The organism is Domibacillus enclensis (genome assembly GCF_900156125.1).
In the GTDB taxonomy this organism is placed as follows: Bacteria; Bacillota; Bacilli; order Bacillales; family Domibacillaceae; genus Domibacillus; species Domibacillus enclensis.
The window spans coordinates 173,015-230,685 of sequence record NZ_FTLX01000006.1 but is presented as its reverse complement, the minus strand read 5'-3'; the positions used below and the strand labels follow the sequence as shown (position 1 = coordinate 230,685).

The following is a 57,671-nucleotide window of genomic DNA, read 5'->3' as shown; positions in this document are numbered from 1 at the left end:
AGTTTCAATTCGGCATGAACTGGTCGGACTATTCCCGGTTTGTCGGGGATGTATTCGGCGCTCCGCTTGCCATTGAAGCGCTGCTTGCTTTTTTTATGGAATCAACCTTTATCGGACTGTGGATTTTCGGCTGGGATCGGCTGTCGCCGAAAGTGCATCTTGCCTGCATCTGGCTTGTTTCACTCGGCACGATGATGTCCGCTCTTTGGATTTTAGCTGCGAATTCCTTTATGCAGGAGCCGGTCGGGTTTGTCATGAACAACGGCCGTGCGGAAATGAACGACTTCTTCGCCCTGTTGACAAATCCGCAGCTGGCGGTGGAATTTCCACACGTCATCTTCGGTGCACTGGCGACCGGTGCTTTTTTTATCGGCGGTGTCAGTGCATTTAAAATACTGAAAGGCCAGGAAGTTGATTTGTTTAAAAAATCCTTTAATCTGGCGATGACCGTTGCGCTTATCTCGGGTCTGGCAATTGCCTTCAGCGGCCACGCGCAGGCAAAGCATTTAATGGAATCACAGCCGATGAAGATGGCCGCCAGTGAAGCGCTCTGGGAGGACAGCGGCGACCCGGCTGCCTGGACAGCCTTTGCATGGATCGACAGCGAAAATCAGGAAAATTCATTCGAGATCAACATTCCATTTGCGCTCAGCTACCTGGCATATGAAAAGTTCCAGGGGGATGTTCCCGGCATGAAGACACTTCAGGCAGAATACGAAGCAACGTATGGAGAAGGCAACTACATCCCGCCGGTGAAAACAACGTTCTGGAGCTTCCGAATTATGGTCGGCGCCGGCATGGTCATGATTTTCGCTTCCTTGCTAGGTCTTTATTTCAGCTACAGAGAAACATTGGCACAGCAAAAATGGTTTTTGCGGGCGATGGTCGCGCTTATTTCGTTTCCGTTTATCGCCAATTCAGCCGGCTGGATTATGACAGAGGTTGGCCGCCAGCCATGGACGGTCTTCGGCTTGATGACAACCTCTGCCTCCATCTCGCCGAACGTCAGCACAGCGAGCCTGCTGCTGTCACTCATCGCTTTTTCAGGAGCCTATCTTATTTTAGCGATCGTGCTTGTGTATTTATTTATTCGTGAAATTAAAAAAGGCGTCGAGCATCACGAAGCGGCGCCGGACCAAAAAGCTGGCGATCCGTTTGATCAGGAGGTGTATCTGTGATGGGCTTAAATGAATTATGGTTTTTACTGATTGCAGTTCTGTTTGTCGGCTTCTTTTTTTTGGAGGGCTTTGACTTCGGAGTGGGCATTTCGACACGCTTTCTGGCCAAAAACGACCTGGAGCGCCGCATTATGATTAACACGATCGGACCTTTTTGGGATGCCAATGAAGTGTGGCTGCTGACGGGCGGCGGAGCGATCTTTGCCGCGTTTCCTCACTGGTACGCGACGATGTTCAGCGGCTATTATGTACCGTTCGTATTCGTTTTACTGGCACTGATCGGCCGCGGAGTCGCCTTTGAATTCCGGGGCAAGGTGCAAAGCGCGCGCTGGACGAAAACATGGGATTATGTTGTGTTCTTCGGCAGCCTGCTTCCACCGTTTTTATTCGGCGTCCTGTTCACCAGCATTTTGCGCGGAATGCCGATTGATGCGGACATGAATATGTACGCCGGCTTCACAGACTTCGTCAATCTTTATTCGATCACCGGCGGCGTGACTGTCACCATTCTTTGCTTTCTGCACGGGCTGTCCTTTTTAACCTTGCGGACAGTAGGCGACCTTCAAAACCGGTCCCGGGCACTGGCGAAAAAAGTGGTCTGGCTGGCGCTGGCCGCTCTTGTTGCATTTGTCGGTCTATCATATGACCAGACGGACATTTTCACAGCGCGCGCCAGCGTGACCGTGCCGATGATTGGCGCGATCGTCATTGCCTATGTGCTTGCCGCTTTGTTCTTAACGAAAAAACGGGATGGACTTGCTTTTGTTTCGAGCGGTGCCGGCATTATTTTAACCGTCTCGGTCATTTTTGCTTCGCTGTTCCCTCGTGTGATGATCAGCTCGCTTTCAAGCGCGTATGATTTAACCGTTTATAATGCGGCATCGGGCCCGTATTCGCTGAAGGTGATGACCATCGTCGCCGTCACATTGCTGCCGTTTGTGATCGGCTATCAGATCTGGAGCTACTATGTCTTCCGCAAGCGAGTGGACGGCAAGGATTTGACGTACTGATGGGCAAAGATCTGTTTCGTTATGAAGGGGTGGCTCCGGTTCTAGCCGGACTCACCTTTTTCACCATCATTCAAGCGGTGCTCATTATTCTTCAGGCCAAATGGCTGGCGATGGCCATTACCGGGCTGTTTAACGGCGGAGCCGTCGATGCTGCTGCAGCGGATATGGCCTTGTTTTTCGCCGCGCTCACCGGGCGCTATTTCATCCACTTTTTGAAACAAAAAATCGTCGAGCGCTATTCGGAAAAAACGAGCAATGCCCTGCGCCAAAAGGTATTGGCAAAGCTTTTTTCTCTTGGTCCCCGCCTCGCTCAAAAAGAAGGGACCGGCAAGCTCGTAACGCTTATCATTGAAGGCACGGGTCAATTCCGGACCTACCTGGATTTGTTTCTGCCGAAAATGATCAATATGCTGATCATCCCCGTTTCCATCTGGCTATTTATCGTTTGGAGTGACCGGACATCGGGCGTGATCTTGGCTGTTACGCTGCCTGTTTTACTTATTTTCATGGTGCTATTAGGATTTGTCGCCAGAAAAAAAGCGGACAGCCAGTGGGAAGGCTATCAGCGGCTGGCGGGCCATTTCACCGATTCTCTTCGCGGCCTTCAAACACTGACGTATCTTGGACGTGCCCGCTCACACAGCCAGCAAATCGAACGAGTTAGTGAAGATTACCGAAAATCGACCATGAGTACGCTGAAAGTAGCCTTTCTTTCCTCGTTTGCACTCGACTTTTTTACGATGCTGTCTGTTGCGACGGTGGCGGTGTTTCTTGGGCTCGGGCTTATCGATGGAGACATGACCCTCCTGCCGGCCTTGACGATTCTTATTCTCGCGCCGGAATATTTTCTGCCTGTCCGGGAGCTGGGAACAGATTATCATGCCACTTTAAATGGGCAGGAGGCCGGGCGAGCCATGCAAGCGATTTTGGCAATAGAAGAAGCGAAAGCGGAGCAGCCGGTTTTTCTTGAAAGATGGTCGGCTGATGATGAATTGGTTGTTTCCAACGTCCATGCCGCTTCATTAAAAAATATTTCTTTTTCGATTAAAGGACATCAGAAAATTGGCATCATCGGGGCAAGCGGTGCCGGAAAATCAACGCTTATTGACGTGCTTGGCGGCTTTCTAGGGTTGGATGCAGGAACGATTTCCATCAATGGACAAGAGGCAGCTCATTTGCAAAAGGATGCCTGGCAAAACCTGCTGACGTATATTCCCCAGCACCCTTACACCTTCAGCGGTACGCTCGCTGACAACATTCGTTTTTACAAGCCGGATGCGACGGACGAGGACGTACTGAAAGCCGCTGATCAAGCAGGCCTTTCTTCTTTAAAGGCACTCGTCCATGAAACGATTGGAGAAGGCGGACGGCAGCTGAGCGGCGGGCAAATGCAGCGGATCGCTGTGGCTCGTGCGCTTTTGTCCGACCGTCCCATTGTGCTCCTGGATGAACCGACCGCTCATCTGGATCTTGAAACAGAGGCCGCTTTAAAAGAAACGATGCTTCCTTTATTTGAAGACAGGCTCGTTTTTTTCGCAACACACCGTTTGCACTGGATGCAGGAAATGGACGTTGTGATTGTGCTGGAACGGGGCCACATTGCGGAAATGGGCACTCATGAAGAATTATCAAAAAAGGGCGGCATGTACACTGCTTTCGTACAGGCTGCACAGGGGGATGCACATGAACTGGCTTATTCCATACATGAAAGAGCATAAACGCCTGCTGGCTGTTGTGGTGTTTCTCGGCAGCTTAACCATTTTCGCAGCAAGTGCACTGCTGTTTTCGTCCGGCTATTTGATTTCAAAAGCCGCGTCGCGCCCGGAAAACCTACTGATGATTTACGTGCCGATTGTGATGGTGCGGACCTTTGGCATTATGCGCTCGGTGTCGCGCTATTTGGATCGCCTGACAAGCCACAGCCTCATTTTAACCATTGTTTCCCGTATGCGCGTCCGGCTGTACGAAGCGCTTCGTCCGCAAACGGCCCGCTTTAAAACAGGCGATGCCCTCAGCTTATTCGCAGATGATATTGAGCATTTGCAGGACGTGTACATTAAGCTCATTTTCCCATGGCTGAGCGCGCTGCTACTGTATATCGTGTCCATTGCGGCGCTCGGATATTTCTCGGTGCCCTTTGCGCTTGTGATGGGTTTGTACTTTTTTGTCTTCACGGTGCTTGTCCCGCTTGTTTCACTGCTGGTCACGAAAGCAAAGCAGACCAGGCAAAAGGAACAAAGAGCCGCGCAGTACAGCCAGCTGGCAGATGCTGTGATGGGCCTTGGCGACTGGATATTCAGCGGCCGCCAGCGTTCCTTTATCGATTCCTATGAACGGCGTGAAGAGGAATGGACAAAGATCGAAGCATTCAAGCGTTCCTTCACACGCGGCCGTGATTTCGCTTTGCAGCTGCTGATCGGAACCGCTGTGGTCGCCATGATGATTTGGGCGGGCGGACAAAGTACAAGCGGACAGATTGCACCGGTGTTGATCGCCGCGTTTACACTTGTTCTATTCCCCATCACGGAAGCCTTTTTGCCTCTTTCATCTGCGGCTGAGAGCTGGTCTGGCTGGAGCCATTCATTGAATAGGCTGGACGCGGTGGAGCAGGGAAAAAGTCAACAAGCAAAAACAGCTTCTCCTGCTGCTTCAAGCTCTGCAGCCATTGCCTTGCAGGATGTTTCTTTTTCTTATAATGAACAGGCGCCGATTTTTGATCATTTTCATATGGCTATAGAACATGGTGAAAAAGTCGCCATTCTCGGTCCGAGCGGCTCTGGCAAATCAACGCTCATGCAGCTCGCCTTCGGATTAATTGCGCCTCAGAATGGCGTCGTTTTAATCAATGGCTATGAGCCGGACGATGATATTTCCCGGGAAATCGCCGTACTGAACCAGCAGCCTTATTTGTTTAACACAACGGTGATGAATAACGTCCGGCTCGCCAAGCCGAACGCTTCTGACCAAGAGGTGATGGAGGCTGTGAAAAAAGTGCATCTCCATGATTATATTCAAGCCCTGCCGAACGGCTATCATACAATGATGCAGGAAGCCGGCGCTCGTTTCTCCGGCGGTGAACGGCAGCGAATCGCACTCGCCCGTGTGCTGTTGCAGCAAACGCCCATCGTCATTTTGGATGAACCGACCATTGGACTCGACCCGATTACCGAACGCCAGCTGATGGATACCGTATTTGAGGTGCTTCATGGAAATACGATCGTGTGGATCACCCACCATCTGGCGGGCATGGAGAAGATGGACCGGATTGTTTTTTTAGAAGAGGGCAAGATTCAGATGGACGGACCGCCTGCGGAATTGTTTGCGGCAAATACACGTTATAAGCGGCTGTATGAGCTTGACTACGGACTGATGTCATAACCGCTGAATGCGTTCAGGATTTTCCCCCGCTCTTTTGTACGAACAAAAGAATATGGGATAAATCGTTTTTACTACGAGGAAAAGCCGAACGAGGTCATCGTTCGGTTTTCTCTGTTGATGTTCAGCTGTGTACGTTCTCTCAAAGCTACAATAATTTCATCACTTGCTGGACAGAGTTCACTGACTGATCCAGCGCTTCTTTTTCAGCATCAGTCAGTGGCAGCTCGATCACGCTTTCGATTCCGTCGCCGCCTATAACCGTCGGCACGCCGAGATATAAATCCCGGTAGCCGTATTCTCCTTCTAAATACGCAATGGACGGGAGAATCCGTTTTTTATCCCGAATGATGGCTTCTGCCATTTGTACAAGCGCCGCGGCTGGTGCGTAGTATGCACTGCCGTTTCCAAGCAAGGCGACGATTTCGCCGCCGCCTTTGCGTGTGCGCTCTACGATCGCTTCAAGCCGTTTTTTCGGAATGATTTTTTCAAGCGGAATGCCGCCCGCATACGAGTACCGGACGAGCGGCACCATATCGTCTCCGTGCCCGCCCAAAACAAATCCGGAAATGTCTTCAACAGAAATATTCAGTTCTTCTGCCACAAAGGTATTAAACCTTGCAGTATCGAGAATACCTGACTGGCCGATCACCCGGTTTTTCGGAAATCCCGTCGTCTTGAAGCAGACGTATGTCATCGCATCAACAGGGTTGCTCAGCACGAGAATGTAACTGTCCGGCGCGTATTTTTTTACTTGCTCAGAGACGTGGCGCATGACGCTGGCATTGGTCGCAACAAGATCATCGCGGCTCATGCCCGGCTTGCGTGCAATGCCTGCTGTAATCACCACGAGATCGGCTCCTTGAATGTCCTTGTAATCGGCCGTTCCCGTTATTTTTGCATTAAAACGCTGAATGGGACCCGTTTCCAGCATATCGAGCGCTTTTCCTTTCGTCGGGTTTTCTTGCTCCGGAATATCAAGCAGCACAACGTCTCCGAGTTCTTTCTGAGCGGCCATTAAAGCGACAGTTGCTCCTGTGTAGCCAGCCCCAATTACGGCTATTTTCGTTCGTTTAAACGCCAAAAGAATTCCTCCTTTCCACGATTATTGCTGTTCTTCCTGTTTGGCGCCCGCATTTTGTGCACGCGGCGCTTTTGTTTTCGCCGGCAGTACTTTTTGATCGGCTTCCTTCTTCTTTGGTGCCATCATGTCATGCACCGATTGATCCGGCCGTGGAATAACATGTGCTCCAACAAGCTGGCCAACCCGCTCTGCTGCTGCTTTTCCGGCATCTACTGCCGCCTGTACAGCGCCAACATCACCTTCCACCACGACTGTCACAAGCCCGCCGTCGACGTTCTCCTGGCTGACAATCCGGACATTCGCCGCCTTCACCATGGCATCGGCTGCTTCAATCGAGCCGATCAGTCCCATCGTTTCCACCATTCCAACTGCCTGACTCATGTCATTCACCTCTCTGTTTCCATAGAATCAATAATGCCGATGATGACTGCGTCAATCGGAATGGGGTTTTCCCGCATAATAAAGCGGGAAGACCCGCCGCTTGTGACGAGCACTTGATCACCGATGCCTGCGCCAATCCGGTCTGCTGCTACAAAGGGATGCGTTACCGGCTCGCCGTTCGGCTGAATCGGCTGGACAATAAGCAGCTTTAACCCTTGCAGACCTTCTTCTTTCCGCGTTGCCCACACATTTCCGATTACATTTCCTATCCGCATAAGCTCATCACCTGTTCTATTATTTAATGAACGTAATTTCTTTTCCCAGCTCTCTTGCTGTATCTTTTGCAAGAGGCGTCACAATCGTTCCTTTTCGAACGACAATTTCGGTTTCATCAATCGCCTGAATATGCTCGCGCGCTAAAAGCTTTTGCTTGAATTCGTACGGCAGCACCGTTTGCTGAACAACCGGCGCCGCCGATGGAACAGCTGTGTGGTCACTGAGGATCAGCCCGCGGGCTCCTGACCGGATGAATCCGGCATTCGCTTCGTCCGTATCAATGTGCATTTCAAGACGATACCGCTCTGACACACGAATTCGTACATGATCAATCGAAAGCGGCCGTTCACTGCTGATTTTCACCGATACACGCTCACCATCTTTCACGCCGAATTGCCGGGCATCGTGCGGAGCCATATGAATATGTGCCTGCGCGATGATCAACCCTTCCGGCAGCGATACGCTTCCCGACGGGCCAATCATCGTGACCGGCGCTGAATCCTTTACATTTCCGGATTCACGCAGCGGCGGGCGGACACCGATTTTCATCGCATCGGTCCAGCTGATCTCCGCCTGTGTCAGCTGACGGACAGGGCCCAGCACGCGAACCCGTTCCAGGCTGCCTTTTGGTCCGGCAATGACGACCATTTCGTTTGAAGCAAACTGGCCGGGCTGGGATAATTCGCTTCGCTTCGTCAGCTCGTATCCTTTGCCAAACAGCGCTTCAACATGCTCCGGTGACAGATGAACGTGACGGGCGGAAACAGCCACCGGAATTGTGCCGTCCGCAGGCGCAGGAACAGAACCCTGTCCAAGCTGTGCCATCACGTCGGCCACAATGCGTTCAATCGCTTGCCTGTCCATTTCGTTCACGCCTTTCTAGTTAAAAGCTGATTAGTTTTGTTCCTTAGGCAAAATCATTTCCAGCTCATTATGCGGTCTTGGAATTACATGAACAGACAGCAATTCTCCTACGCGCTGGGCCGCTGCTGCGCCTGCGTCTGTCGCGGCTTTTACCGCACCCACATCACCGCGGACAAGAACCGTCACAATCCCGCCTCCAACATGCACTTTGCCAACCAGGTTTACACTTGCGGCTTTCACCATGGCATCTGCTGCTTCAATTGAACCGATTAGCCCTTTTGTTTCGACCATTCCTAAAGCTGTTCCTTCTCTATTCATCGTTGTTTCCTCCTAGTAATTGTTTTTATTTTTGAAGCTGACTCACGATTTGAGTGACAAGCTCGCTGACCATCTTCGGATCGATATTCGCTTTTCCATTCACCGATTTTAATACTTCTTTAACAATTTCATCTGTTTCATCTGCGGGCTTGGACGCGTCAGCGGCCTGCTTCGGCAGATGAACCTCTTTGATGCCGTATGCCATTCGTTTAATGTTCAGCAAATGCTTCGCGGACACGTTGTCCGATGTAATGTTGCCGCCAAACGTTCCGCAGCCGAGTGTCATCGACGGAAGCAAGCCTGTGGTCCCGCCAACCGCTCCAACAGAAGACATCGTGTTCACCAATATACGCGACACCGGCATTTCAATGGCGAATTCCCGCGCCACGTCATCATTTTTCGTGTGAAGCGACAAGCTGTGCCCGCGGCCGCCCAGGTACAGAAGTGACAAGCAAAGCTCCTTGGCATGATTGCTGTCACGGGCTGTATACATCGCAAACACAGGTGACAGCTTTTCCAGAGAAAACGGAATATCCTTGCCGACTTCCGTTTCTTCTCCGATTAAAACACGCGTCCCTTCAGGGATGGAAATGCCGGCAAGTCTGGCGATGGTTTGCGGGCTTTTTCCGACGATTTTCGGATTCACCTTGCCCGGAACAGGGGAAATGGCTTTTTCCATCTTGGCTTTTTCTTCTGCGTTTAAAACGTACGCTCCATGTTTCTTCAACTCCCGCATGACCCGCTCTTTCACATTATGATCGACCACAATCGCCTGCTCTGTCGCACAGATCGTTCCGTAATCGAACGACTTGCTGTTGACAATATTTTCGGCGGCTTTTTCGATCTTCGCTGTACGCTCAATGTAAACGGGCACGTTCCCCGGCCCGACTCCATACGCCGGCTTGCCTGAACTGTATGCTGCACGGACGAGTGCACTGCCGCCTGTTGCTAAAATGACGTTTACATCCGGATGCTTCATCAGCTGCTGGGTGGCGTCCATCGAAGCCATTGTCAGGCATTGCACGAGTCCCGGCGGCGCTCCTGCTTCCACAGCTGCTTCCTCACAAATCTGCAGCGCGGCTTCTGTGCACTTCACCGCGTACGGATGCGGGCTGACGACAATCGCATTTCTCGTTTTCAACGAAATCAGTGTTTTAAAAAAAGCAGTCGATGTCGGGTTGGTTGTCGGGATGACCGCCGCGACCACACCGAATGGCGCCGCGATCTCCACTACTTTGTTTACTTTGTCTTCCCCGACGATGCCGACGGTTTTCAAGTCCTTTATGCTTTCATAGACGGCTTTTGAGCCCACTTCATTTTTAATTTTTTTGTGTTCGGCTACACCCATTCCGGTTTCATCTGCGGCCATCTGTCCAAGTTCAGCTGACCTGGCATACGCAGCGTCTGCGACCGCTTTCACCACCCGGTCCACTTGCTCTTGTGAAAAGGACATATATTTCTGCTGCGCGCTTTTCGCTGTTTTCACAGCGGTCCGCATTTCCTGTATAGCCAGTAAATCCTTGTCCATCGTGGTGTTCACTCCTTCCCGTTAATAGCTTTTCGGCGCCGCCGCCATATTCAGAACAGCCTGGCGGAATGCATCGGCGGCTGCCTGGCAGGCCGACTGGCTGCCTGTCAGCAGCCCGCCGCTGAAGTTTGTTTCAGAAGGCGGTGCGAACCATTCACACAGTTCGACATCAGCTGCTTTTAAAGCGGCATCAAGGCCCATCGTGGCTTCAACCGGCGGTGCGATTAAATAAGCAAGCGCATCGCCTTCTCCGACACCGGCAAGCTTTGATAAAAACGTGCCGCTTCTTGAAATAACATGTGCGTAAAAAGCGTGGCTTTCATCTCCATTGACCGTTTCAAAATACGCATCACTTTCGACTTTTATTTGCACAGCGTCCAAGGCGCTTTTCACTTCCTCGGGTGATGGACCGGCTAAAATAGCCATAAACTCACCGGAAAGCGGACCGGATGCATGAGCAGCTCCGGCATAAAAGCTTTTGGCATACACGACGTCAACCGCTGCCTTTTTCGTTGCTTCGTCTGCAGCTGTGTAGCCAATGTCGTCAATGGTGGACGTAAACAGGGCAATGCTTCGCTGGTGCGGCTTCAGCCCGATTTTTGCCGCAAGAGCGGTATCGACATTCGGGATCACTTGAATAGCCGGCAGTGTCGCATATAATCTTTGTGTCATCACAATCAGCCCTCTCTTTTCACAAGCGAAACGCCACTCGCTTCGTATTTGAGGATTTTTTGGATCAGGGTGCCTAAATAAGCGCCCGCTTCAACTGGCGGAATGCCGCCTTTATGAATATTGGATACAACCATCCGGTCTGCTTCAATCGTCCCGATCCGTGGTTTGTAGCAAAGATACGCGCTCAGGGATTCGGCTGACACCAGTCCCGGGCGCTCGCCAATTAGTAAAATCACCACGTCCGGCTGCAAAATCTCGCCAATCTCATCCATCAGCGCAACGCGGCCTTTGTCAACGTAAAACGAAGTGCCGGTTTCAACCTTTCCGTTGTTAAGCGACTGAACAAGAGACAGGTACACATCTTCTGCGTTTTCCTCGATCGCTTTGGCACTCAGCCCGTTGGAGACGACAATTTGAACGGCCGGTGAAGATTGGCACCTTTTCTTAATCAGCTCTTTGCCTTCATCAGACAGCTTGCGGCCAAGGTCCGGACGGCGAATATACTCTTCTTTGTCTTTCACGCGCGTGCTCACTTGAAAAAGATCCAGCTTGTTCATTAGTTCATCCGGCACTTCGCCGTAAACGGCATCCACAGCCGCTGCATGGTCCAGCCTGAACTGAAGCCATGTATTCGTTTTCGGCCTCGAACCCGCGCGGCCGACTGCGATGCGTGCCGGTGTTTTTGCCTGCAAGTCCGTCACGAGCTCTTCTTCCTGTGTGCGCTCAGGCGACGGTTCAAGCCGCTGCCGCTTTTTTCCGGGCGGCTTTTGGTCAGCTGTTTGATGAAAGGTTACTTCGCCGGCCGCTTTGTGTTCCTCGCTCGTTTCTGTCAGGACTCCTTTTGCTTCACGGCTGTACAGCGTGACCGGAACCTCTTGTTTTGTTTCGTTTTCGCTCGTCTGCAGCTTTTCCACTACAAGCTTTGTGATTGTTTGGATCAGCTGTTCATCCATTCGCGTTCACCTCTTTTTTAAGAAAATAATGAAATGCGGCCGGCATTCGGTCCAAGATGTCCATTTTCATAAACACCCATTTTCTCCAGCCATTTCAGGAAATCAGGTGCCGGTGTTTTTCCAAGTGTTTGATTAAGCGTAGCGACGTCATGATAGCTCATGGACTGGTAATTCAGCATGCAGTCATCCCCCATCGGCGTGGCGATGATGAAATTTACGCCTGCTGCCGTCAGCAGAACACCGAGATCTTCAATATCGTTTTGGTCCGCTTTAATATGGTTCGTGTAGCAAATGTCGACGCCCATCGGAATGCCGTGCATTTTGCCCATAAAGTGGTCTTCAAGACCGGCCCTGATGACTTGCTTGCTGTTGTACAAATATTCAGGCCCGATAAACCCGACAACGGTATTGACGATATATGGATCATAATGCCGGGCAAAGCCGTAGTTGCGCGATTCAAGCGTCAGCTGATCGATGCCGAAATGGGCTTCAGCGGAAAGCTCCGATCCTTGTCCGGTTTCAAAGTACATGCGCTGTGGACCAGTTCCCGTTCCGTGCCGCTTCGCCAGGTCATTGGCTTCTGCGATCAATTCAGCGGAAATGCCGAATGAGCGGTTGGCGGCTTCGGTGCCGGCAATGCTTTGAAAAATCATATCTGCAGGGGCTCCCTGTTGAATCGCTTTCATTTGAGTGGTGACATGAGCCAGCACGCAGTTTTGCGTCGGGATTTGCCAATCGTCAATGAAATCATGCGTTGCGTGAAGCAGCCTTTTCACACTTTCAACCGAATCGTCCACCGGATTGATGCCAATTAACGCATCACCGATTCCGTAGGACAAGCCGTCTTTCAGTGAAGCAATCATGCCGTCTACGTTGTCGGTTGGATGGTTCGGCTGAAGCCGCGAGGACAGTGTGCCTTTGTGGCCAATTGTAATATTGCATGTCGTAAGAATTTCAACTTTGTTTGCTGCATGGACAAGATCCAGGTTGGACATAAGCTTTGTGACTGCTGCGATCATCTCGCTGTTTAAGCCTTTGCTGATTCGCTTCAGTTCTCGATCGCCTGTTTCATTGCTTAAAATGTATTCACGCAGTTCAGCGACACTCCAGTTTTTCATGCTGCTGTAAATCGGCTCGTTAATATCGCCCTCGATAATAGCCGATACTTCATCTTCATCCGCCGGCAGAAACGGATGGCTGCGGATCTCGCCAAGCGTGATGTCGCTCAAAACGGTTTTGGCCGCGATGCGCTCCTGCACGGTTTCCGCTGCCAGCCCTGCCAGCCGGTCTCCGGATTTTTCTTCGTTTGCTTTCGCAAATACTTCTTTTAGGTTATTGAAGTGGTAAACTTCGCCGCCAAGTGTTGTTTTTAAGTTCAAGCCCTCCATGCCTCCTTTAAGACGAATGGAATGTTAATGTTTTTACGACAACCGGAACAACCTCTGATTGAAGCGCGCGTCCGATGTCCATATAGTCGCCGTGGTCGACGTTAATTTGATCGATGCAAATAATGCTTTGCCGGGCAGCCATGGCGTGCAAGGTCTGGCCGAGCACCTTTGCGTGATCGGTTTGCACGACGAGAATCATCGGCTGATCCGGGTCATGGCGAAGTTCCATGACGCTGGTAATTTCCTGCGCCAGCCTTTGAATATCCTTAAAGCCCATATACGGCAAATCCGCTACGTACAGGACAAAATTCTGCCCCTCTTGAAACGAATCGTAGATGTCGATGGCTTCTTTCACGGACTGTTCAAATCGGGAATACCCTTCTTCAAGCCCCTCCTTGAATGAAAATTTGTACACAGGCACATTTTTCACAGGCAGTTCACCCGATGCCACTTGAATCGTCGCACCGCTAATTTCAGTTGTTTGGGTGCCGGCTCCAAGAACCGTCGCACGGACGGTTTCATCCGGCTCAATCCAGGCCCAATCCGTAAGCGCTTTATTTTCTTGCAGTGCATCTGCCAGCTTGATGCCGATGTCACTGTATGAAATATCGGTGACTGCCGGTGCTTCTTGCGCATACATGCATTCGGAAATCCCCCCGGAAAACATAATGACTTCAACCACTCCGTCCCAATTCGGCTCATGGCCGAGCAAAAGCGGGGCATCAGCTGGTGATGCTTTCTTTGCTAAAATCCGGGCAAGCGACTCTGCCATAAACGATGTGACGTTTTCGATGTCCGGATGAGCAGCTGCATCTCCTGTTTTTAATGTCCAGCCCTGCTGATGGAGAAGGGCTCGGACCGGCGCTGAGATCGATTGAACAGCTCCTTCGCTGAATTCAATCAGCCGGCCGCCAATATGCATCGTACACGTGCCGAGCAGCTTTTCCCGCTTGAAAACAGCGATATTGGCTGTTCCGCCGCCAATATCGATGTTCGCCGTCACCTTTCCTGTTTGAACGGAATACGCGTATGCACCAGACCCTTTAGCCGCAATAATACCCTCTAAATCTGGCCCTGCTGTCGCCACAAGAAAGTCGCCTGCTTCTCCTGACAAATGATGAACCATTTCCCGGGCATTTTGCTTCGTCGCCGTTTCACCGGTAATAATGACGGCCCCTGTTTCAATGTCAGCAGATTGAACGCCTGCCGCCTCGTATTCGGAGCGAATAATGGCTTCCACACCGGCTGTATCAATGGTCAAGGTGTCTTTTAGCGGTGTCCGGAAAATCGGGCTTCGGTATAAAATGTCTTTGTCGACGATTTCAATTCTCGGTACGTGCGTGCTTCCTGCTGTATTCATTAACGAAAAACGGCTGATGATGATTTTCGTGGTGCTCGTACCGATGTCAATACCGGCACTGATGATTGTTTCCTGCTTTGATTGAAAACCGGCCATTGGCACACCTCTTTTCTCAAACAAAAAAAACGCCTTTACGGGCACGACGAATGAATCGTCGAGCTGTAAAGGCGTCTTTGCCGGAATCATTTACTTTTTAATAGTGTAAATATAGCAGACCTTTTCTTAAATGTAAAGGCTATCATGAAAGACGATAAACCCGTCCTCCTGCGACAATGCGTACGCTTTCATTTCCGCCATCGTATTCATGCCCGCCAGCGCTTGAATATGACCAATGCCTGTTCTTTTCACAGCAGAGCTGATCACAATCGGCCCTTCTGTCATCGCCTGCTTTAATTTCTCCAGCCCTTCCGCTACTTTGGCGTCGGGGTGATCCGATTTGGTGACAACGCCAATCGGAAGCTTCGGGATGCCTGAACTGAATTGAGGCGGAAAAATCATCTTGTCTCCTGTTGCATCCTGCAGGTACAGCACGTGCGTCACTTCAAGTGATGTGGCCATAATGTTTTTATAAAACATGGGATTTTCCGTATACTCGCCCGGCGTATCCACAATCCAGTCATCATAGCTGAGAGACTGTGTTTTAAAAGCAGGCGTTTCTTTTCCGAGCAGTGCATTCGTTAAGGTCGACTTTCCTGCTCCGACCGATCCGACTAACATGACTCTGTTTTTCATCATGCTTGTCCCCCTTTACGACTTTGTGATTGGGGCGGGTGTGTAGCCAAGCTGCTCCGACAAAAACCGGTTGATGGCTTCCATCGCCATCTCCACTTCCGATACACTGCCGACAATCACGAGGCTGCCAGTAAACCGGTCTAAAAACCCGATCGTTACATTGGCGGCTTTCGTTGCTAAATCACCCGCAATAATCACGGTTTCACTCGGTGTCAGCGTCAGGATACCGAGCGCACCTGCTTGCTGAATACCCAGCTTTTGAAACATATCCGGATCCGGATTTGCGATCAGGTGGCTAAGTGTCAGCTGTTTTCCTGGCACAAATTCTTGTATAAACCGCTTTTTTTCTTCTGACATGTTTTCACTCCTTTATCCCTTTTGTTCCTCTTCCATGTACTCACCCGGCTTGATGACACCGCTGGCCCGGTCCTGCTCTTCAAGCTTCAAGGCAGTCGGTACGGACAGCCAGTAAGCAAAGGCGATCGCACAAACACCCGCTAAAAATTTACCGGCAATAACCGGCAGGATCAAATTCGGCTGAAAGTTAGCTGTAAAGGACAGATGATCCCCCAGCAAAAAGGCGGCACATACAGCAAAGGAAATATTGATGACTTTATCCTTCGGCGGCATATAACGAACCAGCTGGAACATCGCTAAAATGTTGGCAATCGTCGCCAATAGTCCTGCACTTCCCGTAGATGAAAGACCGAGCTTACGTCCCCCTGCTTCAAGCGGTCTGGCTGCATATTTGCGCAGCAAGTATACCATTGGAAACGCCCCGGCAAGCATAATGCCGATGTACCCGGCTGTTTCAAGCGCACGGAATTGATCTTCTTCATCCGCCATAATCGGATCGAAGCCCCACGCTCCGAAAATGGTGGAAAAAAGGCCGGTGAAAATTTCAATAATCGAAAAAACAAGAACGAGCTTAATAAAGGCATCCATCACCCGCCCAAAAATCATAAAGCCGGTAATCATCACTTTAGGGAAAAACTTCAGTCCGGCTGCAATCGCTACCACAAAAATGATCAGCGGCAGCAGGTTAATAAAAATCTGTCCATACGCCAGCGCAAACTCATGCGTAGAGTCAGCAGTTGTACTGATTTCTTCACGGATTTTCGTGCTGAACAGCACCGTCAGCACACTGGAAATAAACGCGCCAATCGGAATGGTCAGCACCCCGGACATGATACCGAGCGCCATGTACTTATGATCACGCTTATCCAGCATCGCCAGGCCCATTGGAATGGAGAAGACGATTGTCGCTCCTGCCATATACCCGACGATTAAAGCCATCACCCATCCTTCATACGACAGTTTCAGCGCATTCGCCAGCTGATAGCCGCCCATGTCAGATGCCAGAATTGCTGTTGCCGCAATGGCCGGGTCTGCTCCCAGCTTATCAAATACCGGCCCGACCAGCTTGTTAATAATGATCGTTAAATACGGAATCGATGCCATAATGCCGGCTGCCGGTACGAAAATATGGCCAACTGTATGAATCCCGTCCATAAATTGCCGGCCGAGCCCCTCATCCGGATTTCGAATCGCGGCGATCGCGCCGGCAAGCGCACACGCCATGATAATATAAACAACAATCGTTCCCACTATCGCCATGTTAATCCCCCCTGTTTACGTTTAAGTGACCGTGCTTCCTCCCCTTCAGCTGCTGCACCTTCGCGGCAGACCACCCCCTTAAAAAAACAAAAAGACACTTAAAGAACATTCTCTTTAAGCGTCTTTGCTTATGGCTTCTATCCACTTGTCATGTTGCTGTCGAATGCTTTGAAATGATTTCCTGCGCGACTGACTCCATTGTCAGCTGGCGGGACATGCTTTCACTTCGCAGCAGAGAATAGGCATCCTGTTCATTCAGCTGATTGCTTTCCATCAGCAAGCCCTTCGCCCGCTCAATGAGCTTGCGTTTTTGAACCTGGTCTTGCGCAGAACGAACAGACTGCTTGATCGCTTTCACTTTTTCCGCCTGATGAAGCGCAACAGTTACAGCCGGAATTAAGCTGGATTCCGAAATCGGCTTGACGAGATAGCCGACAATGTTATCCTGTTTTGATTTTTCGATAAATTCTTTTTGGCTGTAGGCCGTAATGAGCAGCACCGGCAGATCCAGCTGACGGCCAATAATGGTGCTCGCCTGCAAGCCATTTATTTTCGGCATTTTAATATCCATTAACACAAGATCCGGCTTTAGCTCAAATGCGAGTTCAATCGCCCGATCTCCATCTCCGGCTTCACCAACAACGTCATAACCATGATCCTGCAGCATCATTTTCAAATCCATGCGGATAATCGATTCGTCTTCAGCGATCAGAATCCGTTTTCTCATAATGAATCACAACCTCCGGGCTCAGTGGGAATGTAATCGCAGCATGTGTACCGCTTTCAACATTCTTGTAGCTGAATTCACCTGCCAGATCATTCACAACGAGATTATGCACAATTTCAAGTCCAAGTGAAAAAGCTGCTCCCGCCATTCCGACGCCGTTGTCGCGAATATGCAGTTCGGCAAACTTTTTGTGCGAAAAAAAGTCGACTTGAATCGTCCCTGACAGCTCACCTGGAAACGCGTGCTTGAGCGAATTTTGAATGAGCTCGTTCACAATGAGCGCAATTGAAACCGCTTTTCTGGAGGATGTTAATATTTTATTGCCATTTGACTCAATAATCAAGTCCACTTTTTGGTTCAGATCGTTCAACACCATTGTGGATCCGATTTTTCTCGTTAATTCAATTAAGTCCACGTCATCCTCATCCGCGTGTTCATTCGCCAAAATCATTTCATACACAGACGAAATGCTGAAGATCCGGTTTAAGGTATCTTCAAAGTGGCTTCTGCTTTCAGCGGGGAAGCCTTTGCGCATTTGAAGGCGCAGCAGACTGGCGACCGTCTGCAAATTGTTTTTTACGCGGTGATGAATTTCTTTAATGACCACCGACTTCATCAAAAGCTCTTTTTCCTTGGTCCGGAGCTCCGTCAGATCTTGAATGATAAACAAAATCCCCTTGAGCTCGTTTGTTTTGCTGTGCATTTTCACTTTTTTCACTTCAAGCGTTTTGGATGCAACCGATACTTCTGAGATAAACACTTCCTCCTGATGCTCCAAAAGCTCGGTTAAAAAAGGCAGCAGTGTTAAAATCGGCTTGTTTTGAATGTCTTCTGCTTCGTTCATTTCATGGATAAAGCGGACACCGGCCGGGTTGGCATACACAAGACGCTGATCGGCATCGGTGACAAGAAAAATCTCCATGAGCAAATCAGTGACAATCGGATAGTCGTCCACTGTATCCGCCAGCAAATGACCAAGCGCTTCGGAACCGAACGAAATATTCGGCCGCTCGGCTGCTTTAGCAAAGGAACCGGCAGCCCCGGCAATTTCTGCTTCGGTAATGAGCGTGCCGATGACTTCATGCTGATCGTTTCGGATCGGCACGACGCTTTGCTCGACCATTTTCCCTTCCTGTGTAATCGCACGGTGGCGGATCGATTTTTTGCCGGTGCGGTGGCTGTAGTGCACCCCCGGCTCGAATGTTTCAAACACAATCTTTCCGACAACGGATTCTTTATACGCCGCTTCCGGTGTTCTTGGGAGCGCTTCGGCCACAACCACTGCCTGGCCGCTGGATTTCATCATGCAGTCGATAAACATATAATGACCGGAAAGCTCCGCATACAGCGGCAGTGTTTTGGCCGTTTCTTTTAAAACCTGTATATCTGAATCGGTTAAATCTGTGTAAAGTCGGCAAAGCTGTTCGAGTGCTGTTTCATTCATGTAAGAACACCCTATCGTTAAATTTTCAGCCTGAGCAGCCTGAATACTTCTATCATGACGAGAGTTCTTTACGATTTCAAGCTGTTTTTACGGGCAAAGGAAACGCCTGTACATCCTGCTACAAGCATTTGTCCGATCAGCTCGGATAAGTGGGCGCCTGCTTCCACCGGAGCCAGCCCGCCTTGATGAATGTTCGAAATAACTGTTCGGTCGGCTTCCACCGTTTTAGCCGTCGGCCGGTAAATCATGTAGGCACTCAAGCTCTCATCTGTGTTTAAGCCCGGGCGTTCGCCGATGAGCGAAATTACCAGGTCGCAGTCCACAAGCGCTGCGACTTCATCCTGCACCCATACACGGGACCGCTTAATAAAAAAGGGCTTGGCGACGCTAATGTTTTTCAGCTGCAGCCCCTGCATCAGGGCGGGCAGCAGATCCTTCACATTCGCTTCCACGGCAGAGGAGCTCAACCCATCGCAGATAATGATCTGTACGTCCATTCCCATATCGCCGTTTTCCTGCAGCCACTTCACTGAATCCTCGGACAGCTGGCGGCCGGCATCCAAATCCATCAAATACGTCTTCATGTCCTGCGCTTTTGTTTCAAGCTTGTGCAGCTGCATGTCGTGAAGAAACGAATCGCTCACGTCCTTAAGCACAGCATCCTGTGCGGCCGCGTGATCAATGCGGAACTGCAAATAACTTGCCGTGCGCATTCGGGTCCCGGCCCGGCCAATCCCAATTCGGGCTGGTGTTATGCTCTGGGCTCTTTCAATGGCTGAAGCGTTATGCGGCTCTTTAACTCCTTTTTCCCGCTCTTCGGAAAAAGGAACAATATCTGTTTCACTTTCCTGCTTTTTTGGCGAATGATCCGGCTTTGGCTTCTTCTCCAGTTCTTCGACAACCTTGCGGACAATTTCCTCTATATTCATGACGCCATCCCTCCTTTCTTTAATCAAAAATAGATAAGTCACCGGCTCGGCTGGTCAGTTTCCCATTTTCCATTAAGCCCATTTTCTCCATCCATTTTTCGAACTCACGCAGCGGACGCAGCCCGAGAATTTCCCGCAGGCTGGCGTCGTCATGATAGCTCGTATCCTGGTAGTTCAGCATGACATCATCGCCGCCCGGCACCCCCATGTAGAAGTTCGCTCCAGCCAGTGCCGTCAGCATACCGCCGATTTCCTGGTCGTTTTGATCGGCGTCCATATGATTCGTGTACGTTGGCGCAATGCCCATCGGCAAGCCATGCAGTTTCCCCATAAACAAATCCTCTAAATCAGCACGGATCAGCTGGCGCCCGTCATACAAGGTCTCGGGTCCGATAAAGCCGGATACGTTGTTGACCATAAACGGCTTCCAGTGGCGGGCAAAGCCGTAGCTTCTCGCTTCAAGCGTCTGCATATCCACCCCGTGATCAGCGTTCAATGATACCTCTGACCCCTGTCCGGTTTCAAAATACATAAAATTCGGCCCCGCTGACGTGCCGTAACGGGCCATTATATCGTACCCTTCATTCAATAGTTCCCGGGAAATACCGAATGCCTCGTTGCCTTTTTGTGTGCCGGCCAAGCTTTGAAACATGAGCGCAACAGGCGCTCCCTGTCTCAGTGCATCCATTTGTGTTGTGATGTGGGCAAGCACACAATTCTGGGTCGGGATTTCCCACTTTTCCATAAATTCGTGCGACATCGTCAGCAGCCTTTTCACTGATTCAACTGTATCCACATTCGGGTTAATGCCGATCACTGCGTCGCCTGATCCATAGGAAAGTCCTTCCTTCAGCGAATACAAAATTCCTTCCGGTACATCATTTGGGTGATTCGGCTGACATCTGAACGCCAGCCGGCCTTCTTCTCCGATGGTCGTATTGCAGTGGGCTTCATACTTCATTTTTTGTGACGCCAGGACCAAATCGATGCTCGACATCAGCTTGGCAACCGCCGCAATCATCTCGCTTGTCAGTCCCCTCGATAGCCGGGCTAATTGGTCAAAGCCGGTTTCATAAGACAAAATGTAATTGCGCAGCTCGCCAACTGTCCAGCTTTGAATCGTTTTATAAATCGTTTCACTGAGATCATCGTAAATCAGACGGGTCACTTCGTCCGTTTCATATGGGATGACCGGGTGTTCATAAATGTCTTTCAGCTGCATTTCACTGAGAACGACTTTGGCCGCCATCCGCTCAAGCGATGATCCCGCCGCCACACGAGACATGACGTCTCCGGACTTTGCCTCGCTCGCCTTGGCCAAAACGTCTTTCACTGATGAGAACGAATACATCGTTCCTTTAATTACGCACGACAACCTCACCATTTCAGCACCCCTTTTTGTTAACGCTTTCAAATAAACGGAAAAAGGCACCCTTCACATTGTCTGACGGTTTGATAGCCAGAATGCGAAAGGCGCCTTTGCCTTTAGTTATGATTTTGTGAGTCTATCTTACAACAGGAAAAGTCCACTTGTAAAGAGCGCTTTCATTCTAAAACTCCTTCCGCCTCTTCAAAAAAATCAGAAAAAACGGTTTATTTTATGTTATCCTACTTGAATGGAGGTGGAGATGACTTGAATTCATTAATCAAAGTCAGTCAATTTGCCGGCAAAACATTCGCCATCTGGGTGCTTGTTTTTGCGGCATTTGCGTTTTTCCTTCCCGCACAGTTCACATGGATTGCGCCCTATATTTCTATTTTATTAGGTGTGATTATGTTCGGGATGGGCATGACGATTTCAGCAAAGGATTTTAAAGAGGTCGGGCGTCACCCGCTCAAGGTAGTGATCGGCGTACTGGCACAGTTTATCGTCATGCCGCTGCTCGCTTTTGCCCTGGCCAAAGGACTTCGGCTGGAGCCGGAAATTGCGATCGGCGTTATATTGGTCGGCTGCTGTCCGGGTGGTACCGCGTCCAATGTGATGACCTTTTTAGCAAAAGGGAACACCGCTTTATCCGTGGCCATCACATCTGTGTCCACGCTGCTTGCACCGATTTTAACCCCGGCACTCATTTATTTGCTGGCAAGTGAATGGCTTGAGGTATCAGCAGTGGATATGTTTATGTCCGTTGTGAAAATTGTACTCGTACCGATTATTCTAGGCTTTATCGTTCAGCTTTTCTTAAAGGAGCAGGTTCAAAAAAGCGTGGAGGTTCTGCCGCTTATTTCCGTTATTGCCATCGTGTTAATCGTGGCGGCGGTCGTTTCAACGAGCAAGGACAAGATCGTGGAATCGGGCCTGTTGATTTTTGGAGTGGTTATTTTACATAACGGTTTGGGCTACTTGATCGGCTTTTTAACCGGCAAATTGTTTAACCTGACGTATGAAGACCGGAAAGCGATGGCGATTGAAGTCGGCATGCAAAACTCCGGACTCGGAGCAGCTCTTGCGACTGCACACTTTAGTCCGCTTGCCGCTGTGCCAAGTGCCATCTTCAGCTTCTGGCATAATATTTCCGGTCCGCTGCTGGCGACCTATTGGGCTCGAAAAGCAGATCGGCATCGTTAAGCTTTAATCAAACGACTGGAAATGACCGGATTATCGTCATGGACGGCCGGATTCACGGTTCCAACGGCTGGATTCCCGTGAATTCGGCCGTTTTTTTCTTTCATCCAGTCATCCGACTCTCCCGCTACATCACCAGTCCTACACCACTCGTTTTCTGCTCGATCATTTTACTCAAAATCGTACCGATATGAGCCGCTGCTTCAACAGGTGGTGTACCTCTCCGGTGAATATTTGAAATGACCATCCGCTCTGACTCTCTCGTTCCTGCTCGTGGCCGGTAGCACATATAGGCGCTCATCGAATGCGCGCAAACAAGCCCTGGCCGCTCGCCGATTAATAGCACAAAGACATCCGGCTTCAGCAGCTCGCCGATGGCGTCCATACAGCCAACCCGGCCTCCTTTCACGAAAAAAGGAGTGCCTGCTGAGAGTCCGTTTGCTTCGAGTGAATCCATTAAGGCAGGATAAACGTCTGCCATGTTTTCTTCAATTGCATTCGCGCTCAGTCCGTCCGAGACGACGACCTGCACTTGCGGCTGCTTCACGCATTTTTCCCAAATCATTTTTTCTCCTGCTTCCGACAACAGACGGCCCTGGTCCGGACGGGTTAAATAGTGCTCCTTCGTTTCAATACACGTATCGACTGAAAAAAGCTGAAACGATTCCAGCAGCTCCGGTGCGACCTCCCCGTATACAGAATCGACTGCTGCCGCATGGTCAATACGGAAGGAAAGGAACTCCTTCGTCAGCGGGCGGGTGCCTGTTCGCCCGACACCAATCCGCGCCGGTGTATAGTTTTTCAAGCGGTCTACTACCTCGTTCATTGCTCATTCCTCCTCTTACGCTAAAGTTAAAAAGTATGCCGGATCTCCTGCATGACGTGACAGCTTCCCGTTTTGCATGATGCCGATCTGCTCCAGCCACTGTTCAAAGGCAGAAGCCGGCTTTAGCTTCATCACGCTTCGCAGTGTCGCAATATCGTGGTAGCTGAGTGACTGATAGTTCAGCATGCAGTCGTCCGCCATTGGAACCCCGATCACAAAATTCACGCCTGCCGCTGCCAGCAGCGTACTTAAATTGTCCATATCGTTTTGATCTGCTTTCATATGGTTTGTGTAGCACACATCCACTCCCATCGGAAGGCCGTGCATTTTACCCATGAAATGGTCCTCTAGCCCGGCGCGCATCACCTGCTTGCTGTCGTATAAATATTCAGGGCCGATAAAGCCGACAACGGTATTCACCAGAAATGGATTGTATCGTCTGGCGAGTCCGTAGCAGCGCGATTCAAGCGTCACCTGGTCAATGTCAAAATGGGAATTAGAGGACAATTCCGACCCCTGGCCTGTTTCCAGGTACCACCGGTTTGGACCCGTTGCGGTGCCTTTTTCATTAATTAAAGCCGTCGCTTCATCAAGCATCGAAACGGAAATGCCAAAGGATTCAATGGCGGCCTGAGACCCAGCCAGGCTTTGAAAAATCAAATCAGCCGGCGCTCCCTTTTCAATCGCCCGTATCTGGCTTGTCACATGAGACAGCACGCAGTTTTGAGTCGGAATCGAAAATTGATCAATGATCTCCTTTGTTTCCTTCAGCAGCGCGGCAATATTATCCGTCGTATCGATGACCGGGTTGATGCCAATCATGGCGTCGCCAATGCCGTAGCTGAGCGCTTCATAGGCAGACGCCCGCATTCCCTGCAAATTGTCGGACGGATGGTTCGGCTGTGCGCGTGATGCCAATGTTCCGGCAGCACCAATATGCGTCTGGCAATGCGTGATAATTTCGATTTTGGAGGCAGCTTGAATTAAATCAAGGTTCGACATAATCTTGGCGGCAGCGGCAATCATTTCACTTGTCAGCCCGGTGCCGAGCTTTAACAGATCCGCTCCCGACTGCTCGTCGCTTAAGATGTATTCACGCAAATCGGCAACAGTCCACCGTTGCACCGCTTTATAAATCGATTCGTCCAGACCTTCTTCGATAATGCGTGACACTTCATCTTCTTCCGGCGAAAGAAGCGGGTAATTCCGGATTTCGGAAAGGGTAACATCCGCCAGCACCACCTTCGCGGCCATGCGTTCCTTCATATTGGCCGCTGCAATACCCGCCAGCTCATCACCCGATCGTTCCTCATTCGCTTTTGCTAAAACCTCTTTTAAACTGGCAAACTGATAGGTCTCACCAAGCAGTACTGTTTTTTTCTCCATCTATTTATTCACCTCTTATGAAAATGCTAGCGTTTTAACCGAAACGGCAATGGCTTCTCCTGCCACAGGAAGCCCCAGATCAATATAGTCGCCGTGTGTAAAATCAATTTGATCCAGACAAATTATTTTCCGATCAGGCGGTCCCTGTTTGGCCAGTACCTGTCCAAGCGCTTTTGCCATATCCGATTCACAAATGACAACAATCTGTGTTGATTCCGTGCAATGCTGGTCGAAGGCTTTTTGAATGGCTTCAGCAATCGCGGTAAGCATCGCATATGTGCAATAGGAAATATGCAACAGCGCAATGGCGAACGGCTGATTGCCTTCATAAAGACAGACAGCCTGCTGAATAGCTTGCTTCACGCGCTTTTCAAACAAATCTGCGTCCCAGACCTCATCTTGCTCGACAGTCACTTTGACAATCGGTACATTTTTAAGCGGCAACACCGCTTCATCTACAAAAACCGTCGCACCGCTTACTTCCGTATTTTGCATCCCTGCGCCAATGACCGTTGCACGCGTTGTTTCCTGCGCCGCCTTCACCTCTGCTGGATAAAAAACAGCTGCCTCCCGCAATGCATACGCAAGCAGCGGCCCCATATCCCCGTGGCGTGCAGCGTCACCCAGCGTGATCGGCCGCGGCTGCTCCATCATATGAGCAACACCGCCGGAAAACATGATTTCCTGCACAGGCTCCATCGGCTTTTTCAAAGGTGCTGTCTGCAAAAGCTCCGCATGAAGAGCTGGTTTTCCTGTTAAAAAAGACAGCATCGCTTCGCTCATTTTTTCACCAATGGCATAAAGCTGTCTGTAAGAAGCTGTCTGCCCTTTTTTTACCATCATGTGATGCGCCGTGAGCCATGGCTGAATGTGGGGCGAAATGTACGTGACAAGCCCGGATTCAGACAGACGGATCAGCCGGCCGCCTACATGAAAGGTGCAGGTTTGGATGGCTTTGCCGTGCTGAAAAAGAGCCACATTCGCTGTGCCGCCGCCAATGTCCACATTGGCTATAATGCCGTCCATTTCGTTTGACCGTTTTTGCGCCCCGGACCCTTTTCCGGCGAGAATCCCTTCCAGGTCATTTCCTGCTGTAGCAATCACAAAGTTGCCCGCTTTTTCCGCCAAATAATGGATGATCGCTTCTGCATTTTCTTTTCTCGCCGTTTCGCCCGTAATGATCACCGCACCGGCTTTTACGTCGCCCAGCTTTACGCTCGACCGCTTGTATTCAGCTGCTAAAATAAGCGACAGCGCCTCTACATCAATCGCGTTTTCTTCTTTCAGCGGCGTTGTATAGATCTTGCTTGTGTACGAAATTTGCCGATCCACAATTTGAACTCCCGGCAGGCTGAACCGGTTTTTCGTTTCATTGACGAGCAGGCGGCTGACAATGAACTTCGTTGTACTTGTTCCGATATCAAGTCCAATGCTTGTCACCCAGTTTTCATTCATCTGCACCCCTCTTTTCCGAACGCATAAAGGCGCTTTGAATACAGTACTGGCAGGGGTCCAGTCTGTTCAAAGCGCCTTTGCTTTACCTTATTCTTTTATGTGTCTTTATCTTACGTTTTTTCACGAAAAACATCTACTTTCATGTAAGATTATCTCACATGAAACTTAAACAGCTTTTACTTCCGGTTCAGCTTCTACGTTCGTTTTGTATTCATCCGGTCCGATGATACCCGCTTCCCGGTCCTTTTGTTCAAGCTCAAGCGCTTTGGGCACAGACAATTTATACGCAAGCGCAATGCCAATGACCGCCGCTGTCAGCTTTCCGATCATAACAGGCAAGATTAAAGTCGGCTGGAAGTTCGCCGTAAACGATAAGTGATCGCCGAGTAAAAAGGCGCCGCATACGGCAAATGAAATGTTGATCACCTTATCCTTTGGCGGCATGCTTGCGACGAGCTTAAACATCGCCAGAATATTCGCGCTTGTGGCAAGCAGGCCGGCACTGCCGGCTTCACTTAAGCCGATTTTGCTGCCAAGTGCACCGAGTGGCCGTCCGGCGTACTTTTGAATTAAATACACCATCGGAAACGCACCGGCCAGCATCATACCAATGTAGCCGGCTGTTTCAAGCGCACGAAACTGATCATCCGCATCGGCGATAATCGGGCTGAACCCCCAGCCGCCAAATACGGTAGAGAAAAAACCAGTGAAAAACTCGACGATTGAAAACACAAGCACAAGCTTAATGCCAGCATCCATGACCCGGCCGAAAATCATAAATCCTTTAATCATCAAATCCGGCAGGAAGTACAAGCCGAGTGCCAGCACGATCACCATCACCGCAAGCGGCGCCAGATTGAGAATCAGCTGTGCGTAGCTGATCGTGAACTCATAAGTCGACGCACTGCTTGTGGAAATCACATCACGTACTTGCGCATTCGTCAGCAGCATCATCACACTTGAAATAAAGGCGCCAATCGGAATCGTTAACAGCCCGGACATGACGCCAAGCGCCATATATTTGTGATCCCGCTTGTCCAGCATCGCAAGCCCAACCGGAATGGAGAACACAATCGTCGCTCCCGCCATAAAGCCAACGATGAGCGCCATAATCCAGCCTTCATACGATTCCTTCAGTGCATCTGCCAGCTGATAGCCGCCCATGTCTGATGCAAGAATAGCCGTTGCTGCAATCGCCGGATCGGCCCCAATCGCCGCAAAAAACGGACCCGCCGCTTTATCAATAAACCAGGACAAATACGGAATGGAAGCCATAATGCCTGCTGCCGGAATAAAAATGTACCCAACGGAGTGCAATCCCTCCATAAATTGCTTGCCAAGCCCTTTTTCCGGGTCTTTAATCGCCGCAAAGGCGCCCAAAACGGCACAAATCATAATCATATACACGACAATATTTCCGATGTACGCCACGTCAATTCCTCCTTTTTTCAGTAAAAAGCAACAAAAAAGCGCCTTGAATGAGACTCATCCCCTATAGGAAAAAGCCGTTCAAAGCGCCATTGCTTTATGTATTCATTTTTAATAGCTGTTGTCATTAAAAATAAAAGAAAAAAGGAGTAAAAGCTACTGTCATGATAGATAATCTAACACACTTTATACAAGCCGCTTATTTTTCAAAATGAACGCCGCTGCCTCCTCCATCTTTATTTGCCGGTCCATGCAGTGTGAGCGCAGACGGCTATAGGCCTCTTCTTCATTCCAGCCGTACTGCTCCATTAAGATGCCTTTTGCTTTATTGATCGCCTTCTGACTTTCGACTTTTTGTTCAAGCTGTGAAAGCTCCTGCTTTAATTCCTTCAGCCGCTCTGCCTGGGCAAGCGCCATTTCCACTGCCGGAATCAAGTCACGCTCGGTAATCGGCTTGACAAGGTAGCCGACGACACCGGCATGACGGGCTTTTTCGACAAGCTCCGTTTTGCTGTAGGCGGTTAAAAGCAGGACCGGAATGTGAAAGGACTGCTGAATAATCCGGCTGGCTTTAATGCCATTCATGCCCGGCATTTTCACGTCCATGATAATTAAGTCCGGCTGATGCGCCGCTGCGAGCTCGATAGCGAGATCACCGTTATTTGCTTCGGCTGCGACTTCATAGCCCGCTTCCTCCAGCATTTCGCGTAAATCCATGCGCAGGATCGACTCATCATCTACGACCATGATTCTCGTTTTGCTCATCCGTCTCCACCTCTCTCGGGAAAAAAATATTCGTCACGGTTCCTTTTCCGTTTTCACTTTCCATCTCGAAGCGTCCATTTAAATCGAAGCGTGTCAGATTCTTTACGATGTCCATGCCGAGCTGGTCCGTTGAATGCTCTTGCTGAACCCCCACTCCGTCATCGCTCGTCCGAAGATGAATCATCCCTTCTTCTTCCTTCAGCTTAATGAAAATGGAGCCGCGCTCACGTCCCATAAAGGCATGCTTCAAACTGTTTTGAATGAGCTCTGTTAAAATAAGCGCCAGTGAAACCCCCTGGTGCGAACCAAGAAAGACATCCTCTGCATCACACTGGATGCTTACATCACACGCATGATCAGCCCGTTCATACAAGTGGATTTTCGTCAGCCGGCTCATAATGTCCTTCATATTCACCCGTTCAATCCCGGTGTGTGAAAGGACTTCATGAACCGTCGCAATACTCATAATCCGGCTCAGGCTCTCCGCGTACAATCCCTTTGCTTCTTCCGGAACACCGCGCCGCAGCTGCATCCTAAGCAGGCTTGCGACTGTTTGCAAATTGTTTTTCACTCGATGATGAATTTCCTGAATAACCGTCGACTTGACGATCAGCTGCCGTTCTTTCTCGCGCAGATCCGTCACGTCATGCAAATAAATCAGCGTCCGGCCGGTTCTTTTCTCTTGAGGGTGAAGGTGAATGCCCTTTAAGCTGTACACACTGTTTTCATGCGTGATTTCACGCTGGCTAAAGCTCGTATGACGGAAATCCGCTTCTTGAACAAAAGGAAGCACGCGAAGAATCGATTGATGCAAATACGGTTCCCGCGTAATGTCACTGTATACGTCCATTAAGCTAATTGCTGTATTGTTGGCGTACAGGATTCCCCCTTTTTCATCAAGTAAAATCAATCCTTCTTCGATGAAGTCAGGAATAATCTGGTCTTTCATCATCACGCCCCACAGCATGCGGTTTATCTCCTCGGTCGCTTCCGACAAAAGAGCCAGCTCCTGCTCGCGCTTCACCTGCGAGGTAATGTCCTGCTCTAAAATAAGCACCCCAATCGGCTGCCCTTCTTCATTTAAAATCGGCGTTACATTTTGATTAACGTGCATGCCTTCATGAGGAGTGACACCCCGGTTGACAACCGACGGCCTGCCAGAGCGAAAGGTGCGGAACACAGCCGGTTCAAATGATTCAAATATTTGCTTGCCAAGTAATTCGTCCTTGTAAAGAGAACGGATCGTACTCGGAACCGCTTCTGCCACGACGATCATCGATTCACCGCTTTCCTGCATGCAGTCGATGTATACATTCCCCTGGGCAATGTCCGCAATGGTTTGCAGCATCGTCGCTTTTTGTACGATCAGCTGAATTTCGTGTTCGTTTAATAAAGTGACCTGCCGGCACAGCTTTTCAGTTTTCAATGATGCGTTCAAAAGACAGCCCCCATGTTATGTTTTATAACATTTTAACACATTTAAGTACGAAGCCTTCATTCGTTTTCACCAATACGAAAAAGGAAAAGCCTGTTATGACTTTTCCTTTAAAGATACGAACGGCTATTTTTCCGCTTCTCTTTTTTCTGAGATAACGGACAAACGCGGCAGTAGACACCATTTTGCTTGTTGTCTCCTAGCTTATAGTAGAGGCAGCATGTTTTTCGGCAAGGGCTGGCTGTGCGCTCTTCGCCTATTTTCAAATAAGGGGCAATCGGATTTTGATCGAGCCCGAACAACGAGCCCGGTGCACCCTTTAAAAAAGCAAAGTCACGGATCAGCCGTTCACGCTGCCACGGGTCAGGATCTGCTTTTTCCACATCCCGGTACACAGAGTGCAGCCGGACGACGACATTTTCCCACAAAATCGAAGCAGGTAAACGGGAGACACGGTGCAGCGTGTTCAAAACGGGTGTAAGATGCTCGGCAAAAAGCTGGTGAAGCACTCCTTCCCGCCACTTTTCTCGTTCATGTTCACCATTGCTCCAGTGACAGTGCTCTTTTTGAATGAACAAGCTGCGGCTGCTGCTTAGTGAACAGGCATGGAGCGGCAGCGAAAGCGCCTGATTGTATGTGATCATGCTGTATACAGTGGAGGCAGCGATCAGATAGGCATATCTTTTAGAAATCATAGAGGCAGCCGCAGCTATATTCGGAGCATGTAAAAGCTGCATTTGCTGTTTTAAAAAAGAGGAGCACGCCTCTTCTTTTATTAAATCAACCGCAGCAATGCCCTCTCGTGTATCCGTATCGAAAAATATGCTAAACTCTTCCAGCTCCTTCATACAAACACGCCTTGCTGATTTTTTTCCTGCAGCTGTCTTCCTTTTCCATGCGGAATGCACAGAGGCGTTCCAAACAGCGGATCCGCAGCGATGTCGCAGTTCATGTCAAATACATCCTTGACCATTCGGGCGTTCACAACTGTTTCAGGCAGACCTTGCGCATACACGTTTTTATGGCAAAGGGCGACAATATGATGCGCATAGCGACAGGCGAGGTTCAAGTCATGCAGCACCATCACAACCGTCCGGCCTTCCTGCTCATTCAAGTCAAATAGCAAATCCAAAATGTCAATTTGATGAGCCATATCCAGATATGTCGTTGGTTCATCCAGTAAAATAATATCTGTTTTTTGAGCCAGCGTCATGGCCAGCCAAGCTCGCTGACGCTGGCCGCCTGACAGGGAATCGACCGTTCTTGCTGCGAGATCCCCAAGACCGGTGGCGTGAAGAGCCTGTTCGACAATCGCTTCGTCTTCCTTTGACCATTGCTTCAGCCAGCTTTGATGAGGGTACCGTCCCTGCTTGACGAGCTGCTGCACAGTCAATCCTTCCGGTGCAACAGGCCCCTGCGGCAAAATAGCCAAACGCCGGGCCACTTCCTTTGTTGACAGGCTTCCAATCAGATCGCCTTCTAGCAGAATACCGCCGGAAACGGGCTTTAACAGACGGGCAAGCGACCGGAGCAGTGTTGATTTTCCACAGCCGTTCGACCCGACCAACACCGTAATTTTCCCTTTTGGTATTTGCACATTCAATTCTTCAATAATCGTGCTGCTTCCATATCCGAGTGTTAAATCCGCCGCTTCAAGTGAACTCATGATGCATCCCCCTTTTTTAAACGTGGTTTCGATTTCTATACAGCAAATAAATGAAAAATGGTGCCCCAATCGCCGCAGTGAACACTCCGGCTGGAACATCAAGCGGCAGAAAAGCGGTACGCGCCACAATATCCGCTGCCATGACAAGGATGCCGCCGGTCAAAGCAGAGACGAGCGCCAGCCCAGCGTACGACCGGCCGACAAGCATTCTCCCGATATGCGGCGCAATCAGTCCGACAAATTCAATGCCCCCTGCAAAAGCTACCGCTGATCCCGCCAGCACCACGCTGATCAATAACAGCCCGAACCGCTGTACCTCGATCCCGATGCCGAGGCTTTTCGCCACATCGTCACCGAGCTCTAACGCATTCATCAGCCTCGCGTATAACAGCGCTGCCGGGATAAAGAGGAGAAGCCAGGGCAGCATCGCATACACATCGGTCCAGGCTGCTCCATACAAGCTGCCAGTCAGCCAGATGTACGCTTTCGTCGTGACCGCCGCTTCACTCATCACAAGGGTCATAGTAACAAATGCTTTCATCAGCGCCGCAATGCCGATGCCCATTAACACGAGCCGGATGGGTGTGACGCCTTTTTTCCAGGAAAGGGAGTAAATAAGAAGGGCCGCTGCGGCTGCGCCGCCGATCGCCCAAAGAGGCAGCCATATAATGCTGACGGTGCCCATTACATATGCAATAAAAATGATCGCGCCGACTGAAGCTCCGCTCGTTATACCAATAATGTCCGGTGACGCCAGCGGATTCCGGATGATTCCCTGCAAAATCAAGCCCGCTGTGCCGAGTGCGGCGCCAACCATAAAAGCAAGGATGGCACGAGGCAGCCGCAGTGTATTTAAGACAAATTCATGACTGCCATCTCCATATCCGAGCAAATGCGCCGCCACAGCCACTGGTGAAATGTAGCTGCTGCCGACCGACAAGCTGGCAATAAAAAGAATAAGCGCTGCCACGGATAAAAACAAAACGGTCCACATCGTTTTTTTCACCCATTGAAACGAGATTCGCCCTGATTTAAACCGGACGGTCACTTCATTCTTCATTTCGTGAAAGCCCCTTTCGTGCAATATGGACAAAAAACGGTGCACCGATCAAAGCCGTCATGACACCGATCGGCATTTCCTGCGGCATCACGATAAACCGGGCAGCAACGTCCGCAAGCAGCAGCAGGCTCGCTCCGATCAATGCACTGAATGGAATAAGCCACCGGTAATCCGGTCCTGTCAGCCCCCGGGCAATGTGCGGAACAATTAAACCAACGAAGCCGATTGACCCGGCTACCGCCACTGATCCACCCGCCAAAAAAACAACGGCAAGACCGATCACGACTTTGATCAAGATCGTCCGCTGGCCAAGTCCTTTTGCGATATCATCGCCTGACAGCAAAATATTAATCGGCCGTCCAAGAAAAAGCGCGACCAGTCCGGCTCCGAGCATAAAGGGAAGCACCGGCAGCAGCATATCCAGGTCCCGGCCGGCCACAGAGCCGGCCATCCAGAATAAAATACTTTGAATCGCCTGCTCATCAATGACGAGCATTCCTTGCGTGAAGGAAACGAACAGAGCGCTGATTGCTGCTCCTGCAAGGACAATTTTAATCGGCGTCAAGCCGTCACGCCCAATTGAACCGAGGAAAAACACGAGAATGCTCGCGACGGCAGCACCGAGAAAAGCGATCCACATGTAGCTCGTCAGCGAATCCACCGAAAAAAAGGTAATCGCAAAGACGATAAAAAACAACGCACCCGCGTTAATGCCAAACAAGTCCGGCGCCGCCAGCGGATTTCTCGTCAGCGCCTGCATAAGCGCACCGGCAATCGCCAGGTTCGCTCCAATGACGGCGGCAATGATCGCTCTTGTAATGCGGGATGTTGTGACAATCACATGCTCGGTATTTGATCCATCGTAATGAAAAAAGGCATCCAGTGTCGTTTGAAACGGAATAGGCGTCTGGCCAAGCGCGACACTCAGCACAAACGCTGTGCCAAACAGCAAAACGCAGCCGATCAAGCCGCTGACCTTCCATGCAGCTGTTGAAAATAGATGTTCCATATCCACCCTCCCCCGAAAACGCAAAACGAGGAGAAAGATTCATCCTTCTCCTGTTTTGCATCACGCGATTATTTTTCTAATTCAAAGCGGTCGTAAATGTCGTCCAGCATTAAGTTCGCCGCTCGGATGCCGCCGCCCATGTTCCAAATAATTTCATCCACTGTGTACACTTGATCCGCCTTTACGGCATCAAGGTTCGTCCAGAGCGGATGGCTTGTCCACTCTCCGTATGTTTTCTTCACCGCATCGGTATCTTCCATAAAGGCATAAATAACGTCGGCGTTCATTTGTGGAATGCTTTCCTTGTCGGTTAATTTTACAATTTCCAGGCTTTCGTCCGTCATATTCTTCGGCCCTTCAAAGCCAAGCTCTGTTAAAATCGAACCAGCAAAGCCTGTTACGTAAATGCGCGCATGGTCTTCACGGAAGTTCGCAACTGTTACGTGCATCGGCCACCGGTCTCCTACTTTTTCTTGAATCTTGCTCTGGAAATCTGCTACGCGGTCGTCCCACGCTGAAATGAGCTCATCCGCTTTTTCCTGCTGATTCATCGCTTCACCCATCATTTCCACTGTTCCCTTGAAGTCATACACCGTTTCATGAACGACTGTCGGCGCAATTTGCGACAGCTGCTCATAAATTTCCTCGTGACGAATTTGAGAAGCAATAATTAAGTCCGGCTCAAGCTTCGCAATCTCCTCCAGGTTCGGCTGTGTTTCTTCGCCGACAACCGGCACCCCTTCCATGTCAGCGCTTAAGTACTCATAGTACGGCTGCTGAAGCCATGATTCCACGGCGCCGACCGGCTTGACGCCCATCTCCACCGCTGCGTCTGTTGCCCCTTGGTAAAGCGTCACAATCTTTTCGGGCGTTCCTTCAATCGTCGTCGTTCCCATCGCATGCGTTACTTCACGCGCTGTTTCTTCCTCCGCCGCCAGCTCTGCCTCAGCTTCCTCGGCTCCACCTGCTGAATTATTTCCGCAGCCCGCTAAAAAAAGCAGCACTGATAAAAGAATCGCTACCCACGAAAAAAGTGATTTTCCAGGTCCTGCATATGTATTTGCCTGCATCGTACGTCCCCCTGTTTCTTTTATTTGATAATGAGAATCTTTCTCGTTTATGATTATAATGGATCCCTTTCTCAATAGCAATAGCGATTTTGAAAATCATTCTCAATTATTTTTTAAAAAAAGAGAGGACACAACTCATTTAACAGATAGAAAACTGCGCAAATAAGAAAGCTTTATCCAGACTACCGTCTAGCTTCCAGTATCACCGATAAGAAGTACGCTAAGAGGCGGGGACATAATAATGAGGACAGCCATTGAAGCCGAATGGTCTAGTAGCTGCAAGCCTTGATTCTTCTTTTTTCTTGGAAAAGCACAATCAGGGGCTCCGGGCTGCCGGCTCCGCTTTTCTATGTGGCGAACGCTGAACCAGCCCAAAGTGCGCGGCTGTTTCAGCCTGTCCGCTCGTCACATGGAAGTCTCCGCCAGCCTCCCTGCGCCCATTGTGGTTCTAATGAAACGGTGAGGATAAAAGCTTTAAAACGTCTTGTTTTCAACAACTAACGAATGATTGTATAAGAAGCGTCCTATCTTTTTTCACACGAAAAATAGAGAGTGGTTTGTTGTTGCACATTCAGAACGCTCCTTTTTAGGTTTTACCAGCTGCTTGTCCTCCCCACTAAGGGCGGCTGGCGCAGGACGAAGACTCGGGAGGGATCAAGCGGGTCAGGTGAGATCCACTTTTGGAGCGTAGCGACAAAAGTTAGCTCACCGCCCGCCCCTCCGAACGCGAAGTCCTGCAGAAGCCGCCCTTTCTGTGTTAGCGCAAGCGCAGTCACTATACGCTTTACCATCAAGAAGAGCCCAAAGGATCGTTCGGCTTTTTCTTCTATCCAGAACCTTTTGTCTCAAACTCTTAGTCCTGAAATATCAGCAGTTTATCTTTTTTTCCAGCGTTAGCCGTTGCGTTGGGGAGAAAGAACTCCTGGCTTTTGTCAGAAAGAACCCTGCAAGGTCATAAAGAAAAACCGAACAATGTCCGGTTTTTTTGACTACTCATATTCTTTTATTTCACAATCAGGACCGGACATTGCACACGCTTGGCCACTTTGTGACTGACGCTGCCGAGAACCATTTCCTGCAGGCTGTTTAAGCCGCGGCTGCCGAGCACGACGTACGAAATCTCGTGCTCATTTGCATACTCCACAATCGCTGGACCCGGTACACCGTGAAGCAGCTTGATCGAATAAGAAATACCTGCGGATTGGAGCTTTTCTTCTGTTGTTTGCAGCTGCTTTTTCCGCTTTTGCTCCCGTTCCAGTGAGCCCGTGCTGTGCAAAACATCCTTTTTTGATTGGTCGTAATCAACAACATATGCCACCACGATGTCTTTACTCAAGCTTTTCGCCAAATTGATTGCTTCTTCCGCTGCCCGAAGTGCGTGGGCAGATCCATCTGACGCCAGCAAAATGGATCCATTCATGCAAACATCCTCCTTTGTTTGAAAAAAGGCACATTGGTTTTCACCCAATGTGCCTTGGAAAAGTTAATGTCCAGACAGCTTTTCGCCTGGCTTGTCATGAACACCCATCTTTTTAATCATCGATGAGCTGGATTCGTTCAAACCGGTTAACGACACAGGAAAACCATTTTCACGGTATTTCAGTACAATTTTATCAATGGCGGCCACCCCGGAATCGTCCCATACGTGCGCCTCAGAAAAATCAATCGTCACGCGCTCGACTCCGTCAGGCTGGTAATCAAATTCATCGATAAAGTCCGTCACCGATGCAAAAAACACCTGGCCGGACGCACGGTAATTCAACGTTTGGCCATCACGCAAAGATGAAACATGCACCTTCGAGATTTTCACGGTGAAGAACAGGGCACTTAGAATAATGCCGGCAAATACGCCTTTTGACAAGTCATGCGTAATGACTACTGTCACAACCGTCACGATCATGACAATGCTGTCGGTAATCGGAATTTTCGTCATCGCTTTAAACGAAGACCAGTCGAATGTACCGATCGATACCATGATCATCACGCCAACAAGCGCCGGCATCGGAATTTGCACGACAACTCCACCGAGCACCATAATTAAAAACAGCAAAAAGGTTCCCGCTACAAATGTGGATAATCGCCCGCGGCCGCCGGATTTCACGTTAATAACAGACTGGCCAATCATGGCACAGCCCGCCATTCCACCAAAAAATCCGGTGACAATGTTGGCAATCCCCTGTCCGCGTGCTTCCCGGTTTTTATTGCTCGTCGTATCCGTCATATCGTCCACGATGGAAGCCGTCAGCAGTGATTCAAGCAAGCCGACAATCGACAGCGCCAGAGCCGTCGGGAAAATAATCGACAGCGTTTCAACATTAAACGGAACGTCCGGAATAAAAAAGGAAGGAAGCGATTGTGTAATCGTGCCAAGATCGCCGACTGTCCGCAAGTCAATGCCGCCATACACTGCAATCACAGTCATCACAACGATTGCCACGAGCGGCGATGGCACAGCTTTCGTGATTCTCGGCAGCACGTAAATGATCGCAAGCGTTGCTGCCACAAAAACATACGTCATCGTTGAAATACCGATGAAATGCGGCACCTGGGCCATAAAGATCAAAATCGCCAGTGCATTCACAAATCCCACCATAACGGATCGCGGAATAAACTTCATAAAACGGGCGACCTTCAGCCAGCCGAACGTCACTTGAAGGATACCTGTTAAAATGGTCGCCGCAAATAAATACTGCAGACCATGCTCCTTCACAAGCGTCACCATTACAAGCGCCATCGCGCCGGTCGCTGCCGAAATCATCGCCGGACGGCCACCCATAAACGCAATGACAACCGCCATCGAAAACGATGCGTACAGACCCACCATCGGGTCCACTCCCGCAATAATCGAAAATGCGATTGCCTCCGGAATAAGCGCCAGCGCAACAACAATCCCTGACAAAACGTCCCCTCGGACATTGCCAAACCATTCTTTTTTCAGTTGTGTAAACATAAAAAAACACGTCACCTCTATTTATTTATTTTTCTGACCCCCAACTCTCATGGAAGTCACTTCCCGTTTTAAGTTCTTTTATGATAGCACAAATGGAGGTCGATGAGAATATGAAGAAAAACCGGTCATGATTGGCGTGATTTCGAAAAATTCACTTAATCATTGACAGAAATCACGCCGATTCTTTATCACAGAATAAAAAAATCCGAACAAGGGCTTTGTACGCCGTTGTTCGGATCGTGAAAATCGGTTAAATGCCGCTTTCTTGAATGGCTTTGTACTGTGAAACAATTTCAGCAAACAGCGGGCTCGATTCATCGAGCTGTGTGAATTTTTTGATTGCTGCTTCTACACCGTTCTGGCTGATTTCCCCTTGCACTTCGACTGCTTCAGGGTCCTGTGCATAATCATACAAGAGGGCCGCTGCGATGCTTTTCGCCAAATAAACCGGCGTTTCACCAATCAGCTTCTCGTATTGCGCAGCTGGACTGACGAGACGGTCATTGCCGCCGAGCTTCCGGATCGGCGCCCGGCCAACACGCGTAATGTCGTCCGTAATATGCGGATTGGCGAAGCGTCCGATAATTTTACCGATATACAGATTGTGCTCATCCGCATCAAAGCCGTACTTCTCTACTAAAAAACGGCCTGTTTCTTTCAACGTTGCTTCAAGTGACTGCTTGATCGACTCGTTTTGAAGCGCTTCGTCAATCGTTTTTGCGCCGGCCTGCCAGCCGAAATAAGCAGCTACCGCATGACCGGTATTGACGGTAAACAGCTTCCGTTCAATGTAAGGCTTTAAGTCAGGAACCCATGTGATCCCGTCTACTGCCGGCTTTTCGCCGACGATTTTCGTTTCTTCAACCGCCCATTCGTAAAATGGCTCTACCACAACCATCAATTTGTCTTCATTTGACTGGTTCGGCACAATCCGGTCAACGGCTGCATCCGGGAATCCTGTACGTGATAACACTTCTTCCTGTTCGTTTGCAGGTGTTTTCTCCAAGACCTTTTCTTTAAGCAGCGTGCTGCCGCCAACCATGTTTTCGCAGGCGATGACGTTAACGGGCTTTGTCCGCTTGCGCAGTCCTTCCGCCACAAGACCGGCGATGTGAGGCAAAATCGTTGGTCCTACTGCGGCAGTCACGATATCTGCTTCTGCGATCGCTTCAATGACTGCATCAGGATCGTTTGCACTGTTAATTGCGCGCACCTGCTTAACCGTCAGCTCTTCGTGTGACTCTTCTGCAAGCACCACACGATATTCCCCTTTTTCATTGATCAAATCGACCACTTCACTGTTCACATCAACGAAGCATGTTTCAAATCCAGACTGATATAACAGGCTTCCGATAAAGCCGCGGCCAATATTTCCAGCACCGAAATGGACCGCCTTCATCAGTCATTCACCTCATCAAACATCGCAATAATTTCTTCTTTTGTCGATGCATTGACGATTTGAAGCACGTTTTCTTCTTCTGAGCAGACGATCGCAATTTGAGAAAGAATTTCCAAATGCTCATCCCCTTTGCCGGCGATGCCGATCAGCAGCTTGACTTCGTTTCCATCAAAGGAAACGCCAGCCGGCACTTGAATAATGGCAATGCCTGACTCTTTAACAGCGCTTTTCGCATCGTCCGTTCCGTGGGGAATGGCGACAAAATTACCCATGTACGTGGTAGCCAGCTGCTCGCGCTCCAGCATTTTTTCGATGTAGGCAGGCTCCACATAGCCGCGGTCGACTAGTAACTGGCCCGTTGTACGAATCGCTTCTTCCTTCGATCCAATTTGTTGATTTAATACGATGTTTTCAGCTGATAAAATAGCCATTATTAAACACTCCTCAATTCTGTTATTTTTTCATATAAAAACGCCTCTAGCTTTGATGCGGTATACTCTTTTACTTCCTCTTCACGACCGGACTGAAACAACTCGATGCTGTCATCACTTTCAATCAAAATCGAGCTGATCGTACTGAGCACCTCCAGCCCTTCCGCATGGTACGGGTCCGGAGCCAGCATAATCAGCAGTGTATCCGACTCCATCGGCTGCCGGTCCATTCCAGCAAGCACAATGGGCACTTTCACTTTGCAAATGGTTAGAGACGGCTTCAGCACATCCGGATGCTTGGCATGAAAAAAAGCGAGCTTTGTCCCCGGTATGCCGATGCCGCTCAGCTTTTCCCGTTCCTGAATAGCTTGTACGACGGTTTGTTCAGAGCGGATGGAGTCAAGGTTCTCACATGCTTCCTTTAGGACATCATCCACTTCTTTTTTTTCAGAATGGCGGACGGACAGCTGCTCCAAAACAGACTGAAGCGCATCTGTATACCGCCCGATCGTTTGAATAGATTCTTTGATTTGGCTGAAGGAACGGACCGGCGGCTTTGAAACAGGTGCTGTGACACGAACCGGGGCTGCGCTGTGCCGTCTTAAGTACGCATGAACCTTCGTTAAATCTTCTTTTGTCAGCATCGGGCTGACAACGATATGGTCATGATCAAAGTTTGGCAGCGGAATCGTCGAGATCACCAGATTTCCATCCGCTTTCATGCTGTTCAACTCAAAAACAGAAATATTTTGAACACTTGCAAGCTCGGGCACCTCCTGCTGCAGCCTGGCGGCGAGCATTTTTGATGTGCCAATGCCGGTGGAGCAAATAATGTAGGCATGAAGCGGCACAGGCGGTTTGGCACCAGGCAAGGCAGAGCCAAAGTGCATAACGAGATAGCCGATTTCTTCATCTGGAATGTCAACGGACGGAAACACGTGCTGCGCTGCCTCACGGACGACAGAAAACAGCTCGCCATAGTCTGTTTGAATTCGTTCAAGCAGTGGATTGGCAATGCCCATCTTTTGATGAATCCGGTACATCGCCGGCTTTAAATGGACAACGAGCCCTTGAAACAGCGACTGATTCTCGAGCAAGCCGACCCCGAGCTTGCTTTCTACAAAATGGATCAGCCCTTTTGCCTTTAATGCCACTTGAAAGCTTGATTCTTCAAGGACGTATTCCTTGTCCTGGCGAAGCTTGGCGCCTTGAAGATGCATCGTAATATAGCCGACCTCCGCCTCCGGTATGTCCATTTGAAAAACGGCCTGCAATTTCTCGGTCATTTCCCGGGCAATATCGAATTCCGGCGCCGCCTTCAGCTGATTGAAATACGCATGATCCATTTGAATGGTGCCTCCGCGTTCAATTCGCTCAATAGCGAGAGCCAGGTGAACGACAAGCCCGATATACGCACTGTCCGCTACCGGATAAGGCAGTCCGGCGTTGATTTCCTTCACGACTTTTTCAACCACAAACAACTTCTTTTTTTCCACAAGGCCGAGCAGGCGCTCGGAAATCGAATCCGTCGGGTCTTTTGATTTCTTTTGAATGCTTTCTTTCACAAGGGTTAAAAAATCGACTTCGTTCACGTGTTCTGAAATGATCTTTCGCATAGCCCGGCGCTTTGCGGCTTCGCTTCCTTCAAGCTCAACGCCATAGCCCCGCCGCCGGACGACGGTCAGCTGAAAAGGCTCCAATGCTTTTTCGATTTTCGTTAAATCATTGCTCACCGTTGCGATGGTAACACGCAGGTCGTTTGCAAGCGAGACGAGCTTCACCGGCTCAACCGATTCAAGCAAGGCGCACAGCAGCATTGTCTGCCGCTCATCCGGCGTATACTCGTTGTACGACAAATGTGACATCGCCATTTTCAGCTCGTCTCTTTTGTTTTTTGATCCGACCAGCTGCACCCCTACACCGGCTTTTTTCACAAGGCTTAAATCGTACGCTTCAATGATTTGCTCGATGCCTTTTAAATCGCGATGAATCGTCCGCACGCTAACGTCAATGCCATCGGCAAGGTCTTTTACGGTCATCTCTTCTTCACGGTCAATCAATACATCCAATATCAGCCGTTCGCGAGCAGACACATACATGCCGCGCTCCCCCCTTTGTCCGCTGAATGATGTTTCATTTATGACACTTTTTTATTAATATTTCCTTCTGTATCCATGATAAACCCTCCCAATCCTTCATTCAATAAATCAAAAACAGCAATTCGTCAGCAGACTTGTTGCCACTTTTTAATAAGTGTTTAGTTATAGAAAAAGAGCCGAACGACTGAGAGAAATTCACAGGGTCGTTCGGCTTGTTCGATTGCCAGGCAGCTTATTCTTTCTTGTTCTGCTGTATCTCCAGCCGCTCATCTCCCATGAAGTAGACGGCTGCGGCAGCAATAGCAATCGGAATAAGCGACCAGAAAAAGGTGGCAGAAATCGAATTGGACATTGCCTGGGTGACAACAGACAGTACATCATTCGGAATTTGAGCGCGCTGCTCCGGCTGAAATAGTGTTTGAATGCTTTCCAGATTAAATGCTGGTCTACCAGCGCCTTCATCCAATTTTTCACTCAACTCACTGGCCAAAAGCTTTGTTTGGATAGAACCGAATATCGTAATGCCAAGTGCCAGTCCGAGTGAGCGGAAAAAAGAGTTGGTGGAATTGGCCGAACCGCGATACCGGTAATCCATTTTGTGAACCGTGGCGGACGGCAGCAATGAAAACGAAAAGCCTACACCAAATCCGACGAGCACCATGTAAAGCGTCAGCATCGTCCGGCTTGTATCCGGTGAAATGGTCGACATAAGCATCATGCCGGCTGCATACGCAACAACGGAAATAGCCATAATGCGCCGGTAAGGCATTTTTGTTTGCATAATACCCGCAAAGGCGCTGCCTGCAACAGACCCGAGCAGCATCGGCATTAAAATAACGCCTGCATTTGTCGCTGAGCCTCCGTATACTGCCTGCACAAAAATCGGAATAAAAATTGTCAGGCCAACAAAGGTCGCTCCGTACAAAAATGCCAGCACCTGTGACGAGGCAAACAGCCGGCTTTTAAACATCCAAAAGGAAATGATCGGCTCCTCTGCTTTCGTTTCCGCCCATAAAAACACTAGAAAAAAAGTGATAAAAAGGCCGAATAAACCAAAGCTTTGCCAGGATGTCCAGGCAAACTCCTTGCCGCCAAGCTCCAGCGCAAACATGAGGCTGACCACTGCTGTGACAAGCGTAACCGCACCGGTCCAGTCAATTTTTTGCTTTACATGCTTCGGTGTTTCTTTGTAGTAGCGCAAAATGAAAAAGAGTGCTGCCAGCCCGATTGGAACGTTGACATAAAAGACCCAGTGCCAGCTGATCGTATCTGTAATAAATGCCCCTAAAAGCGGGCCGATGACACTTGATGCGCCGAAAACCGCACCAAGCATGCCTGTCATTTTTCCGCGTTTTTCAGCAGGAAATACATCGAAAACAATGGTAAAGGCGATTGGCAGCAGTGCGCCCCCGCCTATTCCTTGTATCGCCCGGTACACCGCCAGCTGCGGAACCGACTGGGCAATTCCGCAAAGAGCGGAGCCAATTAAAAAGATGGCAAGACCAAAAACAAAAAAACGTTTTCTTCCGTACATATCGGACAGCTTCCCGAAAATCGGCATGCCTGCGAGCACTGCTACGGCATAAGCAGAGGTGATCCAGACATAGCTTTCGACCCCTCCTAAATCCGCCAAAATCGAGCCCAGCGCTGTTGCGACGATTGTATTGTCCATCGCAGCCATTAAAATAGCCAAAAGCAGCCCCGCTAAAACGAGCCGCACGTTGGATTGCTCTGTCATCCTATTCCCTTCTTTCCATTTCTTTCTTCTCTGCCATCAGTATAGCAAGAAAGAAGAGCACAATGTCTGTTTCAGCTGTTCCTTTCTGCTTGTGGTCACCGGGCATTCCTATTTTAAGCAAATAAAAAAGGCTTTGGTTCATTTTGTGAATGAATACAAGCCCTTTTGCTTTGTTAAATAATGTTTTGAAAGCTTCGCGCCTGTGCGTCAAGCTCCTGCGAGGAAGCGGATAAGCCCGCGAAATCGTCTGCCGTTTGCTCCACCTGCTTTTGGCTCTCCAGGATGTCTTTATGCAAAAGATGATTGCCGGCTGTGACTTTGTCGACTTCTTTTGTGATGCCTTCTATGTTGTTCCGTACTTCTACGATCGACTGCTCAACACGGCTGGAAAGCTTTCTGACTTCCTTTGCGACGACGTCAAAGCCGCGTCCGTGCTCGCCTGCCCGTGCCGCTTCAATCGCCGCATTCAGTGCAAGCAGGTTTGTCTGGGCCGCGATTTCACGAATCGTTTGAACAATGTCTTTAATATCATCAGCTTGTTTTTGCAGCTGATGCAGCACATTCGTATTCTCCGTGTACACGCCGGCCATCCGGTCAATTGTTTCCATGAACGTCTGGCTTCGTTCAATGCCGGCAGTCGCTTTGTCACTAAGCACTTCCGCCATCGACTGCAGGCTATTCGTCACATTCGTGACAGTCGTTTGCCGATCCGTAATATCCGTCGCGATTTTCGCCACACTGACAACTCTGCGGCCGCTTTCGTCCATAATTGGCATATACGTTGCCTCCAGCCAGACGGCCCGGCCGTTCGCATCCTTGCGCTCAATCTTATCTTGAAAGCTCATTCCGGAAAACAAGCGTCTCCAAAACGTTTCATATTCTCTGCTGTTCACAAAATCAGGGAAACAAAAGTCCCTATGCTGCCTGCCGTACAGCTCTTCTTTCCGATAGCCCATCGTTTTGGCGAACAGATCATTCACAAAAGATACTTGACGGTTCATATCAAACCGGACAACGGCGACATTTTCTCTAAGTGCTTTGACGATCAATTGATCTGTAATTTGTTCCTGCTCGTATTGGATCACCCATTGCCTCCTGTAAACGTTTCTTTATACTACTAATTATTACTTTATAACCATTACCTTTTTAGGGTCAATTTTAAACCTTCTGCTTTTGTTTGTTAGATAATCTGTCCATTTTGTAGCAACATTCTTTCGATTCTTTTACAATGAGGGTGTCATCTTTACAGAGGTTCTACCCCTCCGCACAACAAAAAGCAGCCTGCGTCGGCTGCTTCTTTTTTATTTCTTCAATTGTTCCATCAGTTCATCGTATTTAGGGCTGTTCAGGAAGTTCTCCACGGAAATGTGATGCGCATTCGGCAATTTTGCTTTGGCGCGGTCTGTTAAATCTTTATGTGTCACGACCACATCAGCATCTGCCGGCAGGTTGTTGATCGCCGTATTGGATACGTGGACGTCCAGGCCGGCTTTTTTCACTTTGTTTTTCAAAATGGAAGCACCCATTGCGCTCGAGCCCATTCCTGCATCGCAGGCGAAAATAATTTTGTTTGCATCAGACAGCGAGCCTGCTGGTGCAGCCGTTTCTGTAACAGGTGCTGCTTCCGGCTTCACTAAAGAAGATGCATGGCTTTCTTTTCCTTTAAGTGCGGATGTTTTCGCAGCAGCTGCGGCCAACCCATCCTCTTCTGTTGCTTTTGATGTTTTCAAAATAAGCGCTGAGATTGCGAATGATACAGCTGCGGCAGCGATAACACCGGCCAGAACACCCAGATGGTTGCCTGGAGGCGCCATAATCATTAGAGCGAAAATACTGCCTGGCGACGGAGCTGCGGACAAGCCGACATCAAACAGAAGGAATGTTGCGACACCCGTCGCGCCACCTGCAATAGCCGCGATCAAAAGAAACGGCTTCATCAGGATGTACGGGAAGTAAATTTCGTGAATCCCGCCAAGGAAGTGGATGATCACTGCGCCCGGTGCGGACTGCTTCGCCATTCCTTTGCCGAAAAACATATACGCAAGCAGGATGCCAAGACCAGGTCCAGGATTTGATTCAAGAAGGAATAGGACCGATTTCCCCGCCTGCGCGGCTTCTTCAATCCCAATCGGGCTTAAAATACCATGATTGATTGCGTTGTTCAAGAATAATACTTTTGCTGGTTCAATGAATACACTCGCCAGTGGCAAAAGGTTTGCATCGACAATTGCCTGTACGCCTGCTGCCAGCGTTTTGTTCAATGTTAACACGACCGGGCCGATTGCTTTGTAGGCCACAAGCGTTAAAATACCACCGATGATCCCTGCTGAGAAGTTGTTGACAAGCATTTCAAAGCCGGATTTAATTTTCCCATCGACTAGCTGGTCAAACTTTTTAATGGCATAGCCCCCGAGAGGACCCATAATCATCGCACCGAGGAACATTGGAATGTCCGCTCCGACGATGACCCCCATTGTCGCCGTCGCCCCAACAACACCCCCACGGATGTCGTAAACGATGCGGCCGCCGGTGAAGCCGATTAAGATTGGCAATAAAAATGTAATCATCGGACCGACAAGTGCTGCTAAATCTTCATTCGGAATCCATCCTGTCGGGATAAATAGTGCAGTAATCAGTCCCCATGCAATAAATGCGCCGATATTCGGCATGATCATGCCGCTCAGATGACTGCCGAAACGCTGAACCTTCACGCGGAAGCCGTCTTTGTTTGCTGCTTGCTGACTCAAGTGAAAAACCCCTTTCCTTTTATGCTTTCTATTTCGTCTGACTGAATGACTCTGTCTATAGCCTTATAATAAAGCGGTTTCAGCTAACAAACAACGAAAGGAAAACACTGTTTTGGCAAGGGGAATGTTGACATTATTGAAAAACAAAAAAGCCGCCTTGAATAAGGCAGCTTTTAGCTGAACAAGCTTGAACCTGTCTGGATCATGTAGTATAAACCATACACAATGCTAATCAGTGATGTCGCACGCATTAAAAACAGAGGAATCGATTTTTTGGATGCAACAAGGAATGGGAGTCCGAGAAGCGTTGTAAAAAGCAGCATTCCGACAATCGTTCCAGCACCAAACAGTAAAATATATTGAAAGGCTTCTGCCCCCGTATCCGCTGCGGCCGCTGTCAGCAAAACCATCGCAGCACTTCCTGCAAGGCCATGAATGACGCCGATAACAAATGATTTTTTGTGAAAATGCTGTTGTTTTCCTTCTTCAATAACAGGGTTTTTGCGAATGCCATTTATCCCTAAATAAACGAGCATGACCCCAACAAAAAACTCAAGCAGCGTCGCTACATTCTCTGGAATATGCTGCCCCAGCGCTATGGCTGTTACACCGATAACGAGAAGCGTCGCTGTATGTCCAAGCCCCCAAAACACACCGGCAAGCGAAGAGCGAGACAGTTTCTTCGTCTGACTCGCAATCGTTGAAACCGCAATGACATGATCCGGTTCTGTTGCATGTTTAATTCCGAGCGTGAAGCCCAGCAGCAGCACTGATAAAAGTCCGCTTTGTATCATCATTTTTCTCCTCTTTTCAGTACTTTCTCAGCGCAACAGCCTCCTGATTCAGCTTGCCGCGCATCCAATTCGTACACTGCAGGACAATCTCTTCAATTACATGAGACGCATTGGCTAAAATCCGAATCGTGCAACCGCCGTTTTTCAGCTCTGAAAAGCCAATTCGTGCCTGCTCGCTGTACGACTGGAACAGGTCGCCCACTTCTTCCTTCCAACCCGCCTGAAGCAGCGGTGACACGATAAAAAGCGAACCAACATGTGTGCAGCCTTCCATTTGCATAAGCGATAATAAATCCCCTGCATCCGGCTTTAAAAACAAGTGGTCATATGCCTGAAGCACACCGTCTTCATAAATCTTCACTCTCGATCGAATCCATTCGTAGCGGAACGGCCGGCCGCTTTTCGACCATCCGGGTGTCATGCTGTCGCTGTATAGAAGCGTGGCGCCCTTTTCCATACGGATGACGGTCTCTTGTTGAAAGCGGGCCTGCTCATAGGCAATGAGCGGGTCCGGCATGTATAAAAAGACACTGTTTTTAGCGAGCTGAATATTCATCGACTGGTACACGGGCTCATCCGGTGTTTTATACACCTTTGCCGCCGACTGAGTTGTTAGTGTCAGTCTGGCGTTTTCCTCCAGCACGACATCCGTATGGTACCGGTCACCGCCCACATAGCCGCCGCCGACGTGAAGGCTGTACACCGTCGGCTCATTTTCCTGAAAGTACACCGGCCGCGCGACTTTAAATGCCCCGTCAAAATACGTATCTGCCACAACCGTTTTTTCGTCCCGGCAGACCGCCTTTAAACGCAGCGTGCCGGTCATGCTCATGCTTCGAGCCCTTGAAGCAGCGCGTTTTCCTTAATCCATTTTACGACATCGGCCAGTCCTTCTTCACTTTTTAAATTGGTGAAGAAAAACGGCTTATGCGTGCCGCGTGATTTTTTCGTATCTTCTGCCATAATGTCCAGATTCGCTCCGACATAAGGGGCCAGGTCCGTTTTATTAATAACAAACAAATCCGACTTGATCATACCCTGGCCGCCCTTGCGCGGAATCTTCTCCCCCTGCGCTACATCAATAATGTAAATCGAGAAATCGACAAGCTCCGGGCTGAATGTCGCTGCGAGATTGTCGCCGCCGCTTTCCACAAAAATTATGTCCAGGTCCGGGTGCGCTTCATTTAATTCGTCGATAGCTGCGAAGTTCATGGACGCGTCCTCTCGAATGGCTGTATGCGGACAGCCCCCCGTTTCTACGCCGATAATCCGGTCTTCAGGCAAAACGCCGTTTTTCATTAAAAACTGTGCATCTTCTTTTGTGTAAATATCGTTTGTGACAACGGCCATGCTGAATTCGTCCTTCATCGCCCGCGTTAATTTTTCGACAAGCATCGTTTTGCCGGCCCCAACCGGTCCTCCAACACCAATACGTACTAGTTCCATTTCATCCAGCTCCTTTTCTATTACGACATAAACAGCCGAACAGGCAGCTGCTCATGCCTCATTTGGGCAACTTCCAACCCCGGCATACTCATGCCAAGCTCGTCTTCTGCCATCTGTTCTGCGCGATCGGCGATTTCTTGAATAAGCGGCTGCAGCGACAACAAAATACGCTGTCCGTCTGTTTGTCCAAGCGGGATCGCCCGCACGGCATTTTGAATAAGCGAATGAACACCTGAAAAAAGGTGCGCCGCGATGGCCTCCGTTTTGTCCGCCTGCAGGTGATGAGCAGCCAGGGCGAACACAATGGACGGATGTCCGCTCACTTCCTTCCGGCGAATTGCTTCATAATACTGGCGGATGAGCGGACTGTCGTATAAATCCATGCACAGCTTCGCCATCCGTTCGCCGATCCGCCTCGTGCCTTCGCGTGTTTCCTTTGGCAAAGACAATGCCAACAGCAAAATATCCAATTCAATGACCCGCCCGAACTGCTCCTGCTCTATTGCTTCATACGCAAGGCGGCAGGCAAGAGCGTCTGTATACGCCATTTGATTGGACATATACATGCGCATTGCCGCTTCAAATGTCCCGGCGTCATAAATGCTGCCTTCATATATGTACGTTTCCAGCCCGAACGAATGCGAAAACGCACCTGATGGGAAATTGGAATCGCACAGCTGCATGAAGGAAAGCATCGGATTAATCATGGCTGTGGCCGATATGACGGAAGGCTTTCTTTACCTGGCGCTCTTCCCGCCGAAACGGAATATTCAACTGCTGCAGCAATTCTTCCACCAAATAGTCATATTGTACGATCATTTCGTCCCCTTCAAACTGAGCCGGTAAATGGCGGTTCCCCAGCTGATGGGCAATGTCTCCCATTTGTCCGATTGATTCCGGTGTAATCGTCAGCACGTCATCAGCCAGCACACTAATCACAATCATGTTTTTCTCGTCGCAATATAAAATATCACCGTTTTGCAAGTCTTTCGGCTCGCGCAGACGAATGCCGATCTCGCGTCCATGATCTGTTTTCACACGCTGAATGCGCTTGACCAGTTCATCGCTGGCAAGAAAAACACGCTCTGTATGCGGCGTTCGAATGTCGTCTGTCGCCACATTTCCCACTACTTTTTCAATAATCATCTGTGACCTCCACCTTAAAATAAGAAATAGCGCTGCGCCATCGGAACCACTTCCGCCGGCTCACACGTAATCAACTCACCATCTACCTTTACCTCATATGTTTGCGGGTCCACATCAATATCCGGTGTTTCCCCGTTATGCTTCATATCGCTTTTTTTCAACGTCCGGATGCCTGAAACCGGCCGAATCATTTTTTCCAGGCCGAGCTTTTCTGGCACACCTCTTTCAATCGCCGCCTGCGACATAAACGTGATCGACGTTTGATACAGTGCTTTGCCGAAGCTCGCGAACATCGGACGGTACAGAGCAGGCTGCGGCGTTGGAATCGAGGCATTCGGGTCTCCCATGACGCTGTGCGCGATCAAGCCGCCTTTTAACACAAGCTCAGGCTTGACGCCGAAAAAAGCAGGCTCCCACAGGACAAGGTCCGCAAGCTTTCCGGCTTCTACTGAGCCGACGTGATCGGAAATCCCGTGCGTCAGAGCCGGATTAATGGTGTACTTTGCCACGTAGCGCTTGGCACGGAAGTTGTCGCCCTCCCCTGTGTCTTCTTTTCGTTTGCCGAGCTGCTTTTTCATCTTGTCGGCTGTTTGCCATGTCCGTAAAATCACTTCACCGATCCGCCCCATTGCCTGCGAATCCGAGCTAATCATGCTGAAAACGCCGATATCATGCAAAATGTCCTCTGCCGCAATCGTTTCCTTTCGAATACGAGAATCGGCAAACGCAATATCCTCTGGCACGGACGGATCAAGGTGATGGCACACCATCAGCATATCTAAATGCTCATCCAGCGTATTGACCGTATACGGACGGGTCGGATTCGTAGAAGATGGAAGAATATTCGGGTAGCCGGCCGCTTTAATAATGTCCGGCGCGTGCCCTCCGCCCGCTCCTTCTGTGTGATATGTATGAATGACCCGGCCGTCAATGGCCGCAATCGTATCTTCCACAAACCCAGCTTCATTCAGCGTATCCGAGTGAATGGCAATCTGCACATCATACTTGTCCGCTGTTTTCAAGCTAGCATCAATGGCCGCTGACGTTGTCCCCCAGTCTTCATGCAGCTTTAAGCCGATGGCGCCTGCTTTAATTTGCTCCTCCAGCGGCTCAAGGCCGGATGCATTCCCTTTTCCGAGAAAGCCAATATTCATCGGAAACGCTTCTGCCGCTTCAAGCATCCGGAATATGTTCCATTCGCCCGGCGTGCACGTCGTTGCATTCGTTCCGGTTGCCGGCCCCGTTCCGCCGCCAATCATCGTCGTTACGCCAGAGGCAAGCGCCGTTTCAATTTGCTGCGGGCAAATAAAGTGGATGTGGGCATCAATGCCGCCGGCGGTGACAATTTTCCCCTCCGCTGCAATGACTTCCGTCGAAGCACCGATGACGATGTTGACATTGTCCATCAGGAGCGGATTTCCTGCTTTGCCGATCGCCGCAATCAAGCCGTCCTTAACGCCTATATCTGCTTTGTAAATACCTGTGTAATCTAAAACAATCGCATTGGTCAGTACAAGGTCAACGGATTCCGCACGCGTAGCAAGTGGGTGCTGCCCCATGCCATCCCGGATGACCTTGCCGCCTCCGAATTTCACTTCATCGCCGTACACGGTGTAATCTTTTTCTATTTCAATCAGCAGCTCTGTATCTGCAAGGCGGACACAATCACCTGTTGTCGGACCAAACATATCGGCATACTGACGTCTTGACATATGAAAGCTCATTTCGTTTCCTCCTGATCAAGCGCCCCGTTCACGCCGTTATTCAAGCCATATACGCGGCGCTCTCCCGAAAAGGGAACGAGCGCAACCGGCTTTCCGTCTCCCGGCTCAAAGCGGACAGCAGTGCCGGCTGGAATATTCAGCCTCATCCCATGCGCCTCGTTCCGGTCAAATTCAAGCGACGCGTTTACCTCTGCGAAATGAAAGTGAGAGCCCACCTGCACGGGCCGGTCGCCGCGATTCGTGACAAACACCTTTACTTCCTGCTTTCCTTCATTGCATAAAATATCTGTGCTTTTCAGCTTATATTCACCAGGTATCATGTCTCAGCCTCCTTCTATCGAATTGGGTCATGGACCGTCACGAGCTTCGTGCCGTCCGGGAATGTCGCTTCCACTTGAATGTCATGAATCATTTCCGGGATTCCTTCCATCACATCATTGCGCGATAAAATCGTGGAGCCGAACTGCATTAATTCCGGCACCGACCGGCCGTCGCGCGCCCCTTCCATTACCTCATACGTGATCAGCGCGATCGCCTCCGGATAGTTCAGCTTCAAGCCTCTTTCTTTACGCCGGCGAGCTAGATCCGCTGCCACCACAATCATTAACTTCTCCTGTTCACGTGCCGTCAGCTTCAAGAAAAATCCCTTCTTTCTGTTTCCTCAATGTATCTCTGTTTTCCCATAGTACCTTAGCGGCTTCCACTGCTCAAATCTCATGTTATATTTCCTAACATGATTATACATGGATTTCCTGAAAAAAGAAATTATTCTTTTCGGAAAGGATGAGTCACCATAAAAAAGAAGAAGCAGCAAGGCTTCTTCTTTTAAACGACTAAATGCTGTTTCACTACATCTTTATGTGCGGTATCTGTCACTCCTTCACTTACAACGATTCCGTGGTCCAAAATATAATAATAATCGGCACAGGCAAACGCTAGATCCAGACTGTGCTCTACTAGAATGATGCCCATCTCTTCCCTTGACGCAATATCGACGATTACGTCCTGAATCAGTTGGACAATAGATGGCTGAATGCCTTCCATTGGCTCATCCAAAAGAAGCATTTTAGGCTTTCCGACAATAGCCCGCGCAATCGCCAGCTGCTGTTGCTGGCCCCCGCTCAAGTCCCCGCCTTTTCGGTGCATCATCTCTTCCAATACCGGAAACCATTCGAATATTTGGGGAGGCAGGCCCTTTCGTTCTTTTTTTGGCAGAGCTTCAAGGCCAAGCAGCAAATTTTCCTCCACAGTTAAAGACGGGAAAATCTCTCTCCCCTGCGGCACATAAGCGATCCCGCTTCTCGCCCGCAGTTCAGGTGCTTTTTTTTCAATTCTTTCCCCCATCCATTCTACCGACCCAGCTGCCGGTTTAAGAAGTCCGGCTATTGTTTTAATCAATGTAGACTTCCCTACACCATTACGCCCGAGAACCGCTGTTACTTTGCCAACTTCCGCTTGAATCGATACATCATTCAGAACCATGCTTTCATCATACCCAGCTTGTATTGAACGAATTGCTAGCATGCACTTTCCCTCCTTCCAAGGTACACTTCTGCCACCTGTTCATTTTGCTGAATGTCCGACATTGTTCCCTCGCAAAGCACTTTTCCTTCATGCATCACTGTCACCTGCTTAGAGAAATTCCGCACGAATTCCATATCATGCTCGACAATGAGGACTGAGCAAGCGGCTGAGATTTCGTGAATAAGCTCACCGGTTTTGTGACGCTCGGTTCCGCTCATTCCCGCAATCGGTTCGTCTAACAGCAAAATCTCCGGCTCCTGCATAAGCTGCATGCCAATTTCAAGCCACTGCTTTTGACCGTGCGCAAGCATTCCTGCCATTTGATGCCGCTGTTCTTTTAAGCCAATTCTATCTAGCATCGCATCGATTTTTTCTTTTTCCTCGCCTGTCATTTTAGTCCGCATCACAGCCCATATGCTCCGGTCCTGCTTGATCGAAAGCTCCAGGTTTTCCCACACTGTCAAATTGGAAAAAATAGACGGCGCCTGAAATTTACGGGTAATGCCTCGACGGACAATTTCATGTTCCTGCAGCTTGCGGATGTTTTCTACTTCTCGATACAGCACATCACCGCTGCTCGCTTTTGTTTTGCCGCAGATTACATCCAGAAGAGTGGTTTTCCCCGCTCCATTCGGTCCGATCAAAAAGCGAACCTCTTGCGGACTCACGTCAAGATCAACACCTTGAAGCGCTTGAAATCCATTAAATGAAACCCGCACATCACGACACGACAGAATCGGTGGCATTGGCAGTTCCTCCTTTTTGCTTTGATTTTTTTCGTTTGTCCTTCCATGATTGCACCATGCCGACAAGACCATTCGGCAAAAACATCACAACAATAATGAAAAGAAGACCTAAAAAGATGGACCATATATCCGGATACGTTTCACTGAAAAAGCTTTTTGCACTGTTGACGATGACCGCTCCTAAAATAGCGCCAATCAATGAATGCCGTCCACCAACTGCGACCCACAGCACCATTTCAATAGATGGAATAATCCCCATCATAGCCGGAGAAATGAGTCCAACCTGCAAAACAAACAGCGTACCGGCAAGGCCCGCAAGCGCGGCCGAAAGACTGTACACAAATACTTTATAGGACGTCGGATTGAACCCTAAAAACCGGACTCTGTTTTCTCCGTCACGTATGGCAGATAAAACCCTCCCTGCACGGCTGTTGGTTAAGCGGGATGCCAGTGCGAACGAAATGCCAAGGGTTATAACCGTAAGCATATACAGCGCAATTTGAACGAGTGGAGACGATAATGAAATGCCTAGAAATGTCGTAAAATTCGTTAACCCGTTTGTTCCGCCGGTCCAATCCTGCTTTGCTACAAAAAGGGTCACAAATACAACCACAACCGCCTGGCTGATTAACGAAAAATACACTCCTTTAATTCTGTTTTTAAAGGTTAGAAACCCTAGCATTGCTGCCAGAAGTGCAGGGATAACGAGGGACGCCCCCAATGCAAAAACCGGATTTGAAAACGGCTGCCAGAAAGCGGGGAGAGCAGATACGCCGCTCCATTCCATAAAATCAGGAAGCTCGCCGCCGGCCGATTCAAGCTTTAAGTACATCGCTGTACAGTAAGCACCCAGTCCGAAATAAACGCCGTGACCCAGGCTTAAAATACCCGTGTAGCCCCAAATGAGGCAAATGCCGAGGGCGACGATCGCGAAGCATAAAAATTTGCCCATCAGCGCCAGCCGGAATTCTGTTAAATAAAGAGGACCTAAAAAAAGCGCGATAAAAAAGAGCCAGTACCCAAGTTTTTTCTTATCCATTTTTTCGCTCCCCTCCTATTCCAATGACCGGGTGCGTGCGGAAAACAGCCCCGCCGGTTTATATTGTAAAAAGGCAATAATGGCAACAAACACAATGACCTTCGCCATGGAGGCACCTGTCCAAAATTCAGCGATTGTGCCCAGCATGCCAACGCTAAGCGCACCAAATACAGTACCGATTAAGCTGCCGATTCCGCCTAAAATAACGATCATAAAGGCATCGACTATATAATAGGTTCCAATGGTTGAGCCAATAGGTCCCAGCACCGTGAGCGCACACCCCGCAACCCCTGCAAGGCCTGAGCCGATGGCAAATGCGGCAGCATCGACTTTTTTAGTGGAAACACCGAGACTTGATGCCATGCTGCGGTTCATCGTTACCGCTCTCATCTTTCGGCCTGCGGCTGTTTTATCGAGATAGAGATAAAGGGAGATCATGCAAATAGTGACGAGAGCAATAATAAACAAACGCTTATATGGAAGGACGGCACCCGCGATGGCTATTCCGCCGTCAAGCCATGCTGGTGATGTAACAGCCACATTCGGTGCCCCGAAAATAGATCGAGCTACCTGCTGCAAAATCAAGCTGACACCCCACGTCGCCAGCAAGCTGTCAAGCGGTCTGTGATACAAAAACCGGATCAGCGTTTTTTCCAGCACAAAGCCTAACAGCGCGCCAATTAAAAAGGAAAGGGGAATCGCCGCAACATAATAATAATTAAAGAAAGATTCCGGAACATACTGTGAAAATGCCTGCTGGACCACGTACGTTGTATACGCCCCCGCCATAATAAACTCGCCGTGCGCCATGTTAATGACATTCATTAAGCCAAACGTGATGGCCAGCCCAAGGGCAATAAGAAGCAATATAGAGCCGAGGCTGATTCCGTTAAATATCTGTGTGATGACAACCGCCATGGTGTTCACTCCTTTTAAAAACAAAGAAGGGAGAAGTATTCCCTCCCTTCTTCGTTCCGATTAATTTAATTCTTCTGCCCAAGGGTATGTTTCTAAATACGGATCCGGCTTAACAGGCTCTCCTGAATTCCACACTTCCTTGAACTGGCCGTCAGCCTGGATTTCACCGACGCGAACGGTTTTGTACGTATGCTGATTGTCGCCGTCAATAGTTACCGTGCCGCCTGGCGCTTTAAACTCAATGCCGCCTGCCGCTTCTTTGACAGCATCGACATCAAATGATTCTGCTTTTTCAACGGCAGCTGCCCACAGGTACACGGCATTATAAGCTGCTTCAATTGGATCACCCGTGACTCGGTCATCCCCATATGCTTCTTTGTATGCTGCGACGAATTTTTCATTTTCTGGCGTGTCAGTTGTCTGGAAATAGTTCCACGCTGCATAATGACCCGTTAAAACATCTGTTCCAATGCCGCGAATTTCTTCTTCTGCAATGCTGACAGACAGAACCGTCATGTCATCCGCCGTAATGCCGGCATCCTTCAACTGCTTGAAAAAAGCGACATTGCTGTCCCCGTTCAATGTGTTGTAAATAACTTCTGGTTTTTCTTCTTTGATTTTGCTGATCAGCGTGCTGTAATCCGTATGACCAAGCGGCGTATATTCTTCTCCTACAAGCGTTCCGCCCTCCGCCTCAAGCTGCGCTTTAATTTCTTTATTGGCTGTACGCGGGAACACATAATCAGAACCAATTAAGAAAAAAGATTTTCCTTTGTTTTCAAGCAGCCAGGTGACAGATGGAACAATTTGCTGATTCGTTGTCGCACCTGTATAGAATATATTGGGTGAGGATTCCATCCCTTCATACTGAACCGGGTACCAGAGCAGCCCATTGTTTTGCTCGAATACAGGAAGCATCGCTTTACGGCTTGCAGATGTCCAGCCGCCAAACACCGTGGCCACTTCATCCTTTTGCAAAAGCTTTTTCGCTTTTTCTGCGAATGTCGGCCAGTCTGATGCACCGTCTTCAACGATCGGTTCGATTTGCTTGCCGAGAACGCCGCCATCTGCGTTAATCTCCTCAATCGCCATCAATTCCGCATCCCGCAGTGAAACCTCACTGATCGCCATTGTCCCGCTTAATGAATGCAATACGCCGACGCTTACTGTATCGCTTGTATCAGCAGCTGTTGTCTCCTCTTCTTCATTCAGCGCGTTTGATGCCGCACAGCCGCTCAGTGTGAGTGCCGCAGCTGAGATTGCCGCGATCATTGTTTGTTTACTCCATAACTTTTTCAACCCTGTCATATAAACACCCCTTTTATTGATTACCGGTCCAGCGTGCAACTGACGCTTTGTAAGACCGTGCTTTCTTTTTAATGCTTTTCTACACGCTTATGTAAAAATCAAATTTGTAAGATCCTCCTCCTCCCGCCATCATTTTTTTCATAAAATACATAAATAAGACTAAAAAAGAGGATAATTCCATATCGGATCTAACATTATATTCGTATTTTTCAGACTTTTTGTGTTCATTTTCGTTATATAATCTGACAAACAAAAAAAGAAACCTTCACGGTTGAAGGTTTCATAGTGTTGAAAAACAAACTGGCCAAAAGAGAACGGATGTTTTTTTCAGAAAAGAACATTCAGGGGCTACGGGCTGCCGGCTCCGCTTTTCTGCGAAGCAGGCGGTGAGCTAGTCTTTGTCGCTGGCGCGCCAAAGCCGGATCTCACCTGCCCGCCAGTTTCGCGGAAGTCTACGCCGGCCTCCCTCCGCCCGTAGTGATTCTAAAGGAACGGAGTGATTGACTGGCGGCTATTCTTGAAAACGTGTGGCATCAAGAAGGAAGCCCGTTTTTCCTACATAGTGAAAATCAGAAAATGCTCATCGTTTTCTTTCCGCTCAGAACCATTTCCATTTTTGGTTTTACAATCTGCTTTTCCTCCCCACCAGGGCGGCTGGCGCAGGACGAAGACTCGGGAGGGATCAAGTGGGTTAGGTGAGATCCACTTTTGGAGCGTAGCGACAAAAGTTAGCTCACCGCCCGCCCCTCCGAACGCGAAGTCCTGCAGAAGCCGCCCGGACTGTGTTCGTGCAAGCACAGTGGCTTTGAAGAAGAAAAAATGTCACCTACTTTTCATTGACCCATTCTTTTTTCAACAGCATACCACCTTCACAAATGAAGGTTTCCTACGCTCGCTCCAGCTTTAAGTTATAACGATATGTTTCTTCCGCTGACGTCAGCTTGTAGCCCATCGACGGATTAAAGTCGAGCGAAATGTGCTCGTGCAGGTTTTCCTGACTTTCTTTTGAAACGAGCAGTGGAATGCCCTCGACCAAAAATAAGTCGTCTCCTTCTTTTTTCTGGTCAATCTTTAAATGGTGCTCGGATGCGATGGAACAGCTTCCGATGAAAATCGACTCAATCCGGACGCCTTCTCCTTCACCATACTCAACCTTTTTC

Annotated in this window: 55 protein-coding genes (2 of these 55 running past the window's edge); 5 read left to right on the top strand and 50 right to left on the bottom strand. The window is 49.4% G+C overall.

Annotated features, from left to right (window positions below):
• The 4 genes in view from BW952_RS13680 to cydC are tightly spaced (each overlapping or abutting the next) and all read left to right on the top strand, a layout consistent with a single transcriptional unit that may run on beyond the window.
• Nucleotides 1-1,178: the 3' portion of a cytochrome ubiquinol oxidase subunit I gene (locus tag BW952_RS13680; protein ID WP_045849000.1), read on the top strand. 217 nt of this gene lie to the left of the window's left edge; only the last 1,178 of its 1,395 coding nucleotides appear in the window; its start codon lies beyond the left edge, outside the window; its stop codon occupies nt 1,176-1,178.
• Nucleotides 1,178-2,188: a cytochrome d ubiquinol oxidase subunit II gene (gene cydB / locus BW952_RS13675; protein ID WP_045848999.1), complete on the top strand. Its 1,011-nt coding sequence runs from the start codon at nt 1,178-1,180 to the stop codon at nt 2,186-2,188. Before BW952_RS13680 ends, cydB begins: the two co-directional genes overlap by 1 nt.
• The gene (gene cydD / locus BW952_RS13670) at nt 2,188-3,906 is read left to right on the top strand and encodes a thiol reductant ABC exporter subunit CydD (protein WP_045848998.1); all 1,719 of its coding nucleotides are present in this window, start codon (nt 2,188-2,190) and stop codon (nt 3,904-3,906) included. Before cydB ends, cydD begins: the two co-directional genes overlap by 1 nt.
• Entirely contained in the window at nt 3,872-5,566 is a 1,695-nt protein-coding gene (cydC, locus tag BW952_RS13665) for a thiol reductant ABC exporter subunit CydC (protein ID WP_045848997.1), read from the top strand. The genes cydD and cydC overlap by 35 nt, the downstream gene beginning before the upstream one ends.
• A gap of 145 nt (nt 5,567-5,711) precedes the next feature.
• On the opposite strand, the gene mdh is transcribed toward cydC, so the two are convergent.
• The 17 genes from mdh to BW952_RS13580 form a co-directional block, all read right to left on the bottom strand.
• On the bottom strand, nt 5,712-6,647 hold the full coding sequence (mdh, locus tag BW952_RS13660) for a malate dehydrogenase (protein WP_045848996.1): 936 nt from the start codon (nt 6,645-6,647) through the stop codon (nt 5,712-5,714).
• Between the two features lie 21 nt (nt 6,648-6,668).
• Entirely contained in the window at nt 6,669-7,028 is a 360-nt protein-coding gene (locus BW952_RS13655) for a BMC domain-containing protein (protein ID WP_045848995.1), read from the bottom strand.
• Between the two features lie 5 nt (nt 7,029-7,033).
• The gene (locus tag BW952_RS13650; RefSeq protein ID WP_045848994.1) at nt 7,034-7,303 is read right to left on the bottom strand and encodes a EutN/CcmL family microcompartment protein; all 270 of its coding nucleotides are present in this window, start codon (nt 7,301-7,303) and stop codon (nt 7,034-7,036) included.
• Between the two features lie 19 nt (nt 7,304-7,322).
• On the bottom strand, nt 7,323-8,168 hold the full coding sequence (gene pduL, locus BW952_RS13645; RefSeq protein ID WP_045848993.1) for a phosphate propanoyltransferase: 846 nt from the start codon (nt 8,166-8,168) through the stop codon (nt 7,323-7,325).
• A 30-nt stretch (nt 8,169-8,198) separates the two neighbouring features.
• Entirely contained in the window at nt 8,199-8,486 is a 288-nt protein-coding gene (locus tag BW952_RS13640; protein WP_045848992.1) for a BMC domain-containing protein, read from the bottom strand.
• A gap of 25 nt (nt 8,487-8,511) precedes the next feature.
• A complete protein-coding gene (locus BW952_RS13635; RefSeq protein ID WP_045848991.1) occupies nt 8,512-10,014 on the bottom strand; it encodes an acetaldehyde dehydrogenase (acetylating) in 1,503 nt (500 codons plus the stop codon).
• A gap of 21 nt (nt 10,015-10,035) precedes the next feature.
• A complete protein-coding gene (gene eutL, locus BW952_RS13630; protein WP_045849055.1) occupies nt 10,036-10,686 on the bottom strand; it encodes an ethanolamine utilization microcompartment protein EutL in 651 nt (216 codons plus the stop codon).
• Between the two features lie 5 nt (nt 10,687-10,691).
• On the bottom strand, nt 10,692-11,639 hold the full coding sequence (gene eutC, locus BW952_RS13625) for an ethanolamine ammonia-lyase subunit EutC (RefSeq protein WP_045848990.1): 948 nt from the start codon (nt 11,637-11,639) through the stop codon (nt 10,692-10,694).
• Between the two features lie 17 nt (nt 11,640-11,656).
• Entirely contained in the window at nt 11,657-13,027 is a 1,371-nt protein-coding gene (locus BW952_RS13620; RefSeq protein WP_094031984.1) for an ethanolamine ammonia-lyase subunit EutB, read from the bottom strand.
• A gap of 7 nt (nt 13,028-13,034) precedes the next feature.
• Nucleotides 13,035-14,483: an ethanolamine ammonia-lyase reactivating factor EutA gene (locus tag BW952_RS13615; protein WP_045849053.1), complete on the bottom strand. Its 1,449-nt coding sequence runs from the start codon at nt 14,481-14,483 to the stop codon at nt 13,035-13,037.
• Nucleotides 14,484-14,609: 126 nt separating this feature from the next.
• On the bottom strand, nt 14,610-15,119 hold the full coding sequence (locus tag BW952_RS13610) for a EutP/PduV family microcompartment system protein (RefSeq protein WP_175607588.1): 510 nt from the start codon (nt 15,117-15,119) through the stop codon (nt 14,610-14,612).
• Between the two features lie 15 nt (nt 15,120-15,134).
• A complete protein-coding gene (gene eutS / locus BW952_RS13605) occupies nt 15,135-15,476 on the bottom strand; it encodes an ethanolamine utilization microcompartment protein EutS (protein ID WP_045848988.1) in 342 nt (113 codons plus the stop codon).
• Nucleotides 15,477-15,488: 12 nt separating this feature from the next.
• Entirely contained in the window at nt 15,489-16,736 is a 1,248-nt protein-coding gene (gene eutH, locus BW952_RS13600; protein ID WP_045848987.1) for an ethanolamine utilization protein EutH, read from the bottom strand.
• Between the two features lie 148 nt (nt 16,737-16,884).
• On the bottom strand, nt 16,885-17,463 hold the full coding sequence (locus BW952_RS13595; protein WP_045848986.1) for an ANTAR domain-containing response regulator: 579 nt from the start codon (nt 17,461-17,463) through the stop codon (nt 16,885-16,887).
• On the bottom strand, nt 17,438-18,907 hold the full coding sequence (locus BW952_RS13590; protein WP_045848985.1) for a sensor histidine kinase: 1,470 nt from the start codon (nt 18,905-18,907) through the stop codon (nt 17,438-17,440). Before BW952_RS13590 ends, BW952_RS13595 begins: the two co-directional genes overlap by 26 nt.
• A 68-nt stretch (nt 18,908-18,975) precedes the next feature.
• Nucleotides 18,976-19,836 (bottom strand): ethanolamine ammonia-lyase subunit EutC, encoded by an 861-nt coding sequence (gene eutC / locus BW952_RS13585; protein ID WP_045848984.1) that lies wholly within the window; start codon nt 19,834-19,836, stop codon nt 18,976-18,978.
• Nucleotides 19,837-19,855: 19 nt separating this feature from the next.
• Entirely contained in the window at nt 19,856-21,217 is a 1,362-nt protein-coding gene (locus BW952_RS13580) for an ethanolamine ammonia-lyase subunit EutB (protein WP_082084503.1), read from the bottom strand.
• A 252-nt stretch (nt 21,218-21,469) separates the two neighbouring features.
• Here BW952_RS13580 and BW952_RS13575 point away from each other — a divergent pair, with 252 nt between their 5' ends.
• Nucleotides 21,470-22,405, top strand: a complete 936-nt coding sequence (locus BW952_RS13575; RefSeq protein WP_094031983.1) for a bile acid:sodium symporter family protein — start codon at nt 21,470-21,472, stop codon at nt 22,403-22,405.
• Between the two features lie 124 nt (nt 22,406-22,529).
• Here BW952_RS13575 and eutC (BW952_RS13570) read toward each other — a convergent pair whose 3' ends face one another.
• The 33 genes from eutC (BW952_RS13570) to BW952_RS13400 form a co-directional block, all read right to left on the bottom strand.
• Nucleotides 22,530-23,228 (bottom strand): ethanolamine ammonia-lyase subunit EutC, encoded by a 699-nt coding sequence (gene eutC / locus BW952_RS13570; protein WP_045848981.1) that lies wholly within the window; start codon nt 23,226-23,228, stop codon nt 22,530-22,532.
• A 15-nt stretch (nt 23,229-23,243) separates the two neighbouring features.
• On the bottom strand, nt 23,244-24,614 hold the full coding sequence (locus tag BW952_RS13565) for an ethanolamine ammonia-lyase subunit EutB (protein WP_045848980.1): 1,371 nt from the start codon (nt 24,612-24,614) through the stop codon (nt 23,244-23,246).
• Between the two features lie 15 nt (nt 24,615-24,629).
• Nucleotides 24,630-26,069 carry an ethanolamine ammonia-lyase reactivating factor EutA gene (locus BW952_RS13560; protein WP_045848979.1) on the bottom strand — a complete coding sequence of 480 codons (1,440 nt, stop codon included), beginning with the start codon at nt 26,067-26,069 and terminating at the stop codon, nt 24,630-24,632.
• A 165-nt stretch (nt 26,070-26,234) separates the two neighbouring features.
• Complete coding sequence (gene eutH / locus BW952_RS13555) at nt 26,235-27,500, bottom strand: ethanolamine utilization protein EutH (protein WP_045848978.1); 1,266 nt, start codon at nt 27,498-27,500, stop codon at nt 26,235-26,237.
• A gap of 183 nt (nt 27,501-27,683) precedes the next feature.
• Nucleotides 27,684-28,262, bottom strand: a complete 579-nt coding sequence (locus tag BW952_RS13550; RefSeq protein ID WP_045848977.1) for an ANTAR domain-containing response regulator — start codon at nt 28,260-28,262, stop codon at nt 27,684-27,686.
• Nucleotides 28,231-29,700, bottom strand: coding sequence for a sensor histidine kinase (locus BW952_RS13545; protein WP_045848976.1), 1,470 nt, complete (start codon nt 29,698-29,700; stop codon nt 28,231-28,233). The genes BW952_RS13550 and BW952_RS13545 overlap by 32 nt, the downstream gene beginning before the upstream one ends.
• Before the next feature lie 107 nt (nt 29,701-29,807).
• The gene (locus BW952_RS13540) at nt 29,808-30,545 is read right to left on the bottom strand and encodes an IucA/IucC family C-terminal-domain containing protein (RefSeq protein ID WP_052698311.1); all 738 of its coding nucleotides are present in this window, start codon (nt 30,543-30,545) and stop codon (nt 29,808-29,810) included.
• Nucleotides 30,542-31,363, bottom strand: a complete 822-nt coding sequence (locus BW952_RS13535) for an ABC transporter ATP-binding protein (RefSeq protein ID WP_045848975.1) — start codon at nt 31,361-31,363, stop codon at nt 30,542-30,544. Before BW952_RS13535 ends, BW952_RS13540 begins: the two co-directional genes overlap by 4 nt.
• A gap of 16 nt (nt 31,364-31,379) precedes the next feature.
• On the bottom strand, nt 31,380-32,423 hold the full coding sequence (locus tag BW952_RS13530; RefSeq protein WP_045848974.1) for a FecCD family ABC transporter permease: 1,044 nt from the start codon (nt 32,421-32,423) through the stop codon (nt 31,380-31,382).
• Entirely contained in the window at nt 32,413-33,432 is a 1,020-nt protein-coding gene (locus BW952_RS13525) for a FecCD family ABC transporter permease (RefSeq protein WP_045848973.1), read from the bottom strand. The genes BW952_RS13530 and BW952_RS13525 overlap by 11 nt, the downstream gene beginning before the upstream one ends.
• A gap of 68 nt (nt 33,433-33,500) precedes the next feature.
• Entirely contained in the window at nt 33,501-34,502 is a 1,002-nt protein-coding gene (locus tag BW952_RS13520; RefSeq protein ID WP_045848972.1) for an ABC transporter substrate-binding protein, read from the bottom strand.
• Between the two features lie 1,003 nt (nt 34,503-35,505).
• A complete protein-coding gene (locus tag BW952_RS13515; protein WP_045851581.1) occupies nt 35,506-35,922 on the bottom strand; it encodes a universal stress protein in 417 nt (138 codons plus the stop codon).
• A 63-nt stretch (nt 35,923-35,985) separates the two neighbouring features.
• Nucleotides 35,986-37,452: a SulP family inorganic anion transporter gene (locus BW952_RS13510; protein ID WP_045851580.1), complete on the bottom strand. Its 1,467-nt coding sequence runs from the start codon at nt 37,450-37,452 to the stop codon at nt 35,986-35,988.
• 250 nt (nt 37,453-37,702) lie between these two features.
• Nucleotides 37,703-38,851, bottom strand: coding sequence for a mannitol-1-phosphate 5-dehydrogenase (locus tag BW952_RS13505; protein ID WP_045851579.1), 1,149 nt, complete (start codon nt 38,849-38,851; stop codon nt 37,703-37,705).
• Nucleotides 38,851-39,282, bottom strand: a complete 432-nt coding sequence (locus BW952_RS13500; protein ID WP_045851578.1) for a PTS mannitol transporter subunit IIA — start codon at nt 39,280-39,282, stop codon at nt 38,851-38,853. Before BW952_RS13500 ends, BW952_RS13505 begins: the two co-directional genes overlap by 1 nt.
• Nucleotides 39,283-39,284: 2 nt before the next feature.
• Nucleotides 39,285-41,381, bottom strand: coding sequence for a BglG family transcription antiterminator (locus tag BW952_RS13495; RefSeq protein ID WP_045851577.1), 2,097 nt, complete (start codon nt 41,379-41,381; stop codon nt 39,285-39,287).
• Nucleotides 41,382-41,613: 232 nt separating this feature from the next.
• On the bottom strand, nt 41,614-43,119 hold the full coding sequence (locus BW952_RS13490) for an MDR family MFS transporter (RefSeq protein ID WP_045851576.1): 1,506 nt from the start codon (nt 43,117-43,119) through the stop codon (nt 41,614-41,616).
• A gap of 173 nt (nt 43,120-43,292) precedes the next feature.
• The gene (locus BW952_RS19835; RefSeq protein ID WP_331428869.1) at nt 43,293-44,204 is read right to left on the bottom strand and encodes a methyl-accepting chemotaxis protein; all 912 of its coding nucleotides are present in this window, start codon (nt 44,202-44,204) and stop codon (nt 43,293-43,295) included.
• A 216-nt stretch (nt 44,205-44,420) separates the two neighbouring features.
• On the bottom strand, nt 44,421-45,866 hold the full coding sequence (locus BW952_RS13475; protein ID WP_045851574.1) for a PTS mannitol transporter subunit IIBC: 1,446 nt from the start codon (nt 45,864-45,866) through the stop codon (nt 44,421-44,423).
• Between the two features lie 173 nt (nt 45,867-46,039).
• Nucleotides 46,040-46,657, bottom strand: a complete 618-nt coding sequence (locus BW952_RS13470; RefSeq protein ID WP_045851583.1) for a HoxN/HupN/NixA family nickel/cobalt transporter — start codon at nt 46,655-46,657, stop codon at nt 46,040-46,042.
• A gap of 19 nt (nt 46,658-46,676) precedes the next feature.
• The gene (locus BW952_RS13465) at nt 46,677-47,492 is read right to left on the bottom strand and encodes an urease accessory protein UreD (protein ID WP_045851573.1); all 816 of its coding nucleotides are present in this window, start codon (nt 47,490-47,492) and stop codon (nt 46,677-46,679) included.
• A complete protein-coding gene (gene ureG / locus BW952_RS13460; protein ID WP_045851572.1) occupies nt 47,489-48,106 on the bottom strand; it encodes an urease accessory protein UreG in 618 nt (205 codons plus the stop codon). Before ureG ends, BW952_RS13465 begins: the two co-directional genes overlap by 4 nt.
• Before the next feature lie 20 nt (nt 48,107-48,126).
• The gene (locus tag BW952_RS13455; RefSeq protein WP_175607584.1) at nt 48,127-48,813 is read right to left on the bottom strand and encodes an urease accessory protein UreF; all 687 of its coding nucleotides are present in this window, start codon (nt 48,811-48,813) and stop codon (nt 48,127-48,129) included.
• Entirely contained in the window at nt 48,806-49,252 is a 447-nt protein-coding gene (gene ureE, locus BW952_RS13450) for an urease accessory protein UreE (protein WP_045851571.1), read from the bottom strand. The genes BW952_RS13455 and ureE overlap by 8 nt, the downstream gene beginning before the upstream one ends.
• Nucleotides 49,253-49,266: 14 nt before the next feature.
• Entirely contained in the window at nt 49,267-50,976 is a 1,710-nt protein-coding gene (gene ureC / locus BW952_RS13445) for an urease subunit alpha (RefSeq protein WP_045851570.1), read from the bottom strand.
• Nucleotides 50,973-51,296: an urease subunit beta gene (locus BW952_RS13440; protein WP_045851569.1), complete on the bottom strand. Its 324-nt coding sequence runs from the start codon at nt 51,294-51,296 to the stop codon at nt 50,973-50,975. Before BW952_RS13440 ends, ureC begins: the two co-directional genes overlap by 4 nt.
• Nucleotides 51,297-51,310: 14 nt before the next feature.
• Nucleotides 51,311-51,613, bottom strand: coding sequence for an urease subunit gamma (locus tag BW952_RS13435; RefSeq protein WP_045851568.1), 303 nt, complete (start codon nt 51,611-51,613; stop codon nt 51,311-51,313).
• Nucleotides 51,614-51,801: 188 nt separating this feature from the next.
• Nucleotides 51,802-52,500, bottom strand: coding sequence for an urea ABC transporter ATP-binding subunit UrtE (gene urtE / locus BW952_RS13430; RefSeq protein ID WP_045851567.1), 699 nt, complete (start codon nt 52,498-52,500; stop codon nt 51,802-51,804).
• Nucleotides 52,494-53,246 carry an urea ABC transporter ATP-binding protein UrtD gene (urtD, locus tag BW952_RS13425; RefSeq protein WP_045851566.1) on the bottom strand — a complete coding sequence of 251 codons (753 nt, stop codon included), beginning with the start codon at nt 53,244-53,246 and terminating at the stop codon, nt 52,494-52,496. The genes urtE and urtD overlap by 7 nt, the downstream gene beginning before the upstream one ends.
• Complete coding sequence (gene urtC, locus BW952_RS13420) at nt 53,221-54,285, bottom strand: urea ABC transporter permease subunit UrtC (protein WP_045851565.1); 1,065 nt, start codon at nt 54,283-54,285, stop codon at nt 53,221-53,223. Before urtC ends, urtD begins: the two co-directional genes overlap by 26 nt.
• Nucleotides 54,286-54,300: 15 nt before the next feature.
• Nucleotides 54,301-55,203, bottom strand: a complete 903-nt coding sequence (gene urtB / locus BW952_RS13415) for an urea ABC transporter permease subunit UrtB (protein WP_045851564.1) — start codon at nt 55,201-55,203, stop codon at nt 54,301-54,303.
• A 60-nt stretch (nt 55,204-55,263) separates the two neighbouring features.
• On the bottom strand, nt 55,264-56,475 hold the full coding sequence (urtA, locus tag BW952_RS13410) for an urea ABC transporter substrate-binding protein (protein ID WP_231581439.1): 1,212 nt from the start codon (nt 56,473-56,475) through the stop codon (nt 55,264-55,266).
• A gap of 922 nt (nt 56,476-57,397) precedes the next feature.
• Nucleotides 57,398-57,671, bottom strand: the 3' portion of a protein-coding gene (locus BW952_RS13400) for an iron-sulfur cluster biosynthesis family protein (RefSeq protein ID WP_045852263.1). It continues 38 nt past the right edge of the window; only the last 274 of its 312 coding nucleotides appear in the window; the start codon falls outside the window, past its right edge; it ends in the stop codon at nt 57,398-57,400.

Coding starts and splice junctions, on each gene's coding strand:
- cydB (WP_045848999.1), top strand. CDS start 1,178: ATGGGCTTAAATGAATTATGGTTTTTACTGATTGCAGTTCTGTTTGTC.
- cydD (WP_045848998.1), top strand. CDS start 2,188: ATGGGCAAAGATCTGTTTCGTTATGAAGGGGTGGCTCCGGTTCTAGCC.
- cydC (WP_045848997.1), top strand. CDS start 3,872: ATGAACTGGCTTATTCCATACATGAAAGAGCATAAACGCCTGCTGGCT.
- BW952_RS13655 (WP_045848995.1), bottom strand. CDS start 7,028: ATGAGTCAGGCAGTTGGAATGGTGGAAACGATGGGACTGATCGGCTCG.
- BW952_RS13650 (WP_045848994.1), bottom strand. CDS start 7,303: ATGCGGATAGGAAATGTAATCGGAAATGTGTGGGCAACGCGGAAAGAA.
- pduL (WP_045848993.1), bottom strand. CDS start 8,168: ATGGACAGGCAAGCGATTGAACGCATTGTGGCCGACGTGATGGCACAG.
- BW952_RS13640 (WP_045848992.1), bottom strand. CDS start 8,486: ATGAATAGAGAAGGAACAGCTTTAGGAATGGTCGAAACAAAAGGGCTA.
- BW952_RS13635 (WP_045848991.1), bottom strand. CDS start 10,014: ATGGACAAGGATTTACTGGCTATACAGGAAATGCGGACCGCTGTGAAA.
- eutL (WP_045849055.1), bottom strand. CDS start 10,686: ATGACACAAAGATTATATGCGACACTGCCGGCTATTCAAGTGATCCCG.
- eutC (WP_045848990.1), bottom strand. CDS start 11,639: ATGGATGAACAGCTGATCCAAACAATCACAAAGCTTGTAGTGGAAAAG.
- BW952_RS13620 (WP_094031984.1), bottom strand. CDS start 13,027: ATGGAGGGCTTGAACTTAAAAACAACACTTGGCGGCGAAGTTTACCAC.
- BW952_RS13615 (WP_045849053.1), bottom strand. CDS start 14,483: ATGGCCGGTTTTCAATCAAAGCAGGAAACAATCATCAGTGCCGGTATT.
- BW952_RS13610 (WP_175607588.1), bottom strand. CDS start 15,119: ATGAAAAACAGAGTCATGTTAGTCGGATCGGTCGGAGCAGGAAAGTCG.
- eutS (WP_045848988.1), bottom strand. CDS start 15,476: ATGTCAGAAGAAAAAAAGCGGTTTATACAAGAATTTGTGCCAGGAAAA.
- eutH (WP_045848987.1), bottom strand. CDS start 16,736: ATGGCGATAGTGGGAACGATTGTTGTTTATATTATCATGGCGTGTGCG.
- BW952_RS13595 (WP_045848986.1), bottom strand. CDS start 17,463: ATGAGAAAACGGATTCTGATCGCTGAAGACGAATCGATTATCCGCATG.
- BW952_RS13590 (WP_045848985.1), bottom strand. CDS start 18,907: ATGAATGAAACAGCACTCGAACAGCTTTGCCGACTTTACACAGATTTA.
- eutC (WP_045848984.1), bottom strand. CDS start 19,836: ATGAATATAGAGGAAATTGTCCGCAAGGTTGTCGAAGAACTGGAGAAG.
- eutC (WP_045848981.1), bottom strand. CDS start 23,228: ATGAACGAGGTAGTAGACCGCTTGAAAAACTATACACCGGCGCGGATT.
- BW952_RS13565 (WP_045848980.1), bottom strand. CDS start 24,614: ATGGAGAAAAAAACAGTACTGCTTGGTGAGACCTATCAGTTTGCCAGT.
- BW952_RS13560 (WP_045848979.1), bottom strand. CDS start 26,069: ATGAATGAAAACTGGGTGACAAGCATTGGACTTGATATCGGAACAAGT.
- BW952_RS13550 (WP_045848977.1), bottom strand. CDS start 28,262: ATGAGCAAAACGAGAATCATGGTCGTAGATGATGAGTCGATCCTGCGC.
- BW952_RS13540 (WP_052698311.1), bottom strand. CDS start 30,545: ATGAAGGAGCTGGAAGAGTTTAGCATATTTTTCGATACGGATACACGA.
- BW952_RS13535 (WP_045848975.1), bottom strand. CDS start 31,363: ATGAGTTCACTTGAAGCGGCGGATTTAACACTCGGATATGGAAGCAGC.
- BW952_RS13530 (WP_045848974.1), bottom strand. CDS start 32,423: ATGAAGAATGAAGTGACCGTCCGGTTTAAATCAGGGCGAATCTCGTTT.
- BW952_RS13525 (WP_045848973.1), bottom strand. CDS start 33,432: ATGGAACATCTATTTTCAACAGCTGCATGGAAGGTCAGCGGCTTGATC.
- BW952_RS13520 (WP_045848972.1), bottom strand. CDS start 34,502: ATGCAGGCAAATACATATGCAGGACCTGGAAAATCACTTTTTTCGTGG.
- BW952_RS13515 (WP_045851581.1), bottom strand. CDS start 35,922: ATGAATGGATCCATTTTGCTGGCGTCAGATGGATCTGCCCACGCACTT.
- BW952_RS13510 (WP_045851580.1), bottom strand. CDS start 37,452: ATGTTTACACAACTGAAAAAAGAATGGTTTGGCAATGTCCGAGGGGAC.
- BW952_RS13505 (WP_045851579.1), bottom strand. CDS start 38,851: ATGAAGGCGGTCCATTTCGGTGCTGGAAATATTGGCCGCGGCTTTATC.
- BW952_RS13500 (WP_045851578.1), bottom strand. CDS start 39,282: ATGGCTATTTTATCAGCTGAAAACATCGTATTAAATCAACAAATTGGA.
- BW952_RS13495 (WP_045851577.1), bottom strand. CDS start 41,381: ATGTATGTGTCTGCTCGCGAACGGCTGATATTGGATGTATTGATTGAC.
- BW952_RS13490 (WP_045851576.1), bottom strand. CDS start 43,119: ATGACAGAGCAATCCAACGTGCGGCTCGTTTTAGCGGGGCTGCTTTTG.
- BW952_RS13465 (WP_045851573.1), bottom strand. CDS start 47,492: ATGAGCATGACCGGCACGCTGCGTTTAAAGGCGGTCTGCCGGGACGAA.
- ureG (WP_045851572.1), bottom strand. CDS start 48,106: ATGGAACTAGTACGTATTGGTGTTGGAGGACCGGTTGGGGCCGGCAAA.
- BW952_RS13455 (WP_175607584.1), bottom strand. CDS start 48,813: ATGATTAATCCGATGCTTTCCTTCATGCAGCTGTGCGATTCCAATTTC.
- ureE (WP_045851571.1), bottom strand. CDS start 49,252: ATGATTATTGAAAAAGTAGTGGGAAATGTGGCGACAGACGACATTCGA.
- ureC (WP_045851570.1), bottom strand. CDS start 50,976: ATGAGCTTTCATATGTCAAGACGTCAGTATGCCGATATGTTTGGTCCG.
- BW952_RS13440 (WP_045851569.1), bottom strand. CDS start 51,296: ATGATACCTGGTGAATATAAGCTGAAAAGCACAGATATTTTATGCAAT.
- urtE (WP_045851567.1), bottom strand. CDS start 52,500: ATGCTAGCAATTCGTTCAATACAAGCTGGGTATGATGAAAGCATGGTT.
- urtD (WP_045851566.1), bottom strand. CDS start 53,246: ATGCCACCGATTCTGTCGTGTCGTGATGTGCGGGTTTCATTTAATGGA.
- urtC (WP_045851565.1), bottom strand. CDS start 54,285: ATGGATAAGAAAAAACTTGGGTACTGGCTCTTTTTTATCGCGCTTTTT.
- urtB (WP_045851564.1), bottom strand. CDS start 55,203: ATGGCGGTTGTCATCACACAGATATTTAACGGAATCAGCCTCGGCTCT.
- urtA (WP_231581439.1), bottom strand. CDS start 56,475: ATGATCGCGGCAATCTCAGCTGCGGCACTCACACTGAGCGGCTGTGCG.